Annotated in this window: 57 protein-coding genes and 1 rRNA gene; 27 read left to right on the top strand and 31 right to left on the bottom strand. The window is 72.0% G+C overall.

Annotated features, from left to right (window positions below):
* Positions 1 to 197 (bottom strand): 16S ribosomal RNA (locus ACFV9J_RS09700); the annotation flags it as partial.
* Between the two features lie 543 nt (positions 198 to 740).
* Positions 741 to 1,382 (bottom strand): DNA-3-methyladenine glycosylase, encoded by a 642-nt coding sequence (locus ACFV9J_RS09695; protein ID WP_385352197.1) that lies wholly within the window; start codon positions 1,380 to 1,382, stop codon positions 741 to 743.
* Positions 1,383 to 1,528: 146 nt separating this feature from the next.
* On the opposite strand from ACFV9J_RS09695, the gene ACFV9J_RS09690 reads away from it, so the two are divergent.
* From ACFV9J_RS09690 to ACFV9J_RS09680, 3 genes are all read left to right on the top strand, one after another.
* Positions 1,529 to 2,311 (top strand): sporulation protein, encoded by a 783-nt coding sequence (locus ACFV9J_RS09690; protein WP_385352195.1) that lies wholly within the window; start codon positions 1,529 to 1,531, stop codon positions 2,309 to 2,311.
* A gap of 50 nt (positions 2,312 to 2,361) precedes the next feature.
* Positions 2,362 to 2,901, top strand: coding sequence for a YbhB/YbcL family Raf kinase inhibitor-like protein (locus tag ACFV9J_RS09685; protein WP_385352193.1), 540 nt, complete (start codon positions 2,362 to 2,364; stop codon positions 2,899 to 2,901).
* A gap of 156 nt (positions 2,902 to 3,057) precedes the next feature.
* Positions 3,058 to 3,564, top strand: a complete 507-nt coding sequence (locus tag ACFV9J_RS09680) for an HNH endonuclease (RefSeq protein WP_007388340.1) — start codon at positions 3,058 to 3,060, stop codon at positions 3,562 to 3,564.
* Positions 3,565 to 3,676: 112 nt separating this feature from the next.
* Here the strand turns inward: ACFV9J_RS09680 and ACFV9J_RS09675 are convergent, their stop codons facing one another.
* The 3 genes from ACFV9J_RS09675 to ACFV9J_RS09665 form a co-directional block, all read right to left on the bottom strand.
* A complete protein-coding gene (locus ACFV9J_RS09675) occupies positions 3,677 to 4,636 on the bottom strand; it encodes an SPFH domain-containing protein (RefSeq protein WP_164247628.1) in 960 nt (319 codons plus the stop codon).
* A gap of 177 nt (positions 4,637 to 4,813) precedes the next feature.
* Positions 4,814 to 5,245, bottom strand: coding sequence for an NfeD family protein (locus ACFV9J_RS09670; RefSeq protein ID WP_003977025.1), 432 nt, complete (start codon positions 5,243 to 5,245; stop codon positions 4,814 to 4,816).
* 54 nt (positions 5,246 to 5,299) lie between these two features.
* On the bottom strand, positions 5,300 to 6,097 hold the full coding sequence (locus ACFV9J_RS09665) for an ABC transporter ATP-binding protein (protein ID WP_361007937.1): 798 nt from the start codon (positions 6,095 to 6,097) through the stop codon (positions 5,300 to 5,302).
* A 153-nt stretch (positions 6,098 to 6,250) separates the two neighbouring features.
* Between ACFV9J_RS09665 and ACFV9J_RS09660 the strand changes: the two genes are divergently transcribed.
* Positions 6,251 to 7,036: a hypothetical protein gene (locus ACFV9J_RS09660; RefSeq protein WP_385352189.1), complete on the top strand. Its 786-nt coding sequence runs from the start codon at positions 6,251 to 6,253 to the stop codon at positions 7,034 to 7,036.
* A gap of 150 nt (positions 7,037 to 7,186) precedes the next feature.
* Here ACFV9J_RS09660 and chpE read toward each other — a convergent pair whose 3' ends face one another.
* The 3 genes from chpE to ACFV9J_RS09645 all read right to left on the bottom strand — a co-directional run bounded on the left by chpE (position 7,187) and on the right by ACFV9J_RS09645 (position 9,417).
* Positions 7,187 to 7,435 (bottom strand): chaplin ChpE, encoded by a 249-nt coding sequence (gene chpE / locus ACFV9J_RS09655; RefSeq protein ID WP_003977022.1) that lies wholly within the window; start codon positions 7,433 to 7,435, stop codon positions 7,187 to 7,189.
* 169 nt (positions 7,436 to 7,604) lie between these two features.
* The gene (locus tag ACFV9J_RS09650) at positions 7,605 to 8,246 is read right to left on the bottom strand and encodes a response regulator (RefSeq protein WP_385352187.1); all 642 of its coding nucleotides are present in this window, start codon (positions 8,244 to 8,246) and stop codon (positions 7,605 to 7,607) included.
* Entirely contained in the window at positions 8,239 to 9,417 is a 1,179-nt protein-coding gene (locus tag ACFV9J_RS09645) for a GAF domain-containing sensor histidine kinase (protein ID WP_385352186.1), read from the bottom strand. The genes ACFV9J_RS09650 and ACFV9J_RS09645 overlap by 8 nt, the downstream gene beginning before the upstream one ends.
* Before the next feature lie 218 nt (positions 9,418 to 9,635).
* Between ACFV9J_RS09645 and ACFV9J_RS09640 the strand changes: the two genes are divergently transcribed.
* From ACFV9J_RS09640 to ACFV9J_RS09630, 3 genes are all read left to right on the top strand, one after another.
* Positions 9,636 to 10,331, top strand: coding sequence for an SDR family NAD(P)-dependent oxidoreductase (locus tag ACFV9J_RS09640; RefSeq protein WP_385352184.1), 696 nt, complete (start codon positions 9,636 to 9,638; stop codon positions 10,329 to 10,331).
* On the top strand, positions 10,331 to 11,440 hold the full coding sequence (locus ACFV9J_RS09635) for an S-adenosylmethionine:tRNA ribosyltransferase-isomerase (RefSeq protein WP_385352182.1): 1,110 nt from the start codon (positions 10,331 to 10,333) through the stop codon (positions 11,438 to 11,440). Before ACFV9J_RS09640 ends, ACFV9J_RS09635 begins: the two co-directional genes overlap by 1 nt.
* A 353-nt stretch (positions 11,441 to 11,793) precedes the next feature.
* Positions 11,794 to 12,513, top strand: a complete 720-nt coding sequence (locus ACFV9J_RS09630; protein WP_385352180.1) for a transglycosylase SLT domain-containing protein — start codon at positions 11,794 to 11,796, stop codon at positions 12,511 to 12,513.
* Positions 12,514 to 12,642: 129 nt separating this feature from the next.
* On the opposite strand, the gene ACFV9J_RS09625 is transcribed toward ACFV9J_RS09630, so the two are convergent.
* Positions 12,643 to 15,264, bottom strand: a complete 2,622-nt coding sequence (locus tag ACFV9J_RS09625) for an FHA domain-containing protein (protein ID WP_385352178.1) — start codon at positions 15,262 to 15,264, stop codon at positions 12,643 to 12,645.
* A 240-nt stretch (positions 15,265 to 15,504) separates the two neighbouring features.
* Here ACFV9J_RS09625 and ACFV9J_RS09620 point away from each other — a divergent pair, with 240 nt between their 5' ends.
* A complete protein-coding gene (locus tag ACFV9J_RS09620; RefSeq protein WP_385352176.1) occupies positions 15,505 to 17,727 on the top strand; it encodes a streptophobe family protein in 2,223 nt (740 codons plus the stop codon).
* A 301-nt stretch (positions 17,728 to 18,028) separates the two neighbouring features.
* Positions 18,029 to 19,270: a phosphoserine phosphatase SerB gene (gene serB / locus ACFV9J_RS09615; RefSeq protein ID WP_385352174.1), complete on the top strand. Its 1,242-nt coding sequence runs from the start codon at positions 18,029 to 18,031 to the stop codon at positions 19,268 to 19,270.
* Between the two features lie 72 nt (positions 19,271 to 19,342).
* Here the strand turns inward: serB and ACFV9J_RS09610 are convergent, their stop codons facing one another.
* The 4 genes from ACFV9J_RS09610 to ACFV9J_RS09595 all read right to left on the bottom strand — a co-directional run bounded on the left by ACFV9J_RS09610 (position 19,343) and on the right by ACFV9J_RS09595 (position 21,931).
* The gene (locus tag ACFV9J_RS09610; protein ID WP_385352172.1) at positions 19,343 to 19,861 is read right to left on the bottom strand and encodes a SixA phosphatase family protein; all 519 of its coding nucleotides are present in this window, start codon (positions 19,859 to 19,861) and stop codon (positions 19,343 to 19,345) included.
* A gap of 92 nt (positions 19,862 to 19,953) precedes the next feature.
* Entirely contained in the window at positions 19,954 to 20,160 is a 207-nt protein-coding gene (locus ACFV9J_RS09605) for a hypothetical protein (protein ID WP_385352170.1), read from the bottom strand.
* 183 nt (positions 20,161 to 20,343) lie between these two features.
* Entirely contained in the window at positions 20,344 to 20,460 is a 117-nt protein-coding gene (locus ACFV9J_RS09600) for an SGM_5486 family transporter-associated protein (protein ID WP_352348489.1), read from the bottom strand.
* A gap of 85 nt (positions 20,461 to 20,545) precedes the next feature.
* Positions 20,546 to 21,931: a CynX/NimT family MFS transporter gene (locus ACFV9J_RS09595; RefSeq protein ID WP_385352168.1), complete on the bottom strand. Its 1,386-nt coding sequence runs from the start codon at positions 21,929 to 21,931 to the stop codon at positions 20,546 to 20,548.
* 58 nt (positions 21,932 to 21,989) lie between these two features.
* On the opposite strand from ACFV9J_RS09595, the gene ACFV9J_RS09590 reads away from it, so the two are divergent.
* Positions 21,990 to 22,682: a FadR/GntR family transcriptional regulator gene (locus ACFV9J_RS09590; protein ID WP_385352166.1), complete on the top strand. Its 693-nt coding sequence runs from the start codon at positions 21,990 to 21,992 to the stop codon at positions 22,680 to 22,682.
* A 93-nt stretch (positions 22,683 to 22,775) separates the two neighbouring features.
* Here the strand turns inward: ACFV9J_RS09590 and fabI are convergent, their stop codons facing one another.
* From fabI to ACFV9J_RS09565, 5 genes are all read right to left on the bottom strand, one after another.
* Positions 22,776 to 23,543, bottom strand: a complete 768-nt coding sequence (gene fabI, locus ACFV9J_RS09585) for an enoyl-ACP reductase FabI (RefSeq protein WP_385352164.1) — start codon at positions 23,541 to 23,543, stop codon at positions 22,776 to 22,778.
* 5 nt (positions 23,544 to 23,548) lie between these two features.
* Positions 23,549 to 24,253, bottom strand: coding sequence for a 3-oxoacyl-[acyl-carrier-protein] reductase (gene fabG / locus ACFV9J_RS09580; protein ID WP_385352162.1), 705 nt, complete (start codon positions 24,251 to 24,253; stop codon positions 23,549 to 23,551).
* Positions 24,254 to 24,426: 173 nt separating this feature from the next.
* Positions 24,427 to 24,813, bottom strand: a complete 387-nt coding sequence (locus ACFV9J_RS09575) for a PIN domain-containing protein (RefSeq protein WP_385352160.1) — start codon at positions 24,811 to 24,813, stop codon at positions 24,427 to 24,429.
* A 5-nt stretch (positions 24,814 to 24,818) separates the two neighbouring features.
* Entirely contained in the window at positions 24,819 to 24,950 is a 132-nt protein-coding gene (locus ACFV9J_RS09570; RefSeq protein WP_385352158.1) for a hypothetical protein, read from the bottom strand.
* Between the two features lie 561 nt (positions 24,951 to 25,511).
* Positions 25,512 to 26,204: a TetR/AcrR family transcriptional regulator gene (locus ACFV9J_RS09565; protein WP_385352156.1), complete on the bottom strand. Its 693-nt coding sequence runs from the start codon at positions 26,202 to 26,204 to the stop codon at positions 25,512 to 25,514.
* A gap of 108 nt (positions 26,205 to 26,312) precedes the next feature.
* Here ACFV9J_RS09565 and ACFV9J_RS09560 point away from each other — a divergent pair, with 108 nt between their 5' ends.
* The 5 genes from ACFV9J_RS09560 (at position 26,313) to tyrS (ending at position 32,788) form a co-directional block, all read left to right on the top strand.
* Positions 26,313 to 27,737: an MFS transporter gene (locus ACFV9J_RS09560; protein ID WP_385352154.1), complete on the top strand. Its 1,425-nt coding sequence runs from the start codon at positions 26,313 to 26,315 to the stop codon at positions 27,735 to 27,737.
* A 214-nt stretch (positions 27,738 to 27,951) separates the two neighbouring features.
* Positions 27,952 to 28,299 carry a hypothetical protein gene (locus ACFV9J_RS09555; protein WP_385352152.1) on the top strand — a complete coding sequence of 116 codons (348 nt, stop codon included), beginning with the start codon at positions 27,952 to 27,954 and terminating at the stop codon, positions 28,297 to 28,299.
* A 251-nt stretch (positions 28,300 to 28,550) separates the two neighbouring features.
* A complete protein-coding gene (locus tag ACFV9J_RS09550) occupies positions 28,551 to 30,074 on the top strand; it encodes a TldD/PmbA family protein (RefSeq protein ID WP_385352150.1) in 1,524 nt (507 codons plus the stop codon).
* Positions 30,071 to 31,465 carry a metallopeptidase TldD-related protein gene (locus ACFV9J_RS09545; RefSeq protein ID WP_385352148.1) on the top strand — a complete coding sequence of 465 codons (1,395 nt, stop codon included), beginning with the start codon at positions 30,071 to 30,073 and terminating at the stop codon, positions 31,463 to 31,465. The genes ACFV9J_RS09550 and ACFV9J_RS09545 overlap by 4 nt, the downstream gene beginning before the upstream one ends.
* A 45-nt stretch (positions 31,466 to 31,510) precedes the next feature.
* Positions 31,511 to 32,788: a tyrosine--tRNA ligase gene (gene tyrS, locus ACFV9J_RS09540; RefSeq protein WP_385352146.1), complete on the top strand. Its 1,278-nt coding sequence runs from the start codon at positions 31,511 to 31,513 to the stop codon at positions 32,786 to 32,788.
* 87 nt (positions 32,789 to 32,875) lie between these two features.
* Here the strand turns inward: tyrS and ACFV9J_RS09535 are convergent, their stop codons facing one another.
* Complete coding sequence (locus ACFV9J_RS09535; protein WP_385352144.1) at positions 32,876 to 33,157, bottom strand: GlsB/YeaQ/YmgE family stress response membrane protein; 282 nt, start codon at positions 33,155 to 33,157, stop codon at positions 32,876 to 32,878.
* 262 nt (positions 33,158 to 33,419) lie between these two features.
* Here ACFV9J_RS09535 and ACFV9J_RS09530 point away from each other — a divergent pair, with 262 nt between their 5' ends.
* Positions 33,420 to 33,818 carry a DUF3099 domain-containing protein gene (locus ACFV9J_RS09530; protein WP_385352142.1) on the top strand — a complete coding sequence of 133 codons (399 nt, stop codon included), beginning with the start codon at positions 33,420 to 33,422 and terminating at the stop codon, positions 33,816 to 33,818.
* Between the two features lie 245 nt (positions 33,819 to 34,063).
* The gene (locus tag ACFV9J_RS09525) at positions 34,064 to 34,294 is read left to right on the top strand and encodes a hypothetical protein (RefSeq protein WP_385352140.1); all 231 of its coding nucleotides are present in this window, start codon (positions 34,064 to 34,066) and stop codon (positions 34,292 to 34,294) included.
* An 18-nt stretch (positions 34,295 to 34,312) separates the two neighbouring features.
* On the opposite strand, the gene moaA is transcribed toward ACFV9J_RS09525, so the two are convergent.
* The 3 genes from moaA to ACFV9J_RS09510 all read right to left on the bottom strand — a co-directional run bounded on the left by moaA (position 34,313) and on the right by ACFV9J_RS09510 (position 37,474).
* Positions 34,313 to 35,302: a GTP 3',8-cyclase MoaA gene (gene moaA, locus ACFV9J_RS09520; RefSeq protein ID WP_385352138.1), complete on the bottom strand. Its 990-nt coding sequence runs from the start codon at positions 35,300 to 35,302 to the stop codon at positions 34,313 to 34,315.
* A 166-nt stretch (positions 35,303 to 35,468) separates the two neighbouring features.
* Positions 35,469 to 37,103, bottom strand: a complete 1,635-nt coding sequence (locus ACFV9J_RS09515) for a cation acetate symporter (RefSeq protein WP_385352136.1) — start codon at positions 37,101 to 37,103, stop codon at positions 35,469 to 35,471.
* Positions 37,100 to 37,474, bottom strand: coding sequence for a DUF485 domain-containing protein (locus ACFV9J_RS09510; RefSeq protein WP_003976999.1), 375 nt, complete (start codon positions 37,472 to 37,474; stop codon positions 37,100 to 37,102). The genes ACFV9J_RS09515 and ACFV9J_RS09510 overlap by 4 nt, the downstream gene beginning before the upstream one ends.
* A 349-nt stretch (positions 37,475 to 37,823) precedes the next feature.
* On the opposite strand from ACFV9J_RS09510, the gene ACFV9J_RS09505 reads away from it, so the two are divergent.
* From ACFV9J_RS09505 to ACFV9J_RS09470, 8 genes are all read left to right on the top strand, one after another.
* Positions 37,824 to 39,362: a S8 family serine peptidase gene (locus ACFV9J_RS09505; RefSeq protein WP_385352134.1), complete on the top strand. Its 1,539-nt coding sequence runs from the start codon at positions 37,824 to 37,826 to the stop codon at positions 39,360 to 39,362.
* A 158-nt stretch (positions 39,363 to 39,520) separates the two neighbouring features.
* Positions 39,521 to 39,709, top strand: coding sequence for a hypothetical protein (locus ACFV9J_RS09500; protein WP_385352132.1), 189 nt, complete (start codon positions 39,521 to 39,523; stop codon positions 39,707 to 39,709).
* 50 nt (positions 39,710 to 39,759) lie between these two features.
* On the top strand, positions 39,760 to 40,770 hold the full coding sequence (locus ACFV9J_RS09495; protein ID WP_385352130.1) for a CopD family protein: 1,011 nt from the start codon (positions 39,760 to 39,762) through the stop codon (positions 40,768 to 40,770).
* Positions 40,771 to 40,874: 104 nt separating this feature from the next.
* Positions 40,875 to 41,861, top strand: coding sequence for a DEDDh family exonuclease (locus ACFV9J_RS09490; RefSeq protein ID WP_385352128.1), 987 nt, complete (start codon positions 40,875 to 40,877; stop codon positions 41,859 to 41,861).
* A 63-nt stretch (positions 41,862 to 41,924) separates the two neighbouring features.
* Positions 41,925 to 42,158 carry a hypothetical protein gene (locus ACFV9J_RS09485; RefSeq protein WP_003976994.1) on the top strand — a complete coding sequence of 78 codons (234 nt, stop codon included), beginning with the start codon at positions 41,925 to 41,927 and terminating at the stop codon, positions 42,156 to 42,158.
* A 141-nt stretch (positions 42,159 to 42,299) separates the two neighbouring features.
* Positions 42,300 to 43,091, top strand: a complete 792-nt coding sequence (locus ACFV9J_RS09480; protein WP_385352126.1) for an SURF1 family protein — start codon at positions 42,300 to 42,302, stop codon at positions 43,089 to 43,091.
* A gap of 80 nt (positions 43,092 to 43,171) precedes the next feature.
* Complete coding sequence (locus ACFV9J_RS09475; protein WP_385352124.1) at positions 43,172 to 44,959, top strand: glycoside hydrolase family 15 protein; 1,788 nt, start codon at positions 43,172 to 43,174, stop codon at positions 44,957 to 44,959.
* Positions 44,960 to 44,964: 5 nt separating this feature from the next.
* Positions 44,965 to 45,720 (top strand): SDR family oxidoreductase, encoded by a 756-nt coding sequence (locus ACFV9J_RS09470; protein WP_385352122.1) that lies wholly within the window; start codon positions 44,965 to 44,967, stop codon positions 45,718 to 45,720.
* A 168-nt stretch (positions 45,721 to 45,888) separates the two neighbouring features.
* Here ACFV9J_RS09470 and amaP read toward each other — a convergent pair whose 3' ends face one another.
* The 5 genes from amaP to ACFV9J_RS09445 form a co-directional block, all read right to left on the bottom strand.
* A complete protein-coding gene (gene amaP / locus ACFV9J_RS09465; RefSeq protein WP_385352120.1) occupies positions 45,889 to 46,476 on the bottom strand; it encodes an alkaline shock response membrane anchor protein AmaP in 588 nt (195 codons plus the stop codon).
* Positions 46,473 to 47,153 carry a DUF6286 domain-containing protein gene (locus ACFV9J_RS09460; RefSeq protein WP_385352118.1) on the bottom strand — a complete coding sequence of 227 codons (681 nt, stop codon included), beginning with the start codon at positions 47,151 to 47,153 and terminating at the stop codon, positions 46,473 to 46,475. Before ACFV9J_RS09460 ends, amaP begins: the two co-directional genes overlap by 4 nt.
* Positions 47,150 to 47,533, bottom strand: coding sequence for a hypothetical protein (locus ACFV9J_RS09455; protein WP_385352116.1), 384 nt, complete (start codon positions 47,531 to 47,533; stop codon positions 47,150 to 47,152). The genes ACFV9J_RS09460 and ACFV9J_RS09455 overlap by 4 nt, the downstream gene beginning before the upstream one ends.
* Positions 47,530 to 47,715: a hypothetical protein gene (locus tag ACFV9J_RS09450; RefSeq protein ID WP_361172276.1), complete on the bottom strand. Its 186-nt coding sequence runs from the start codon at positions 47,713 to 47,715 to the stop codon at positions 47,530 to 47,532. Before ACFV9J_RS09450 ends, ACFV9J_RS09455 begins: the two co-directional genes overlap by 4 nt.
* A 73-nt stretch (positions 47,716 to 47,788) precedes the next feature.
* Positions 47,789 to 48,271, bottom strand: a complete 483-nt coding sequence (locus ACFV9J_RS09445) for an Asp23/Gls24 family envelope stress response protein (protein WP_385352114.1) — start codon at positions 48,269 to 48,271, stop codon at positions 47,789 to 47,791.
* A gap of 87 nt (positions 48,272 to 48,358) precedes the next feature.
* On the opposite strand from ACFV9J_RS09445, the gene ACFV9J_RS09440 reads away from it, so the two are divergent.
* Positions 48,359 to 49,159, top strand: a complete 801-nt coding sequence (locus ACFV9J_RS09440) for a nucleopolyhedrovirus P10 family protein (RefSeq protein WP_385352112.1) — start codon at positions 48,359 to 48,361, stop codon at positions 49,157 to 49,159.
* Between the two features lie 20 nt (positions 49,160 to 49,179).
* Here the strand turns inward: ACFV9J_RS09440 and ACFV9J_RS09435 are convergent, their stop codons facing one another.
* The 3 genes from ACFV9J_RS09435 to ACFV9J_RS09425 form a co-directional block, all read right to left on the bottom strand.
* Positions 49,180 to 49,983 carry an enoyl-CoA hydratase/isomerase family protein gene (locus ACFV9J_RS09435; protein WP_385352110.1) on the bottom strand — a complete coding sequence of 268 codons (804 nt, stop codon included), beginning with the start codon at positions 49,981 to 49,983 and terminating at the stop codon, positions 49,180 to 49,182.
* A gap of 157 nt (positions 49,984 to 50,140) precedes the next feature.
* Entirely contained in the window at positions 50,141 to 50,362 is a 222-nt protein-coding gene (locus ACFV9J_RS09430; protein ID WP_003976983.1) for a helix-turn-helix domain-containing protein, read from the bottom strand.
* A gap of 336 nt (positions 50,363 to 50,698) precedes the next feature.
* A complete protein-coding gene (locus ACFV9J_RS09425; protein WP_385352107.1) occupies positions 50,699 to 52,297 on the bottom strand; it encodes an ABC-F family ATP-binding cassette domain-containing protein in 1,599 nt (532 codons plus the stop codon).
* 234 nt (positions 52,298 to 52,531) lie between these two features.
* Between ACFV9J_RS09425 and ACFV9J_RS09420 the strand changes: the two genes are divergently transcribed.
* The gene (locus ACFV9J_RS09420) at positions 52,532 to 52,945 is read left to right on the top strand and encodes a VOC family protein (RefSeq protein ID WP_385352105.1); all 414 of its coding nucleotides are present in this window, start codon (positions 52,532 to 52,534) and stop codon (positions 52,943 to 52,945) included.
* A gap of 60 nt (positions 52,946 to 53,005) precedes the next feature.
* Here the strand turns inward: ACFV9J_RS09420 and ACFV9J_RS09415 are convergent, their stop codons facing one another.
* On the bottom strand, positions 53,006 to 54,424 hold the full coding sequence (locus ACFV9J_RS09415; protein WP_385352103.1) for a hypothetical protein: 1,419 nt from the start codon (positions 54,422 to 54,424) through the stop codon (positions 53,006 to 53,008).
* Between the last annotated feature and the right edge of the window lie 601 nt (positions 54,425 to 55,025).

Here is a 55,025-nt window from a genome sequence, read left to right as displayed (position 1 = left end):
CCTCGCAGATGCCTGCGAGGGTCAGTATCCGGTATTAGACCCCGTTTCCAGGGCTTGTCCCAGAGTGAAGGGCAGATTGCCCACGTGTTACTCACCCGTTCGCCACTAATCCCCACCGAAGTGGTTCATCGTTCGACTTGCATGTGTTAAGCACGCCGCCAGCGTTCGTCCTGAGCCAGGATCAAACTCTCCGTGAATGTTTACCCGACAGTGCTTAATTAAAAGCGCGGGTGACACCACGAGAGCGGAACAGTCGGAGGAATAATCCGACCGTTCACAGCGTCCTCGCTGTTGTGTTACTTCAAAGGAACCTCAACCCGAACGGAGATCCGATCAGGTCGGGGTATCAACATATCTGGCGTTGACTTTTGGCACGCTGTTGAGTTCTCAAGGAACGGACGCTTCCTTTGTACTCACCCTCTCGGGCTTTCCTCCGGGCGCTTCCCTTCGGTCTTGCGTTTCCGACTCTATCAGATCCTTTTCGATCCGATTCCCTGTCGGCGGGATTTGTCGACGCCTTCGCGCTTTCGCTCGTCGGCCTTTCGACATTCACTACGTTAGCCGATTTCTCCGTGGACTCATAATCGAGTCCCGCGAGTTTGAATTCAGGCATGCGGACATGCCGAATTCGCTCCCGCTGAGGGAAGTCGTTGGTAGTGGGTTGGCCGCTTCCGGCTGCAGGCGATTGCCGTACCCGGGTCAAGCGGCTCGGGCTACGTTACGCGTCTCCCAAAGGAGAGTCAACTTCGGCGCTTCCTCGGGACATGGGCCCGATACGGGCGGACCGTCGGGTCGTCGGCGACCCAGTAGCGCCAGGGGTGCACGCCGCCTTCGCCGGCCACGCCGGTACGGGGCCCGTTCCGTACCTGGTCACCGGGTGCGGGGGTACCCGTCAGGATGCGCAGCGGCGTCTCTTGGGGCGTGCACGCGTCCGTGCCGTTCAATGCGCGGTCCACGCCCAGGGCCGTGGCGAGGCGGGCCGGGCCTTTGGCCAGTTCCTTGTCATTGCGGGCGGAGAGCCGACGGGTCCGGGCCAGCTCGGCCCCCTCGATGATCTCGCCGGCCCGGAGCAGTACCGCGCTCGACCTGCCCTCGGGGCCGCACACCAGGTTCATGCAGAACCACATGCCGTAGGTGAAGTAGACGTACACGTGTCCGGGGGGACCGAACATCACCTCGTTGCGAGGGGTGCGACCGCGGTAGGCGTGGGAGCCGGGGTCGTTCTGACCGTCGTAGGCCTCCACCTCCGTCAGGCGGAGGGCGATCGGACCGTCCGGACCGGTGCGCACCAGGATGCGGCCCAGGAGGTCGGGGGCCACCTCGAGGACGGGGCGGTCGAAGAATTCCCTGGGCAGGGGCGTACGGTCGGGGCTCGCGATCATGCCGTCCGAGCGTAACGCAGCCGGGACCGTGCGCGGGGTGGTCGGGGAGCGTCCGCCTTGCCAGGGTGTGGGGTGCGGAACCGGCCACGGTCGGATCGCGTTTGTATGGGTCGAGGATCCACACGTAAGCCTGGAGAGGGAGAGACATGGCGTTCAAGAAGCTGCTCGCGAGTCTGGGGGCCGGCGGGGCTTCGGTCGAGACCGTGCTGAGCGAGGGCAACGTCGTTCCGGGGGGTGTCGTCCAGGGTGAGGTGCGGATCCAGGGCGGGTCCGTCGACCAGGAGATCGAGGGGCTGTCGGTCGGGCTTCAGGCCAAGGTCGAGGTGGAGAGCGGCGACCAGGAGTACAAGCAGGACATCGAGTTCACCAAGGTGCGACTCGGTGGTGCCTTCGAGCTGAAGGCCGGAGTGGTGCACGCGGTGCCCTTCGGGCTGGAGATCCCGTGGGAGACGCCGATCACCATGATCGACGGGCAGGCGCTGCGCGGGATGAACATCGGCGTCACCACGGAGCTGGAGATCGCGCGCGCCGTGGACTCCGGTGACCTGGACGCCATCAACGTGCATCCGCTGCCGGCGCAGAAGGCGATCCTGGACGCGTTCATCGGTCTGGGCTTCCGCTTCAAGAGCGCGGACATGGAGCGGGGCCACATCCGGGGTACGCGGCAGCAGCTGCCCTTCTACCAGGAGATCGAGTTCCTCCCGCCGCAGCAGTACCGCGGGCTGAACCAGGTCGAGCTGAGCTTCGTGGCCGACGCGCAGGCGATGGACGTCGTGCTGGAGATGGACAAGAAGCCCGGACTGTTCAGCGAGGGCAGCGACACGTTCCGTTCCTTCAAGGTCGGGCTCAACGACTACCAGGGCACCGACTGGACGGCGTACCTCAACCAGTGGCTCTCCGAGGTCGGCAGCAAGCGCAACTGGTTCTAGAAGATCTAGGCTCGGTCATCTCTGCACCAGACCATTCAGGAGGTACCGAGGTGACCGAGCTGAAGCGGCGTCCGCTCCCCCATGACTTCCACCCGCCCGTGCCGTCGTTCACCGTCACGAGTGACGACGTCCAGGAGGGCGGGACGCTCAAGGACGCTCAGGTCCACGCGGCCGGGAACACCTCGCCGCAGCTGCGGTGGGAGGGGTTCCCGGCCGAGACCAAGAGCTTCGCCGTGACCTGCTACGACCCGGACGCCCCGACGGGCAGCGGGTTCTGGCACTGGGTGGTGTTCGACATCCCGGCCTCGGTGACCGAGCTGCCGGTGGGGGCGGGCAGCGGCACCTTCGAGGGGCTGCCGCAGGGTGCCGTACAGGCGCGCAACGACTACGGCAGCAAGGACTTCGGCGGGGCCGCGCCGCCGCCCGGGGACGGCCCGCACCGGTATGTGTTCACGGTGTACGCCGTGGACCAGGAGAAGCTCGGTCCGGACGCGGACGGCACCGCCGCCTTCGTCGGCTTCAATCTGCGGTTCCACACGATCGCGCGCGCCCAGCTGGTCGGTGAGTACGAGGTGCCCGCCGACAGCTGACCCAGCTGAGCGTTCATGGAACGTTTGCCCGCCCCTGGTCTTGGAATGGATCAGGGGCGGGCATCTTTATATTGCGTTGTCCATCTCGGCGTGCCCGGCCAGAGTTGATCCCAGCCCGCCAGGGGGTGGGCCGGTGCGCACGGGAGGTGGGCTGGTATGCGGGACACGCTGGTGCTGAACGCGAGCTTCGAGCCGTTGTCGACGGTGACGTTGAACCGAGCCGTCGTTCTGGTGCTCCAGGACAAGGCCGTCGTCGAGCAGGCCCACCCCTCGCTGCGCATGCGCGGAGCCGCGCTCGACATACCCGCGCCGCGGGTGATCAGGCTGTGCCAATACGTACGGGTGCCGTTCCGAAGACGGGCTCCGTGGTCTAGGCGGGGGGTGCTGGTCCGGGACCGGCACCGGTGCGCGTACTGCGGGCGGCGGGCGACGACCGTCGACCACGTGGTGCCGCGGTCGCACGGCGGGCAGGACACCTGGCTGAACACGGTGGCCTCGTGTGCGGAGGACAACCACCGCAAGGCGAACCGGACTCCGGAGCAGGCGGGGATGCCGTTGCTTCGGGAGCCGTTCGAGCCGACTCCCGCGGATGCGATGTTGCTGGCGCTGGCCCGGGACGACTTCGCCGCGCTGCCGGAGTGGTTGGTGTTGGACGCGGCGTGAGTCTGCGACGTGGGGGGTGATGTGCGTCGCCGGCTGCGGGTCCGTTGTGGCTTGTCGCGCAGTTCCCCGCGCCCCTTGGGGCGCAGGGACGGCCCGGCGTCAGAAGGAACCGTCAGTCGATCGACGGCTTCTCTCGGCGTTCCTGGGCCGGGACGCTCGCGCCGCCGTTGCCGCCTCCGGTGCCCGAACCGCCGCCCAGGCCGCCGAGGTTGCCCATGGCGCCGGAGAGGCCCTTGAGGGCGTCGCCGATTTCGCTGGGGACGATCCAGAGCTTGTTGGCGTCGCCCTCGGCGATCTTCGGGAGCATCTGGAGGTACTGGTAGGAGAGCAGCTTCTGGTCCGGGTCGCCGGCGTGGATGGCCTCGAAGACCGTGCGGACGGCCTGGGCCTCGCCCTCGGCGCGCAGGGCGGCGGCCTTGGCCTCACCTTCGGCGCGCAGGATCTGGGACTGCTTCTCGCCCTCGGCGCGCAGGATCTCGGACTGCCGGACACCTTCGGCCTGGAGGATCGCGGCGCGCTTGTCACGGTCGGCGCGCATCTGCTTCTCCATCGAGTCCTGGATGGAGGTGGGCGGTTCGATGGCCTTGAGCTCGACGCGGTTGACGCGGATGCCCCACTTGCCGGTGGCCTCGTCGAGGACGCCGCGCAGGGCCGCGTTGATCTCCTCGCGCGAGGTCAGGGTCCGTTCCAGGTCCATGCCGCCGATGATGTTGCGCAGGGTGGTGACGGTGAGCTGCTCGATCGCCTGGATGTAGCTGGCGACCTCGTAGGTCGCGGCGCGGGCGTCGGTCACCTGGTAGTAGATGACGGTGTCGATGTTGACGACCAGGTTGTCCTGGGTGATGACCGGCTGCGGCGGGAAGGGGACGACCTGTTCGCGCAGGTCGATGCGGTTGCGGATGGTGTCGATGAACGGGACCACGATGTTGAGGCCCGCGTTGAGGGTCCGCGTGTAGCGGCCGAAGCGCTCGACGATGGCGGCGCTGGCCTGCGGGATGACCTGGATGGTTTTGATCAGGGCGATGAAGACCAACACCACCAGGATGATCAGGACGATGATGACCGGTTCCATCGTGGGTGTCCGTCCCCTTCTCCGCCTCGGCGCTCCGGCAGATCCTATTGACCAGATCCGTTGACCTGGCTGACCCTGACTACTGCTGATCTTACGGCTGTTGAGGATCTTGCTGGTCGAGTCTGACAGACCGTCGCGCGGCGCGGAGGCCGTTCGGGCCACTTGTGCCCGTCGGGGTCACATGATGACGGCCGTGGCCCCGTCGATCTCCACGACGTCCACTTCCTCGCCCGGCTCGAAGGCGCGCCCGGTGTCCAGGGCGCGTGCCGACCAGATCTCCCCGGCGAGTTTGATCCGGCCGCCGGCACCGTCGACCCGCTCCAGGACGACGGCCTGTCTGCCCTTCAGGGCGTCCACTCCCGTGGCCAGTTGGGGCTGTTGGGAGCGGTGTCGGGCGGCGATGGGCCGTACGACGGCGATGAGGGCGACCGAGACGATGACGAAGACAAGTACCTGGACGACCAGGTCCGCGCCCAGTCCGGAGGCGACGGCGGCGGCGACCGCGCCGACGGCGAACATCCCGAACTCCGGCATCGCGGTCACGACGAGCGGAATTCCGAGCGCTGCCGCGGCGACGAGCCACCACACCCATGCGTCGATGTCGTTCACGCTGTCATGGTAGGTCCGACGGGGACGCCGAGGACAGGGCGCACTTGGGGCGGGTCAGGACAGCGGGAGCCCCTTGGCGGTCCACCGGTCCCCGGCCTGCTCGACGACGAGCGGGAGTCCGAAGCAGAGGGACAGGTTGCGGGAGGTCAGTTCGAGCTCCAGGGGTCCGGCGGCCAGGACCTTGCCCTGACGGATCATCAGGACGTGGGTGAAGCCCGGGGCGATCTCCTCGACGTGGTGGGTGACCATGATCATGGAGGGTGCGATGGGGTCGCGGGCGAGTCGGCCGAGGCGGCGGACGAGGTCCTCGCGGCCGCCGAGGTCGAGGCCGGCGGCGGGCTCGTCGAGGAGGAGCAGCTCGGGGTCGGTCATCAGGGCGCGGGCGATCAGGGTGCGCTTGCGCTCGCCCTCGGAGAGGGTGCCGAACCTGCGGTCCAGGTACTCGGTCATGCCGAGGCGGTCGAGGAAGGCGCGGGCGCGCTGCTCGTCGATGTCCTCGTACTCCTCCTGCCAGCCGGCGGTCATGCCGTACGCGGCGGTGAGCACGGTCTGCAGGACGGTCTGGCGCTTGGGCAGCTTGTCGGCCATGGCGATGCCGGCGACGCCGATGCGCGGACGCAGTTCGAAGACGTCGGTGCCGGGCTTGCCGAGGGTCTCGCCGAGGATGGTGGCGGTGCCGCTGCTCGGGTAGAGGTAGCTGGACGCGACGTTGAGGAGGGTGGTCTTGCCGGCGCCGTTGGGACCGAGGATGACCCAGCGCTCGCCCTCCTTGACCGACCAGGAGACCTGGTCCACCAGAGCCCGGCCCTCGCGGACCACGGTTACGTCCTGAAGCTCCAGAACATCGCTCATGAGCGCGTTGTCTCCCCTTGCATTGTGGCCGGTCTCGGCTGTCGCGTACACCTGTGGCTCGGGCCGCGGCGCCGGTGGGCGCAGGCCCCTCCAGGAAATCTACGCCACCGGTCGGCGTAACCGTTCCATCGGTCCGGTCCTTAGGGTGGGGGCATGCTCTCGGAACCACGCGCAGGGCGCCTTGCCGCCTGGGGAAATGCCCTTATTGCCCATATGGTCTCGCCGGACGACGCCGCGGTCGCGATCGTGGGCGAGGACGCGGTGCACCGGGTGGAGGGGCTGCCGGGTGAAGCCGCGCCGGTCGGTCTCACGCTGGCGCTGGGGCGGCTGCGGGCGCTCGGCGCGGTCGGGCTGCGGATCGCGCTGCCCGCGCCGGGGCATCCGCTGGGGCTGAGCGGGCCGCCGGAGTTCAACGCGCGGGCGCTGGAGTCCGAGGAGGCGGTGATCTGTGAGGGGGCCGCGCTGGGGCTGGTGCCGGAGGTGTACGAGGCGGGGCCCGAGGGGGACGTGCACGTCGAGGTCGTCTGGCACTGCCTGCCGGTGCGGGAGGCGCCGCCGGCGGACGTGCCCTCGCTCGGGGAGGCGGAGCGGGAGCTGGCGGAGGCGCTGCGGGACGCCACGGAGGTGCTGACGCGGCTGGATGTCGCCGGGTCGGGGCCGGTGGCGGAGGCGGCGGTCGCGGCGTACCGGGCGCGGGCGGAGCGGTCGTCCGGGCGGGAGGTGCTGGCGCCGGGGTATCCGCCGCGGGCGGTGCGGGTGCTGGAGTTGGCGCAGCGGGTGGGGGTGCTGGTGTCGCTGGCGTCGGAGAACGGGCACGGGGGTGCGGTGAGCGCGTCCGAGATGGCCGCGCGGGGGGATGCGCTCAGGCCGGTGGAGCGGGTGGCTCGGCGGGCGCAGGTCGCGGCGTACAACTCCGTTGTGGTGGAGCGGGGGCGGTGACGGTGCCGTGTCTTGGTGGGCGCCCGGGGTGAGTGCGGGCGTGGGCCGGGGTGGCGCTGCTCGGCGCTGACGAGGTGCCGCAGCGCCCACCCGTGCCGCCCCAGCGGCACGATTGCCCGCTGCTGGGACGGCGTGGGGCGGCGGCCTGCGTCAGTGGTTGACGCCCAGGTTGCCGAAGGCCGGGTTCAGGACGCCGATGACGTTGACGCTGTTGCCGACGGCGTTGACCGGGATGTGGATCGGCGCCTGGACCAGGTTGCCCGAGGCGACGCCCGGGGAGCCGACGGCCTTGCCGTGGGCGTGGGCGCCGCCGTCGGTGGCGGAGGCCATGCCCGCGCCGGCGGCGATCAGGCCGCCGGCCACCATCGTCACGGCCGCTGCCTTCTTCAGGTTCTTCACTTACAAGCCCTCCTTGCGATCGCCGCGGCAGTCGCCGCGGCACGCACTGGAGAACGGCCGGACCCCTCGAAGGATGCGCCATATGGGGGACATTCCCACGACGGTATGAATCTCCGACCGGAGGGGAACCCTCCGCCGCCCCGCCGCGTACAGGGGCGGCCGGGCGCGGTCAGCCGGCCACGCCGTGGCGCACGGCCCACAGGGCGGCCTGGGTGCGGTCCGCGAGGTCGAGTTTCATCAGGATGTTCGAGACGTGGGTCTTCACCGTCTTCTCGGAGAGGACCAGCGCACGCGCGATCTCCCGGTTGGAGCGGCCGTCCGCTATCAGGCCCAGCACCTCGCGCTCCCGCTCCGTGAGGGACCCCGCCCTGCCCGGCCCGGAGCTGCTCTCCTCCTGGCTCAGGAGGGCGCCCGCGACCTCGGGCTGGAGCAGGATGTGCCCGGCGTGGACGGAGCGGATGGCGCCGGCCAGCGCGTCGGGGTCGACGTCCTTGTACACGTATCCGGCCGCGCCCGCCCGCAGGGCCGGGACCACGGTGCGCTGCTCGGTGAAGCTGGTGACGACCAGCACGCGCGCGTGGTTGTCCAGTTCGCGGAGTCTGCGCAGCGCGTCGACGCCGTCCATGCCCGGCATCTTGACGTCCATGAGGATCACGTCGGGCTTCAGCTCCTGGGCGCGGTCGACGCCCTCGGCGCCGTCCGCGGCCTCGCCGACCACCTCGATGTCGTCCTGTACCTCCAGGAAGGTGCGCAGTCCCCGGCGCACCACTTGGTGGTCGTCGACGAGCAGCACCTTGATTGCGTCAGCCACCGGGAACCTCCATCTCGATCGTGGTGCCCTCGCCGGGCGCGGACCGCACGGTCAGCCGGCCGCCGGTGCCGTTCGCCCGGTCCCGCATCGAGACCAGGCCCAGGTGGCGTCCGGCGCGGCGCACCGTGCGGGGGTCGAAGCCGCCGCCGTCGTCGGTGACGCGCAGGACGGTTCCGGTGCCCTGCCGGTGCAGGGTCACGTCGACGCGTTCCGCCCCGGAGTGGCGCAGGGCGTTGTGCAGTGCCTCCTGGGCCACGCGCAGCATCGCCTCCTCCTGGGCGGCCGGCAGGGCCTTGACGCCGTGGCCGGTGAAGGTGACGCTGGCGGCGTGGGCCCGGTCGAGGACCTGGATCTGGGTGCGCAGGGTGGCGACCAGGCCGTCCTCCTCCAGGGCGGCGGGGCGCAGCTCGACGACGGCGGCGCGCAGCTCGTCGGCGGCCTCGGCGGCCAGGGTGGCGACCTGGTGCAGCTCGCCCTTGGCGCGCGCGGGGTCGCGGTCGACCAGGGCGGTGGCGGCCTGGGCGGTCAGGCGCAGGGAGAAGAGCTTCTGGCTGACCGCGTCGTGCAGCTCGTGGGCGAGGCGGGAGCGCTCCTCGGCGATGGTGAGTTCGCGGCTGCGCTCGTACAGGCGCGCGTTGGTGAGGGCGATGGCGGCGTGCTGGGCGAGGATGCCGAGCAGTTCCTCGTCGTCCTGGGTGAAGCCGCAGGTGCCTTCCGGCTTCGGACACGGGGGGTGTGGGGGGTCTCCCCCCACAGGGCGCAGCTTGTTGGCCAGGAACAGGGCCCCGAGCACCTCGTCGCCGTCGCGGATCGGCAGGCCCAGGAAGTCGACCAGGTCGGGGTGGGCGGAGGGCCAGCCGCCGAAGCGGGGGTCCTTGCGGACGTCGCCGAGGCGTTCGGGGGTGGCCTCGTGGAGCATCGCGGCGAGGATGCCGTGCTGGCGCGGCAGCGGGCCGATGGCCTTCCACTGCTCGTCGCTCACGCCGTCGACCACGAACTGGGCGAAGCCGCCGTGGTCGTCGGGGACGCCGAGGGCGGCGTACTGGGCGTCGAGCAGCTCGCGGGCCGAGGCGACGATCGTCTTGAGGACGTCGCGCACCTCGAGGTGCCTGCTCATGGCCAGCAGCGCGGAACTCACCGCGGTGAGGCCGGACCGGGGGCCGTGGGTCATGTCCTCACGGTACCCGCGGCGGGTGGGGGCGGGATCGGCCCGGTGACGGGCGTCGCCTAGGGCGGTGGGACTAGGTCCGGGGTCCCGTCCGCCCGGCCTAGGGCGAAGGGCCCTCGGAGGTTGGGGCCGGTGCCCGAGGCGGGCGGCGGCGGCCGGTTCCTACGTTGAGGATCACGCCGGACGGACGGACGGCGGGGACGACGAAGGGGACGTGTGTCATGCCGGTTGCGATCATCACGGGGGCGTCCAAGGGGCTGGGCCGGGCACTCGCCGAGGCCCTGGCGGCACGGGGGTGGGACCTGGTGCTGGACGCGAGGAGTCCCGAGGTCCTCAAGGAGGCGGCGAGGGGGCTGGAGGTGTACGGCACGCGCGTGTCGGCGTTGCCCGGCGACGTCACCGACTCCTGGCACCGGACGGGGCTGGTGGCGCAGGCCCGGCGGCTGGGCGGCGTGGATCTGCTGGTCAGCAACGCCAGCGCGCTGGGCGCCGAGCCGCTGGTGCGGCTGGCGGAGCTGCCCCTGGAGGGTCTGCGGCGGGCTCTGGAGGTGAACGTGGTGGCCGCGCTGGGCCTGGTCCGTGAGGCGCTGCCGCTGCTGCGGGAGGCCCCTGCGGGCGCGGTGATGACGATCAGCTCCGACGCGGCCGCCGAGGCGTACGAGACGTGGGGCGGCTACGGGGCGTCCAAGGCGGCCCTGGACCAGCTGGCGGCGGTGCTGGGGGCCGAGGAGCCGGGCCTGCGGGTCTGGGCGGTCGATCCGGGGGACATGGCCACGGACCTGTACGCGGCGGCCGTGCCGGACGACGAGGATCCGCGGCCGGACCCGGCGAGTGTCGTGCCGGGGCTGCTGCGGCTGCTGGACGGGCGTCCGGCGAGCGGGCGCTACGGGGCTGTGGCGCTGCTGGAGGCACGGTGATGTCGCCACTGGCGGTGCGGGTCCCGGAGGAGCTGTCGGCCCGGGTGCCGGCCGAGCAGCGGGGACCGGGGCTCGACCGGGACGACGTACGGCTGCTGGTGTCGCGGGGCACCGAGGTGTCGCACCACGGGTTCGCCGCGCTGCCGGGGCTGCTGCGGGCCGGTGATCTGCTGGTGGTGAACACCTCGCCCACGCTGGCGGCCGCCGTGGACGGCCGGGTCGGGCACGCGCGCGTGGTGGTGCACTTCTCCACGCGCGGGGACGACGGCCGGTGGGCGGTGGAGCTGCGGGAACCGGACGGGAGGGGCACTACGCGCGCGCGTGCGGAAGCAGCGGACGTGACGGGCCTCCCGCGCGCGCGTGCGGAGAGTGTGGAGGCACGCGGGTGCGGTGGTCCGGCGGGGACGAAGGTGCGGCTGCCCGGTGGGGCCCGGCTGGTGCTGGAGGAGCCGCTGAGTGCGCGCGGGGAGCGGTTGTGGTGGGCGCGGGTGTCGGGGGCGGAGGTGCCCGCGCTGCTGCGGGAGCACGGGCGGCCCATTCGCTACTCCTATACGGAGCGGGACCAGCCGCTGTCCGTCTACCAGACGGTGTTCGCGCTGCCGTACGCGGACGGGGCGGGCAGTGCGGAGATGCCGAGCGCGGGGCGGCCGTTCACGGCGCGGCTGGTGGCGGAGCTGGTGAGCCGCGGGGTGCAGTTCGCGCCGGTGACGCTGCACACGGGGGTGGCCTCGGCGGAGGCGCACGAGCCGCCTTATCCGGAGCGGTTCGCGGTGCCTCAGGCGTCGGCGCGGCTGATCAACGCCGTGCGCGCCGGTGACGGGCGGGTGGTGGCGGTGGGGACGACGGCCGTACGGGCGGTGGAGTCGGCGGCCGGGGCCGACGGGGTCGTGCGGGCGCGGGCCGGGTGGACCGATCTGGTGGTGACGCCGGAGCGCGGGGTGCGGGTGGTGGACGGCCTGCTGACGGGCTTGCACGAGCCCGAGGCCTCGCATCTGCTGATGCTGGCGGCGGTGGCGGGGCGGGCGGCGATCGACCGCGGGTACGAGGCCGCGGTGCGGCGGCGCTACCTGTGGCACGAGTTCGGGGACGTCCATCTCCTCCTGCCGTAGGAGGGCGGCGCACACCCACTCACACATCGCATTGCTTCAGCAACTAGCAGTAAGAAAGGTGGGGGGTCGATGTGAGCCCGCGCATAGGGCGCACGTCACGTACGAAGGGGAGTAGGAGAACGACTCGTCCGTTTTGAGCGGGGCAGATGGTCCAATCTGCCCCGCTTTGCCGTTCCCTGATCCACTACCCGGCTTCGTACGTCACACCTTTGCCTCCGGATTTTGCGGCCGCTAAGAATTGCTCTCGTCGCTCAGCGCCGTGGGTTCTCCCCCGCGGCGTTTGTGCCGGAAGCACCAACTGTCCCCACCGGACGAGAGCGACCTCCGCGCTATTCGAAGAGGTCTATCCCGCCATGCTCAAGAACATCCTTCCCCGTGGTCGCAGTCGTTCCCTGAACCGCACCCAGAAGGCCGCGATCGCCGGTGTCGGCGCGCTCGGCGCCGCCGCCGTCGCCCTCACCGCCGTCCCGGCCAGCGGCCAGACGACGACCACGAGCGAGGCCGCTCCGACGGCCAAGGTGGCGTACAGCACCAAGCAGATCCAGGACGTGCACGCCGGTGTCACCGGCCAGCTCGCCGGCGCGAGCCAGAAGGTCGCCGCCATCGAGGCCAAGAAGGAGGCGGCCGCCAAGAAGGCGACCGCCGAGAAGAAGGCGACCGCCAAGAAGGCCGCCGCCAAGCGTGAGGCCAAGGAGACCACCAGCCGCTCCGCGCAGCGCACCGAGGTCAAGAAGGCCGCGCCGAAGTCCTACCCGAACAACCTCGACGGCTGGATCCGCGAGGCCCGGGCCATCATGAAGAAGCACGGCATCCCCGGAACCTACGAGGGCATCCACCGCAACATCATGCGGGAGTCCTCCGGCAACCCGCGGGCCATCAACGACTGGGACATCAACGCCATCAACGGCATCCCGTCGAAGGGCCTGCTCCAGGTCATCCCGCCGACGTTCGCGGCCTACCACGTCCCCGGCACCTCGAAGAACATCTACGACCCGGTCGCCAACATCGTCGCCGCGTGCAACTACGCCGCGGACAAGTACGGCACCATGGACAACGTCGACAGCGCGTACTGAGGTCGGCGCGGACCTCTTCACGACGTCGCCGACGCCGCACCCACCGTACGCCGAAGGGCGGCACCCTCCTGACGGGGTGCCGCCCTTCGGGGCGTGCGGGCCGGGTCGTGGGGCCCGCCGGATGCCGGCCTACTTGCGCATGACCTCGGGCTCGTGCCGCCGCAGGAAGCGGGCGACGAAGAAGCCGCAGATCACGCCGAGGACGATCAGCGCGACCATGTCCATGCCCCAGGCGCCGACGGTGTGCTCCCACAGCGGGTCGGCCTCGGCGCCCTTCTCGGGCGGACTGATCTTGTTGAAGTCCAGCGTGGCTCCGGCCGCGGCGACCGCCCAGCGCGAGGGCATCAGGTACGAGAACTGGTTGACGCCGACCGCGCCGTTCAGGGCGAAGAGGCAGCCGGTGAAGACGACCTGGATGATCGCGAACATCACCAGCAGCGGCATGGTCTTCTCGGCGGTCTTCACCAGCGAGGAGATCACCAGGCCGAACATCATCGAGGTGAAGCCGAGGGCCATGATCGGCAGGGACAGCTCGACCAGCGTCAGCCCCCCGAGGACCAGCCCCTCCTCCGGGATCTCGCGGCTGGCGAAGCCGATCACGCCGACCAGCAGGCCCTGGAACACCGTGATCAGACCGAGCACGAAGACCTTGGACATCAGGTACGCGGACCGGGACAGGCCGGTCGCGCGTTCCCGCTCGTAGATCACCCGTTCCTTGATCAGCTCTCGGACCGAGTTCGCGGCACCCGCGAAGCAGGCGCCGACCGCGAGGATCAGCAGGACCGTGGTGGCGGTGCCGTTCGGGATGATCCGGCCGGTCTGCGGGTTCGCGGGGTTGGGCAGCAGGCCCTTGTCCGCGTCGATGAGCAGGCTCACCGCGCCCAGCACGGCCGGCAGGATCACCATCAGGGCCAGGAAGCCCTTGTCGGAGGCGATCACCGACGTGTAGCGCCGCACCAGCGTGACGAACTGCGACATCCAGCCCTGCGGCTTCGGCGGCTTCATCGCCTGCATCGACGGCACCTGTACGGACTGCGGCGCGACGGCGTCGAGGTCCGCGGCGTACATCTGGTAGTGCTGCGAGCCCTTCCAGCGGCCCGCCCAGTCGTAGTCGCGGTAGTTCTCGAAGGCGGAGAAGACGTCGGCCCAGGTGTCGTAGCCGAAGAAGTTCAGCGCCTCCTCGGGCGGCCCGAAGTAGGCCACGGAACCACCCGGCGCCATCACGAGCAGCTTGTCGCAGGTCGCCAGCTCGGCCACCGAGTGGGTGACGACGAGGACGGTGCGGCCGTCGTCGGCCAGGCCGCGCAGCAGCTGCATGACGTCGCGGTCCATGCCCGGGTCGAGGCCGGAGGTCGGCTCGTCCAGGAAGATCAGCGACGGCTTGGTCAGCAGCTCCAGGGCGACGGACACGCGCTTGCGCTGACCGCCGGACAGGGACGTGACCTTCTTGTCCTTGTGGATGTCCAGCTTCAGCTCGCGCAGCACCTCGTCTATACGGGCGTCGCGCTCCGCGGCCGTGGTGTCGGCCGGGAAGCGGAGCTTCGCCGCGTACTTGAGCGCCTTCTTGACGGTCAGCTCCTTGTGCAGGATGTCGTCCTGCGGGACCAGACCGATGCGCTGGCGCAGCTCGGCGAACTGCTTGTACAGGTTCCGGTTGTCGTAGAGGACCTCGCCCTGGTCGGCGGGCCGGTAGCCGGTGAGCGCCTTGAGCAGGGTCGACTTGCCGGAACCCGACGGACCGATGACCGCGATCAGCGACTTCTCGGGCACGCCGAAGGAGACGTCCTTGAGGATCTGCTTGCCGCCGTCGACCGTGACGGTCAGGTGCCGGGCGGAGAAGGAGACCTCACCGGTGTCGACGAACTCCTCGAGCCGGTCGCCGACGATCTGGAACGTCGAGTGGCCGACACCGACGATGTCGGTCGGGCCGAGCAGCTGGGAGCCGCCCTTGGCGATCGGCTGGCCGTTGACGTACGTGCCGTTGTGCGAGCCGAGGTCGCGGATCTCCATGCGCCCGTCGGGCGTCGAGTGGAACTCCGCGTGGTTGCGGGAGACCTGGAGGTCGGAGACGACCAGGTCGTTCTCCAGGGCACGGCCGATGCGCATGACGCGGCCGAGCGAGAACTGGTGGAACGTGGTCGGGCTGCGGTCCCCGTGGGCCGGTGGCGCCCCCGCCGCGCCGCCTGGTCCCTGCTGCTGGGGGAAGTGCGGCGCGACCTGCTGCGGCTGCGGCGCGACCTGCTGCGGCGGCTGTTGCTGCTGCCAGCCGGCCTGCTGGGCCTGGTACTGCTGCCTGTGCTGCGGTGCCTGCTGCGGCGGCGCCTGCTGCTTGAACGGCTCCTGCACGGGCGGCGCCTGCTGGGCCCAGCCCGCGTTCGCGCCCTGCGCGGCGTACGGCTGCTGCTGTTGCTGTTGCTGTTGCTGTTGCGGCTGGACCTGCGGCGCGCCGGCCGGGGCCTGGGCGCCGGTCAGGCTCACGCGTGGCCCGTCGGTCGCGTTGCCCAGGTTCAGCACCGCGCCGGCGCCGAGCTCCGTCTGCTGGACCCGCTGCCCGTGCACGAACGTGCCGTTGGTGCTGCCGTGGTCCTCGACCACCCAACTGCGGCCGTTGAAACTGATCGTGGCATGCCGCCAGGAGACCCTGGCGTCGTCGAAAACAAGCTCCCCCTGCGGATCGCGTCCTAGCGCGTATGACCGGGACGGATCGAGCGTCCAGGTCCGTCCATTGGATTCCAGTACGAGTTCCGGCACTCCATGCCCCACTGAGTTGTCCCCCGATGTGCTCCCGTCGCGGGGAGTCTAGGGATGTCGAACATCGGGGGGAACTATTTCAGGCTCGGGGCCCTGACCGAAAGTCGGGCCTTGTGAAAAGTGCGTAGGCACCCTTCGGCCGTTCCCGTTGACGGGGTTGAAACCTGCCCGGAGAGTGGTATTCCACGCGAGGGGGACATGCGCGGCAACTTGACCGCGCAGCGGATCGGGGGGTCTGCCATGAGCGCGTCCACGAGCGTCGGAACCGAGGGCTACGGCACCCGTGTGCCGTGGGGCGACGTACTGCTGTCCGCGATCGCCTCCGTGAGCTGGGCATTGATCGGCATGGCGGGAACGGCGGCGCTCGGCCTGCATCTGCTGGACGCGGACGCGGCGGGCTCGCTCGGGCCGATGACCGCGGCGGTCGTGGCGCTCGGGGCGGGTGGTTCGGTCACACCGGCCGGCGATGTGTCCGCGTTCGGTCTGAAAGGGGCCGAGGCGCACACGGCCATCGAGATCACGCCACTGGGGGTGGGACTGGTCGGTGCGCTGTTCCTGTCGTTCTTCTTCCTGCGGTCCCTGCGCGCGGCCGCAGTTGTCGTCGCCCCCGCCGAACTCCTGGCGCGCGCGGGCGCGGTGGTCGCGCTGTTCGTGGCGATGACGGGCGGACTGGCCTGGGCGGGTCACGACGTCGTCACGATCGACGGCGCCTCGCTCGGGCTCGACGACCTGCCCGGCGGGGGCGGGAGCGGCGGGCTGGAGATTCCGGGGCTCGGTGACGTGGGCGACATCGGCGGGCTGCTGCCCGACCGGGTCGGTGACCTGGTGGACGCCCGGGCCGCCGTCGGGTTCACCGTCGACACCGCGCCCACGTTGCTGGGCGGTCTCCTCTGGTCCGCGGGGGTGCTGCTGATCGCGTTGCTGGCCTCGCGCCGCACTCCGCTGCCGCGCGGGTGCGGGGCCCTGCACCGGGTGGTGCGGCCGGCCGTGTCCGCCCTGGTCACGGTGGCGCTGACGGCGGTGGCGGCCGGTCTCGCGGCGGCGGCGTACGCGGCGATCGGCGACGACCATCCCCGGCGGATCGCGGGGGCCGCGCTGCTGGGCGCGCCGAACGGCGTCTGGCTCGGCGTCCCGCTCGGCCTGTCCGTGCCGTGGGACGGGCGGGCCACCGGTCAGCTGGTCGGGGTGCTCCCCGCTCCCCTCGACGACCTGCTCGGCTCCGGCGCCGAAAGGCCGGTCACGCTCGGGCGGCTGGCGGAGCTGGACGGACGGGTATGGCTGCTGGGGGTGGCCGCGGCGCTGATGATGCTGCTGGCCGGGGTGCTGACGGCGGTGCGGACACCGGTGGCGCCCGGCGGCGCCGCACGTCCCCTCGCCTTCGCCGGGCGCTGTGCGCTGCGGCTGGGCATCGCCACGGCGGTGACGCTGCCGCTGTCGGCACGGCTCACGGAGGTCTCCGTGGACGCCTCCCTGTCGGTGTTCGGCATCGACGCCTTCGGCGCGGGCATCGACCTGCACGGACACCTCGGTGCTGCCCTGCTGCTGGGTGCCGTCTGGGGCGCGGGTGCGGGGGCCGCGGGGGCGCTGCTGGCGCGGGTGAGCGGGGCTGCGGGGGCCCGGGCGACGGGCTTGGCACTCAGTGCCGGGGCGGTGCCGGGGGCGGTGACGGCGGCCGTGACGGGGAGCGCGGTCGCGGGCGGTCCGCCGTATGCGGGCTCGTCCTCCGGGCCGTACCGGCCGAGTACGCCGCACCGGCCGCCCGGTCCGGACACCAACCCCTACCTGCGGTGGCGGGAGGGGCCGTGGTCCGGGGACGCCCCGGCGCCGGGCGCGGGAGAAGCCCTGGGTGAGCCCGAGGACGCCCGTCCGGCGGGAAGGGCTCCGGCGAGGCGCGACGCCGGGCTGCCGCCGGGGCCCGGCCATACGGCGTCGGGGGCACAGCCGCCCGCAGGCCCGGGGCAGGGGCAGGGGCAGGCACAGCGGGGAGGGAGTGGCGCGGGCCATGAGGGCGACGGCCCCGGGTGGTACGGCACCGACGCGGGCCGGGAGGACGACAGCCCCGGACGGTACGGCGCCGACGCGGGCCGGGAGGACGACAGCCCCGGACGGTACGGCACCGACGCAGGCCAGGAGGACGACAGCCCCGGACGGTACGGCACCGACGCAGGCCCGGAGGACGACAGCCCCGGACGGTACGGCACCGACGCAGGCCGGGAGGACGGCGGGGCGGGTCCCTGGTCCGACGAGGTGCGCCCGGAGGACGGCGGGGCGGGTCCCTGGTCCGACGACGACGTGTACGGCGCTCCTACGGTGGCCGGGCCGCTGGAGCCGCGCCCGGGGAAGCCGCCGCGACGCCCGCGGCGGCCGGGAGAACGGCCACCGTCCCGGCCCTGGGGCGAGGGCCCTCCGCCACCTCCGCCCCCACCCCCCGCGCCGCCCCGGCGCCCCCGGGACGGGCAGTGAGCCCCCGTGTTCCGGCGCCGGGCAGGCGCAGGCTTCGCCTCCGCGCCCGGGCAGGCTCCGCAGCGCCACGCGGGCGCGCGGTGGGGCCGTAGGACCGGCTCCGGCGGTGCGGGCCGCCCGGACGGAGGACGACGACCCGGCTCGCTCGGCGGTCTCCGCGCGTCCGAAGCGCCCCGCCACAGCCACCGGGGCGAAGTCCCGGCCCCCGCCGGGCTGCTCACGTCCTTCCCTCCGTGGCTCATGTCCGCCAGTCGGACCTCGGGGGCGGGCGGCACCGGGTGCCGGATACGGTGGGAGCACCATGAGCGCTTCGCAGACCTCTGACGTTCCCACTCTCCTCGTCAAGATCTTCGGCAAGGACCGGCCAGGCATCACGGCCGGCCTGTTCGACACTCTCGCCGCGTACTCGGTCGATGTCGTCGACATCGAGCAAGTCGTCACCCGTGGCCGGATCGTGCTGTGCGCGCTCGTGACCGAGCCGCCCCGTGGTCTGGAGGGCGATCTGCGGGCGACCGTCCACAGTTGGGCGGAGTCGCTGAAGCTGCAGGCGGAGATCATCTCCGGCATCGGCGACAACCGGCCGCGCGGATTCGGCCGCTCGCTGGTCACGGTGCTCGGGCACCCGCTCACCGCGGAGGCCACCGCCGCCATAGCGGCCCGGATCACCGAGTCCGGGAGCAACATCGACCGTATCTTCCGGCTGGCCAAGTACCCGGTGACCGCCGTCGAGTTCGCGGTCTCCGGCGTTGAGACCGAACCGCTGCGCACGGCGCTGGCCACCGAGGCCGCGGCGCTCGGCGTGGACATCGCGGTCGTCGCGGCGGGGCTGCACCGCCGGGCGCAGCGCCTGGTCGTGATGGACGTGGACTCCACGCTGATCCAGGACGAGGTCATCGAGCTGTTCGCCGCGCACGCCGGCTGCGAGGACGAGGTCGCCGAGGTGACGGCGGCCGCGATGCGCGGGGAGCTGGACTTCGAGCAGTCGCTGCACGCCCGCGTCGCCCTGCTGGCGGGGCTGGACGCCTCGGTGGTGGACAAGGTGCGTGCCGAGGTGCGGCTGACGCCGGGTGCCCGCACCCTGATCCGCACGCTGAAACGGCTCGGCTACCAGGTGGGGGTCGTCTCCGGCGGCTTCACCCAGGTCACCGACGCCTTGCAGGAGCAGCTGGGACTGGACTTCGCGCAGGCCAACACGCTGGAGATCGTCGACGGCAGGCTGACCGGGCGGGTCACCGGGGAGATCGTGGACCGGGCGGGCAAGGCGCGGCTGCTGCGCCGGTTCGCCGCCGCGGCGGGCGTACCGCTGTCGCAGACCGTGGCGATCGGTGACGGTGCCAACGACCTGGACATGCTGAACGCGGCCGGGCTCGGGGTCGCCTTCAACGCCAAGCCGGTGGTACGCGAGGCGGCGCACACCGCGGTGAACGTCCCCTTCCTCGACACGGTGCTCTATCTGCTGGGCATCACCCGCGAGGAGGTCGAGGCCGCGGACACGCTGGCCGACGATCTCGGCGACGGCCTCGGTCGGGCCCCGCGGCCCTGACCCCGGGGACGCCCGGCACGCCGAGGGCCCGGACCGCGAGGGTGCCGGGCCCTGTCACGCGGGGGCGGCGGGTCAGTCGGTCGGCGCCCAGTAGTCGACCAGGGCGGCCCGGCCGGGCTCCACGTCCTTCCAGGAGCCCGTGAAGGTGAGGACGGCGAAGGCGGCGGTCGGGAAGCCCCGGCGGTTGATCCGCTCGCGGACCTCGTCCCCGGCCGAGCCGGCCAGGATCTCGGTCAGCGCCTCCATGCCCGGGTTGTGGCCGATCACCAGCACGTTCCGCAGGTCGTCGGGGGTCTCGTTGAGCACGGCGATCAGCTCGCCGGGCGAGGCCTCGTAGATCCGCTCCTCGTAGACGGTCTTCGGCCGGTGCGGGAACTCCTGGACGGCGAGCTTCCAGGTCTCGCGGGTCCGGGCGGAGGTGGAGCACAGGGCCTGGTCGAAGGGCACGCCGGTATCCGCGAGCCGACGCCCGGCCTCCGCGGCGTCCATGCGGCCCCGGTCGGCGAGCGGCCGCTCGTGGTCGGTCACCTGTGGCCAGTCGGCTTTCGCATGCCGGAAGAGAACAATCCTGCGGGGTTCTGCGACGCTCATGTCTTCCAGCTTCGCATGAAACAGGCCATGGGGCTCTGGGAGTTGACAGGCGGGCTCGCCGCGGGACGCGTGCGGGAGCCTGCGGTCGGCGCTCAGCGCGCGGTCAGCTGCTCCAGCCGCTCCAGCAGGTGGGCCGTCGCGGGCTGCTCCGCGGCCGCCTGGGCGTCGGCGGGATTGAGTATCAGCAGGAGCAGCGCGACGAAGGCGAGCACGGGCAGGGCGAGGGCCCACCAGGGCAGCCGGGTGTCCACGCCGCCCCGGGTCGCCTGGGGAGGCCGGGTGTAGGTAGGGGCCGACATGAGTGCCTCCGCTGGTCTTCGGGCGTCCCTGGTCCGTGCTCCGCGGCCCGCCGGTGGCGGGCACATCTCGAAGTTACGGAATCCGCGGGGTCCAACCCATCCGGAGGTCCACCCACTTGACCCTGACCCTCACCCCCTAAGGGATGGGGGGTTAACCCCACCACCCGGTCGCGGGAGGCGGGGTCACGGCGAGGCGATCGTCGCGATGATGCCGATGATCACGAAGATCGCGAGGAAGGAGCCGAAGACGATCAGCATCTTCTTCTGGCCGTTCTGGGGATTCGGATCGAGGACTGGCATGGGGCAAGTCTCGCATCCCCCGCGCGGTCCGCTCCCGGCGGGCCGCCCGCGGGGACCCGCGGGCCTCGCGCGCCGCGCGGCCGGGTCAGCGGCCCGCCTCGTCCTCCACGGTGCGGTCGCGTCCCGCCAGGACGCCCACCACGATCTGCGGCACCATCAGCGCGCTCATCAGCGCGATCGGCAGCCCCCAGCCCCCGCTGTGCTGGTAGAGCACGCCCACCAGGAGCGGACCCGGGATGGAGATCAGGTAGCCGGTGCTCTGCGCGAAGGCGGACAGCTGGGCGACGCCCGCCCCGGTCCTGGCCCGCATCCCGACCATGGTCAGCGCCAGCGGGAAGGCGCAGTTGGAGACGCCGAGCAGCAGGGCCCAGACCCAGGCGCCGCCGACCGGCGCGAGGTACAGACCGGCGTATCCGGCGAGCCCGCACACGCCCAGGACCACCACGATCGGACCCTGGTGGGGCAGGCGGGTCGCCACCCGGGGGATGACGAAGGCGAGCGGCACGCCCATCACCATGATCACGGCGAGCAGCAGCCCGGCGGTGCCGGCCGAGACGCCCGAGTCCCGGAAGATCTGCGCCATCCACCCCATGGTGATGTAGGCGGCCGTGGCCTGGAGGCCGAAGAAGACGGCGAGCGCCCAGGCCGTACGGCTGCGGGTGATCCGCAGCGGGGGCTGTTCCGCGGGCTTCTCGGCGGACGGCTCGCCCTCCGGCCGCGGCGTGGACGGCGCCGTGGTGCCGGGAGCCTTCCGGTTCCGCACGAAGGGGATCCACGGCAGCACGGCCAGCGCGGGCAGCACGGCCCAGACGGCGAGGCCGGGCCGCCAGTGACCGCCCAGCGCGTCGGTCAGGGGCACGGTCGCCGCCGCGGCGACGGAGGTGCCGAAGGCGAGGGCCATCGAGTAGAGGCCGGTCATGGAACCGACGCGGTCGGGGAAGTAGCGCTTGACGATGACCGGCATCAGGACGTTGCTGACGGCGATGCCCATCAGTGCCAGGGCGGTGGCGGCCAGGAAGCCGCCCGTGCCGCCGGCGTACGGGCGGATCAGCAGGCCCGCGGTGATGGCGACCATGCCGGCGCAGACCACCGCGCCGGGTCCGAAGCGGCGGGCCAGCCTGGGGGCGGTGACCCCGAAGACGGCGAAGCAGAGCGGGGGCACGGAGGTGAGCAGTCCGGCGATGCTGCCGCTCATGCCGAGCCCGTCGCGGACCTCCTCCAGGAGGGCGCCCAGGCTCGTGATGGCGGGGCGCAGGTTCACCGCGGCCAGGACGATGCCGAGGATGAGCAGACGGGTCGTCCAGGTCGTCCACGCGTGCGTGGCGGACGCCTCGCCGGGTACCTCGGACACACCGCCGCCCACGGCACGCCCCTGCGTGCGCGTCTCCGTACCCGTGTCCGTGCGCGTCTCCGTACGTGTCTCCGTACGTGTCTCCGTCCGGGTTTCGTCACTAGCCATGAGACCCATCATAGAATCATGGGATGATTGATTGTCCACTCGCTCGTCCCCTCGTGTGCGAAGGTGAGCCATGCCGCTGAGCCATCCCCGTCGTTCGGCACTGTCCGAGCAGGTCATCGCGGCACTGCGGCAGCAGATCGCCTCGGGCGAGTGGCCGGTCGGCTCCCGCATCCCCACCGAACCCGAGCTGGTCGAGCAGCTCGGTGTCGCCCGGAACACGGTCCGTGAGGCGGTCCGCGCGCTGGCCCACAACGGCCTGCTGGACATCCGCCAGGGATCGGGCACGTACGTCGTGGCGACCAGCGAACTGGCCGGCGTGATGCAGCGCCGCTTCGCCGACGCCGACCCCCGGCACATCGCCGAGCTGCGGTCCACGCTGGAGTCCGCCGCCGCGCGACTGGCCGCCGAGCGGCGCACGGAGAAGGACCTCAAGCAGATCGACGGCCTGCTGCTGCGCCGGGAGGAGGCCTGGGAGTCGGGTGACGCGGAGGCGTTCGTGTCGGCGGACGCCACGTTCCACCTGGCGGTCGTGGCGGCCTCGCACAACAACGTGATGACGGCGATGTACGCGGACCTGGGCGAGGTGATGCGGGACTGGCTGCGTGGCGACGTGGGCGAGGGCATGTCCCCGGCCATGCACATGGATCACGCCCGGCTGGTGGACGCGATCCGCGCGGGCGACGCGGCGACGGCGGCCGAGGAGGCTGCGGCCTATCCGTTCGTGTGCCGGCCCGCGCTGTTCACTCCGCCCGCGGACCACTGATCCACGCCGCTCCGGTGGGGTGGGCGCGCCTGCCGTGACTACGCGAGGGCCCGCACCCCGTACGGGATGCGGGCCCTCGGGCGTGGCGTCCGCTCAGGCGCCGATGGCGTGCAGACCGCCGTCGACGTGGATGATCTCGCCCGTGGTCTTCGGGAACCAGTCGCTCAGCAGCGCGACGATGCCGCGGCCGGCCGGCTCCGGGTCCTTCAGGTCCCACTCCAGGGGGGAACGGCTGTCCCACACGGCGGCCAGGTCACTGAAGCCCGGGATGGACTTGGCGGCCATGGAGCCGAGCGGGCCCGCCGAGACCAGGTTGCAGCGGATGTTCTGCTTGCCCAGGTCACGGGCCATGTAGCGGCTGGTTGCCTCCAGCGCGGCCTTGGCCGGGCCCATCCAGTCGTACTGCGGCCAGGCGTACTGCGCGTCGAAGGTGAGGCCGACGACCGAGCCGCCGTTCTGCATCAGCGGCAGGCAGGCCGTGGTCAGCGACTTCAGGGAGAACGCCGAGACGTGCATCGCGGTGGCGACGGACTCGAACGGCGTGTTGAGGAAGTTGCCGCCGAGCGCGTCCTGCGGCGCGAACCCGATGGAGTGCACGACACCGTCGAGGCCGCCCAGTTCCTCGCCCACTACGTCGGCGAGCCGGCCGAGGTGCTCGTCGTTGGTGACGTCCAGCTCGATGACCTTGGTGGGCCTGGGCAGCTTCTTGGCGATGCGCTCGGTCAGGGTGGGCCGCGGGAAAGCGGTGAGGATGACCTCGGCGCCCTGCTCCTGGGCCAGCTTCGCGGCGTGGAAGGCGATGGAGGACTCCGTCAGCACGCCGGTGATCAGGACGCGCTTGCCCTCGAGAATTCCGCTCATGGTGATCAGTGACCCATTCCCAGTCCGCCGTCAACGGGAATGACGGCTCCAGTGATGTACGAGGCGTCGTCCGAGGCGAGGAACCGCACCGTCGCGGCGATCTCCTCGGGCCGCGCGTACCGCCCCAGCGGCACCTGCGACACGATGTTCGCCCGCTGCTCGTCGGTGAGCACCTTGGTCATGTCGGTGTCGACGAAGCCCGGCGCGACGACGTTGAAGGTGATGTTGCGCGATCCCAGCTCACGGGCGAGGGAGCGCGCGAAGCCGACCAGACCGGCCTTGGAGGCGGCGTAGTTCGCCTGCCCCGCGGAGCCGAGGAGCCCGACCACCGACGAGATGAGGACGACGCGGCCCTTCTTGGCGCGCAGCATGGCGCGGTTGGAGCGCTTGACGACGCGGAAGGTGCCGGTGAGGTTGGTCTCGACGACGGAGGTGAAGTCCTCCTCCGACATGCGCATCAGGAGCTGGTCCTTGGTGACGCCGGCGTTGGCGATCAGGACCTCGACGGGACCGTGCGTCTCCTCGATCTCCTTGTAGGCCTGCTCCACCTGCTCGGTGTCGGTGATGTCGCACTTGACGGCCAGGAAGCCCTCCGGCGGCTCACCCGAGCGGTACGTGATCGCGACCTTGTCGCCGGCGTCGGCGAAAGCGCGGGCGATGGCGAGGCCGATGCCCCGGTTTCCTCCGGTGACGAGAACCGAGCGGCTCATCGGATCACCCTTTCGATAGCGGTCTGGCGCACCCGCCCGGTCACCCGTACGGCGGACGGCGACAGCAGGCGGCTTCCTCGAAAATCTATCGGTCCCCCGACTCCGCCAAAGACTCGGGCACCCACAGTGGCTTACGGGGCTGTCTGTCGGGTCCCTACAGAACCGGTGCCGCTTCAGCCTTCCGTGCCGGGCGCGTGTGCGGGCAGGCCCTCCGCGCGGGCGGTCTCCAGCATCCTGCGGTCGTAGGTCACCAGGGCGGTCAGGTCGTCCCGCAGCGAGAGTGCGCTGGCCACATGGATCGCGTCCAGTGTCGGCAGCCGCCCGACGAGCAGCGCCGCGCCGTCGCGCACCTCTCGGGTGAGGAGGATCTCGGTGACCCTGGCATGGAGATCGTCCATGGTCTTGGGAAAGGGCCCGACGAGATCCAGAGTCCGTACGGTCCCGACGAAACCGAGCGTGCTGGTGGCGAGCGCCTCCGTGGCCCGCTGCTGCAAGAAGGCATCCAACGCGGCCCGGTGATTGCGCCGCGTCATCCACGTGACCAGCGCGGACGTGTCCATGCAGATCAACGCTCGTCCTCTTCGCGCTCGGCGAGCAGCAACGCCAGCGGGTCGATGTCCTCCGTGACCTCGTAGTGCGGCATGCCGTGCCGGTCGGCGGCCGTGACCGGCTTCAACTTGATCTTCCCCTGTGCCACCAGGTGTGCGTACCGCTCCATGGGACTGCCGGCCGGAGACAGTATCGCGATCACGTTGCCGTGCCGGGTGACCTCGATGGCCTCGCCCTTCTCATCGCAGAGTACGGGGGCGACGGCCGCGGTCGGACTCGGTCCAGGCCGACCGGGGCGTGCGCCGTGCCGACCGGCTGGAGACGCAGCTCGTCCTCCGCGCCCTGGCAGGCGAGGACCGCCCACACGAGGGTGAGCCGTTGCCGCTCCGTCCTGGCACCGACTCGAGCGGAGCGACCTGCGCCTGGGCACCGCCGAGGCCGAGCAGGTCCTGCGCCGGTCTACCCGGGGAGGGCCGAAGCACCCGACGTACCGGGCGATCGAGGAACTGGGCCGGAACCCGTACGGCCGGTTCGAGCTGGGCATGAACAGCCGTCTCGATCTGGACCTGTCCGTTCGGGCGACGGTGCCCGGCCCGCGTACCCCGGGCGGGGAAGCAGCCGCAGCGCCGACGTGACACCCGCGTTCAGGGCGGCACGCAGGGTGCGGCCGCGCTATGCCCGGGTTCTCCAGCGGGGGGCTGGTGAGCCCTTATGTCGAGGCGTCGAGATGGCTGCGGATCTGTGCGATGACGACGGAGACGAGCTGGTCGAACTGGGTGTCCGCGGTGGGGATGGGGAGCGCGGCGGCTTGGCGCAGGGCAGGGATGTCCAGATCGGTGTGGGCCGCCAGCCATGTGTCGGGGATGAGCGTGCCGCGGTCCGTCGTGGCGTGCGCGGAGGGGCGGTCGACCACGAGCGCGAAAGAGAGCATGAGCAGGGAGAGGTGGCGGTGTACCTCCAGGGCGGCCGGGAGGCCGATGCCGATGCCGTGCAGGAGTTGGAGGAAGCGGTCGAGGTTGAGCAGGCGGTTGGGGTGCACGGAGGTGGGGGGCGCGTCCTCGTCGAGGGAGACCAGCAGGGCGCGCGGCCAGCGCCGGTACAGCTCGCGCATGGACCGCGCGTAACCGGCGACGGATTCCTCCCAGGCGGTGGGGCTCAGGGGAGGGGAGGTCCAGGAGTCGAGCATGAGCCCGAGGGCGAGATCGACGACGTCCTGGCGGTCCTCGACGTAGTTGTACAGAGCCCGCACGGTCACACCGAGTTCAGCGGCCAGGGCGCGCATGGTGACGGAACGGAACCCCCGCGTACCAGCCATCTCCAGTGCCTTGGCGGCGATGGCCTCCCGGGTGAGGACAGGGCGGCCCTTGCGTGTCGTGGGACGGCGGCGGGAGGCGGCAGGCATGGCGCCATCGTACGGCCCTCCGGCTGAACTTCACACATGTTGACTTTTAGCGTCGGGAGCCCGCAGGCTGACGGCACCGCCCGTGCCCGCCTGGAGGTCGTATTCCGCATGGCAGCTCAGAAGTCCCGCCGTTTCCCGCCCGTGAGCGGGGTCCTCGTGCTGGTGATGGCCTCCACGGGGCTGGTCGTCGTCGACCTCACGATCGTGGCCATCGGACTCCCGCTGATCAGCGCCGATGTCGCGGACGGGGATTCAGCGGAGTCGGTAGTGGTGACCTACATGGTCGCGATGGGGGCACTGACCCAGGCGGCCGGAAGCCTTTCGGACCGCTGGGGGCGGCGGTCTCTGTTCCTGGCCGGGATCGCCGTGTTCACTCTGGCCTCACTGGCCGCGACGTTGGCGCAGGACCTGTGGTGGCTGAACGCCGCCCGGGTGGTCCAGGGCTGCGGAGCCGCGGTGATCATGGTGAACGGCATTCCGCTGATCTCGGACCGCTACACCGGCGAGGAGCGCAATCTCGCCATCGGCGCCTGGGGATCGTTCGCGACCGCGGCCGGGCTCCTCGCCCCGACTCTCGGTGGAGTTCTGATCGACGCCTTCGGGTGGCGTGCGGTTTTCGCGATCAACCTCCCGCTCGGCGCAGCGGCCTGGGCGCTGGCCGCCCGCGTGCTGCCGCCCACCTCCCCCGCACCCTCCTCGACCGGGCGGCCGGACTGGCCCGGAAGCCTGCTGCTCATGCTCGGCCTCGGTACGGCGACCCTGCTCATGCTCCGCCCCGGCGACACACCATGGGCAGGCCAGGACACCGCCGCACTGCTCACCGCCTGCCTGGCACTGGCTGCCTTCCTGGTCCTCCAACTCCGCGTACCCATGCCGACACTGGAGCTACGGATGTTCACCCGGCCCGCGTTCTGCGGCGCGATGCTGGCCGTCCTCCTCTCCCGCGTCCTGACCATCGGAGGCTCGGTCTACCTGGTGCTGTACCTGTCGGACGGGCTGGGCCTGAGCCCCACCTCGGCGGGACTGCTGATGACGCCGATATTCCTCGCGCAGATCGCCACCGGCATGGTCGGCTCCAAGCTGCTCAGCCACTGGGCCCCCGGCCTGGTGATCGGCTCCGGCTACTTACTCAAGGGCGTCGGCTTCACGGCCCTGGCACTGCTGATCACACCCAGCACACCGTGGTGGGCGCTGCTCGGGCCGCTGCTGGCCTGGGGCGCCGGCGGCGGAATCGCCGGCGCCCCCGTGATGGCCGTGGCGGTCCGGGTGACCGAACCCGAGCGGGTCGGCATGGTCGCCGGGACCGTCTCCACCCTCGCCTCCCTCGGCGCCGGCGTCGGCACCGCGGCACTCGGCGCGATCTTCACCCTTCACGACGGCACCGGTACAGGCAGTCAGGCAGTCGCAGACGGCACCCGGGCTGTCCTCACGGTCTCCGCCGTACTTGCGTTCATCGCAGTACTCACCACACTCGTCCTCATTCATCCGCACCGCGTCCCTCGCCCCGACCGAAGCCAGGAACCCGCCCGGTGACCATGAATCCCGCCCGCTACCGAGCCCGCTCCGACGCCGGGATCTGACACCTGCAACACGGCACCCGCACCTCGCATGAACGACCCTTTGCGCGAGCAAGATCAAGAACGGGGCGCCGGACCTTGGTGATCGCGGATCGGTTCTCGGAACCCGTTCTCACCCAAGAGTGAGACGGACCCCCTTCTGAGACTTGCATGGTGCAAAATCCGGGGTCATGACGGACCCTCACGACCTCTCCGTGTCCGGCCTGTCGGATGCGGACGACGTCGAACGACGGCCCTGCCCGAAGTGCGACGCACAGCCGGGCTCGCCGTACCGCTCGTGCTCCGGTGCGGTCGCCTCCGCCTACCACACCGGCCGCAAGTACGGCGGCCGGCCGCCGGTCATCACCGACGACATGCTGCACACCGTCCTCCGTCGCAGGGCTCTTGGCGAGTCCGTCGAGCAGATCCAGCCCGATCTGATCATCCCCACGGGCAAGCGCGAGGCGTATCCCGAGGCCGTCGAGGCGGCCCACGCCGACTTCGCCGCCCTTCGACAACGCGACCGCAGCCCCGTGTAGTTACTGAGAGCTGCACGCCACCTGGCCGTAGCTGTACGAGATCAGGGCCGGGTCGGTCGGCCCCCTTGATCACATACGTTCGCTTGGTTGCGTGCCACGTCTGGAGAACAGCCCCCACTGCCCCGCCGCCCCCTTCCACCGGCGGTTGCCCGACCGCAGGCATCACCTTTATCCAGTCAGCCGGAGGAGTGGGACATGGTTCACTGCCTCCAATGGTCACCACAGGCAAGCGCCCGAAGGGATCTCCCCCCGTGCCTCACAGCATCGACCAAGCCTTCACGGCACTCCCCCTACGCGCCCTCGCCGACGCCGCCCTCGCCCGGGCGCGTGCCCTCGGCGCCGAGCACGCCGACTTCCGGCTGGAGCGGGTGCGCAGCGCGTCCTGGCGGCTCAGGGACGCCAGGCCCGCCGGGTCCTCGGACACCACCGACCTCGGGTACGCGGTGCGGGTGGTGCACGGCGGCACGTGGGGTTTCGCGTCCGGCGTGGACCTGACCCTGGACGCGGCCGCCAAGGTCGCCTCGCAGGCGGTGGCGATGGCGAAGCTGTCGGCGCAGGTGATCAGGGCGGCCGGGTCGGACGAGAGGGTCGAACTGGCCGCCGAGCCCGTGCACGCCGACAAGTCCTGGATCTCGGCGTACGAGATCGACCCCTTCTCCGTGCCGGACACTGAGAAGGCCGCCCTGCTGGCCGACTGGAGCGCGCGGCTGCTGGCGGCCGACGGGGTCGACCACGTGGACGCCTCGCTGCTCACCGTGCACGAGAACAAGTTCTACGCCGACACCGCCGGGACCGTGACGACGCAGCAGCGCGTGCGGCTGCACCCGGTGCTCACCGCCGTGTCGGTGGACGACTCCAGCGGCGAGTTCGACTCCATGCGCACGCTGGCGCCGCCGGCCGGGCGCGGCTGGGAGTACCTGACCGGCACCGGCTGGGACTGGGATTCCGAGCTGGCCGAGATCCCGGAGCTGCTCGCCGAGAAGATGCGGGCGCCGAGCGTCGAGGCGGGGCTGTACGACCTGGTCGTCGATCCGTCGAACCTGTGGCTGACCATCCACGAGTCCATCGGGCACGCCACCGAGCTGGACCGCGCCCTCGGCTACGAGGCCGCCTACGCCGGGACCTCCTTCGCCACCTTCGACCAGCTCGGCAAGCTGCGCTACGGCTCGGAGCTGATGAACGTCACCGGCGACCGCACCGCCGAGCACGGCCTGGCGACCGTCGGGTACGACGACGAGGGCGTCGCGGGCCAGTCCTGGGACCTGGTGAAGGACGGCACGCTGGTGGGCTACCAGCTCGACCGGCGCATCGCGCGGCTCACCGGCTTCGAGCGGTCCAACGGGTGCGCCTACGCCGACTCCCCCGCCCACGTGCCGGTGCAGCGGATGGCCAACGTGTCGCTGCTGCCGGATCCGGGCGGGCTGTCGACCGAGGACCTGATCGGGGGCGTCGACCGCGGGATCTATGTCGTCGGGGACCGGTCCTGGAGCATTGACATGCAGCGTTACAACTTCCAGTTCACCGGTCAGCGCTTCTTCCGGATCGAGAACGGGCGGCTCACCGGTCAGCTGCGGGACGTGGCGTACCAGGCGACGACCACCGACTTCTGGGGGTCCATGGCGGCCGTCGGCGGCCCGCAGACGTACGTCCTGGGCGGTGCCTTCAACTGCGGCAAGGCCCAGCCGGGGCAGGTCGCGGCCGTCTCGCACGGCTGCCCGTCCGCCCTCTTCAAGGGAGTCAACATTCTGAACACCACCGAGGAGGCCGGTCGATGAGCGTCCGCAGCAGCAAGCCGCACGAGGTCGTCGAGCGGGCGCTGGAGCTGTCCCGGGCGGACGGGTGCGTCGTCATCGCCGACGAGGAGTCCACCGCCAACCTGCGCTGGGCGGGCAACGCGCTCACCACCAACGGTGTCACGCGCGGGCGCACGCTGACGGTCGTCGCCACCGTGGACGGGCGGGAGGGCACGGCGTCCGGGGTGGTGTCGCGCTCGGCCGTGACCGTGGACGAGCTGGAGCCCCTGGTGCGGGCCGCCGAGGCCGCCGCGCGGGGTGCCGGTCCGGCCGAGGACGCGCAGCCGCTGGTCCCGGGCGGGCCGGGGTCGCCGGACTTCGCCGACGCGCCCTGCGAGACCTCGTCGGCCGTCTTCGCCGACTTCGCGCCGGCGCTCGGGGAGGCGTTCGCCCGCGCGCGGGCGGGCGGCCGGGAGCTGTACGGGTTCGCGAACCACGAGATGACCTCGACCTACGTCGGCACCTCGACGGGGCTCCGGCTGCGGCACGACCAGCCGAACGGAACGCTGGAGCTGAACGCCAAGTCGCCGGACCGTACCCGGTCGGCGTGGGCGGGACGGGCCACGCGGGACTTCAAGGACGTCGATCCGGCGGCCCTCGACGCCGAGCTGGCCGTACGGCTGGGCTGGGCCGAGCGGCGGGTGGAGCTGCCCGCGGGGCGCTACGAGACGCTGCTGCCGCCGACCGCGGTCGCGGATCTGCTGATCTACCAGTACTGGTCGGCGTCCGGCCGGGACGCGGTCGAGGGGCGCACGGTGTTCTCCAAGCCCGGCGGCACCCGGGTCGGCGAGCGGCTGGGCACACTGCCGCTGACGCTGCGCAGTGATCCGCACGAGCCGGGGCTGGAGAGCGCGCCGTTCGTGGTCGCGCACTCCTCGGGGGGCGACCAGTCGGTGTTCGACAACGGGCTGCCGGTGGCGGCGACCGACTGGATCCGGGACGGCGAGCTGCACCGGCTGACGACCACCCGGCACAGCGCCGGGCTGACCGGGCTGCCGGTGGCACCCGCGATCGGCAACCTGATCCTGGACGGCGGCGACCCCGACCGGTCCCTGGACGAGATGGTCGCGGGGACGGAGCGGGGGCTGCTGCTCACCTGCCTCTGGTACATCCGCGAGGTCGACCCGGCGACGCTGCTGCTGACCGGGCTGACCCGGGACGGCGTCTACCTCGTCGAGCACGGCGAGGTCGTCGGCGAGGTGAACAACTTCCGGTTCAACGAGTCGCCCGTGGGCCTGCTGGGGCGGGCGACCGAGGCGGGGCGCACGGAGAAGACGCTGCCCAGGGAGTGGGGCGACTGGTTCACCAGGGCCGCGATGCCCGCGGTGCGGGTCCCCGATTTCAATATGAGCTCTGTCAGCCAGGGCGTATAACCTCGTACCTGATTTCGCGAGACCACTCAAGGAGACACGAGAACCGTGACGGACATCGTCGACGAGCTGAAGTGGCGCGGGCTGTTCGCCCAGTCCACCGACGAGGATGCTTTGCGCAAGGCGCTCGCGGACGGTCCCGTCACGTTCTATTGCGGCTTCGACCCGACCGCGCCGTCCCTGCACGTGGGGCACCTGGTGCAGGTGCTCACCGTGCGCCGGCTCCAGCAGGCCGGGCACCGGCCGCTGGCGCTGGTCGGCGGGGCCACGGGCCAGATCGGCGACCCGCGTCCGACCGCGGAGCGCACGCTGAACTCACCGGAGACCGTCGCGGGCTGGGTCCAGCGGCTGCGCGGCCAGATCGAGCCGTTCCTGTCCTTCGAGGGCGAGAACGCCGCGGTGATGGTGAACAACCTCGACTGGACCGAGGGCCTGTCGGCGATCGAGTTCCTGCGGGACATCGGCAAGCACTTCAGGGTCAACAAGATGCTGACCAAGGACTCCGTCGCCCGGCGCCTGGAGTCCTCCGAGGGGATCAGCTACACGGAGTTCAGCTACCAGCTGCTCCAGGCGATGGACTTCCTCCAGCTCTACCGGAGGTACGGCTGCACGATGCAGCAGGGCGGCAGCGACCAGTGGGGCAACCTCACGGCCGGCCTCGACCTGCTGCACCGCCTGGAGCCGGACGCGTCCGTGCACGCCTACGCGACGCCGCTGATGACCAAGGCGGACGGCACCAAGTTCGGCAAGACCGAGGGCGGCGCCGTCTGGCTCGACCCGGAGATGACGACGCCGTACGCGTTCTACCAGTTCTGGCTGAACGTGGACGACCGGGACATCTCGACGTACATGCGCATCCTGTCCTTCCGCTCCCGCGAGGAGCTGGAGGAGCTGGAGCGGCAGACCGGGGAGCGTCCGCAGGCCCGGGCGGCGCAGCGCGCGCTGGCCGAGGAGCTGACGACGCTGGTGCACGGCGCCGGTCAGACGGCCGCCGTGATCGCCGCGTCCAAGGCCCTCTTCGGCCAGGGCGAGCTGGCGGAGCTGGACGAGCGCACGCTGGCCGCGGCCCTGTCCGAGCTGCCGCACGTCCGGGTCGCCGAGCCGGCCCCGGTGGTCGACCTGTTCGCCGAGGTGGGCCTGGTGGCCAGCAAGTCCGCCGCACGCCGCACGGTGAAGGAGGGCGGCGCCTACGTGAACAACGCCAAGGTCACCGGCGAGGACGCCGTCCCCGCCAAGGAGGACCTGCTGCACGGGCGCTGGCTGGTGCTGCGCCGCGGCAAGAAGAACCTGGCCGCGGTGGAGATCACCGGCAGCACCGGCGCCTGAGCGGGCGCACGCGCGAGGGGCGTGCTCCGGCGCCGCACGGCTGCCGGCGCACGCCCCTTCGCCGTACGGCGTGGGTCCGGAGCGGGGTCAGGCCCGTTCGCGTCGCCTGCTGCCGCGGAACGACGTGTAGGCCGCGTCGCCGAGACCGACCACGATGATCGCCGCCACCAGCTGGAACAGGTGCCGCCACCAGTCGATGCCGGAGGTCGCGTCGACGCCGGCCGCGCGGGCGATCGCGTTGCCGACGATCGCGCCGATCATGCCGCAGATGGTGGTCAGCCACAGCGGCATGTGCTGCTTGCCGGGAATGATCGCCTTGGCGATCAAGCCGAGCACGAATCCCACGATGATCGCCCACAACCAGCCCATGGCTGCCTCCTCGTCCGGCTCTACGCGAGCAATGCCACCAGTGTTCGGGCGTACGGCGTACGGCGCATGCCGCGTACGGCCGAACGGGGGACCGGCGCCCGGCCGTAAGGCGCAGGCGGTACGGCCGGACCGGGGGTGCCCCGGTCTCGTGAGCGGCGCAGGCGCGGCGTAACGTGGTGAGTTGTCCGGGACCGGAGTCCCCGAGCGGCCGCGGACGAGAGCGGGGCGGGGAGAGTCCGATGCGGGCGGATGGTGGAAGCGGATGCGGAAGCAGAGTGCCGGCGGCAGTGCCGAGGTGTTCCGGATCACCGGGGCCCGGACGGGCCTCCAGGAGGACGTGCGCGGGCGGCAGCGGCGGTACATCATCTCGATGTCGGTCCGTACGGTGTCGGTGATCCTCGCGGTCTGCCTGTGGAACGTGGAACGGCACGTCGCGATCGTGGCCCTGGTCCTCGGGGCCGCGCTGCCGTACATCGCGGTCGTGATCGCCAACGCGGGGCGCGAGAACGCGCCATCCCTGCCGTCGACGTTCGTGACGGCGCCGACCCCGCCGATGATCATGCCGCCGCGGGCCGGGAACGGCGGGGCGGAATCCGTCCCGGAGGGCGCGAGCGCTGATCCGGGGCCGGGTGCGGCCGGTGAGCCGCACGGCCGGCCGTGACCGCCACACCCCCTGCGCGGCGGCGTCGATTCCACGCCAGGCCGAAGAACTGCTCAGATGAATCGTGTTGTTCCGGTGCCGGGCGATGGGTGAGCCGTGACATACTTCGTACGCGCTCCGCATCCCCCGTCGGAGCGACGGACCGACGCCGGGCAGCTCCCCCCGTGGCTGCTCGGCGTCGCCTTGTGTGCGGGCCCTGTGCGTGGATCTGTGAGACGAAACCGGTGGATCTGTGAGACGAAACCGTGAGTGACGAAACCACCCCGATCTGCTCCGCCAAGGGCTGCCGCACCCCCGCCGTGTGGGTGCTGGCGTGGAACAACCCGAAGATCCACACTCCGGAGCGCCGCAAGACGTGGATCGCGTGCGACGAGCACCGCGAGCACCTGTCCCAGTTCCTCGGGGTGCGGAACTTCCTCAAGGACGTGGTCCCGCTCGCCGAGTGGGAAGCCCCGGAGGACTCCGGCAGGCCCTGAGGGACCCTGCCTTGGTCCTTAGCCCCCGATCGCGGACATCGGGCGGTCGGGCTGGACGAAGGTCGGGTCGTCGAGGCCCGCGCCCGCCTTCTTGCCCCACATGGCCAGGCGCCAGATGCGGGCGATCTCCTCGTCGGGGGCGTCGGAGCGCAGGGCGGCGCGCAGGTCGGTCTCCTCGGTGGCGAAGAGGCAGGTGCGCACCTGGCCGTCGGCGGTCAGGCGGGTGCGGTCGCAGGCCGAGCAGAACGGGCGGGTGACGGAGGCGATGACGCCGACGCGGTGCGGGCCGCCGTCCACCAGCCAGCGTTCGGCGGGGGCCGAGCCGCGCTCCCCGGAGCCTTCGGCGGTCAGCTCGAAACGGGTCCGCAGGGAGGTCAGGATGTCACCCGCGGTGACCATGCCCTCGCGCTTCCAGCCGTGCTGGGCGTCCAGCGGCATCTGCTCGATGAAGCGCAGTTCGTAGTCGTGCTCGACGGCCCAGGCGAGCAGGTCGGGGGCCTCGTCGGCGTTGAGCCCCGGCATCAGGACGCTGTTGACCTTGACCGGGGTGAGTCCGGCCTCGCGGGCGGCCGCCAGGCCCTCCAGGACGTCCTTGTGGCGGTCCCGGCGGGTGAGGGTCTTGAAGACGTCCGGGCGCAGGGTGTCCAGCGAGACGTTGACCCGGTCCAGGCCCGCCGCCTTCAGGGCCGTGGCCGTGCGCCTGAGGCCGATGCCGTTGGTCGTGAGCGACATCTGGGGGCGGGGCTCCAGGGCCGCCACGCGCTCGACGATGCCGACCAGGCCGGGGCGCAGCAGCGGCTCGCCGCCGGTGAAGCGGACCTCCTCGATGCCGAGGGAGGTGACCGCGATGTCGATGAGGCGGACGATCTCGTCGTCCGTGAGCAGGTCGGGCTTGGCCAGCCACTGCAGGCCCTCTTCGGGCATGCAGTAGGTGCAGCGCAGGTTGCAACGGTCGGTGAGCGAGACCCTCAGGTCGGTGGCCACTCGGCCGTAGGTGTCGATGAGCACGTGGGCCCCCTCCCTCGACGCGGATCGGCGGAGCACTTCTCTCCTCCGACACCGTCGAGCCTACGTGACCGCTCGGACATCGACATCGGCCCGAACCCACGACGCGCGACGCGGCCGCGTCGTAGGGATCTACGAGCGGCCGCGCCGGTGCCGGTCGGGCGGGGCGTCAGTGCGCTCCGGTGCCGGTCAGGGACCGGACCTCCAATTCCGCGTACTTCGCCTCGTCGGGCTCCTCCTTCGACAGGACCGTGCCGAGCCAGCCCATCAGGAAGCCGAACGGGATGGAGATGAGACCCGGGTTCTGCAGCGGGAACCAGGCGAAGTCGACGTCCGGGAACATCGCCTTAGGGTCGCCGGAGACGACCGGCGAGAACAGCACCAGGCCGACGGCGACGATCAGGCCGCCGTAGATCGACCACAGGGCGCCCTGGGTGGTGAACCGCTTCCAGAAGAGGCTGTAGAGGATGGTCGGCAGGTTGGCCGACGCGGCGACCGCGAAGGCCAGGGCGACCAGGCCGGCCACGTTGAGGTCGCGGGCGAGGGCGCCGAGCCCGATGGAGACGATGCCGATGAAGACGGTCGCCCAGCGGGCCGCCTTCATCTCCTCCTTCTCGGTGGCCTTGCCCTTGCGGATCACGTTGGCGTAGATGTCGTGCGCGAAGGACGAGGACGAGGCCAGGGTGAGGCCCGCGACCACGGCGAGGATGGTCGCGAAGGCCACCGCCGAGATGGTGGCGAGCAGGATCGCGCCCCAGGCCGAGTCGACGCCGCCGACGTGCAGCGCGAGCAGGGGTGCCGCCGTGTTGCCGGACGGGTTGGACGCGATGATCTCGTCCTTGCCGACGAGCGCCGCCGCGCCGAAGCCGAGGGCGATGGTCATCAGGTAGAAGGCACCGATGATGCCGATCGCCCAGTTCACGGACTTACGGGCGGCCTTGGCGTTGGGCACCGTGTAGAAGCGGATCAGGATGTGCGGCAGGCCGGCGGTGCCGAGCACGAGGGCGATGCCCAGGGAGATGAAGTCCAGCTTGGACGTCCCGGTCACGCCGTACTTGAGACCGGGCTCCAGGAACGCGGAGCCCGCGCCGCTGTTCTCCGCGGCCTTGCCGAGCAGGTCGGAGATGTTGAAGTCGAACTTCAGCAGCACCAGGAAGGTGATCAGGATGGTGCCGCCGATCAGCAGCACGGCCTTGACCATCTGGACCCAGGTGGTGCCCTTCATGCCGCCGATGGTGACGTACACGATCATCAGGACGCCGACGAGGGCGACGATGAGGATCTTGCCGGCGTCGGAGGTGATGCCGAGCAGCAGCGAGACCAGGATGCCCGCGCCCGCCATCTGGGCCAGCAGGTAGAAGATCGAGACGACGATCGTGGAGGTGCCGGCGGCGGTGCGCACCGGGCGCTGGCGCATGCGGTAGGCGAGGACGTCGCCCATCGTGTAGCGGCCGGAGTTCCTGAGCGGCTCGGCGACCAGGAGCAGGGCGACCAGCCAGGCGACCAGGAAGCCGATGGAGTAGAGGAAGCCGTCGTAGCCGAAGAGGGCGATGGCGCCGGCGATGCCGAGGAAGGACGCGGCCGACATGTAGTCGCCGGAGACGGCGAGGCCGTTCTGGAAGGCACTGAAGGACCGGCCGCCCGCGTAGAAGTCGGCGGCGTCCTTGGTCTGGCGGCCCGCCCAGACGGTGATGCCGAGCGTCGCGAGGACGAAGAGCGAGAAGAGCGTGATGATGAGCGGCCGGTGCTCGCTGGCCTCGTTGGCGGCCAGCTCGGCGGCGAAGACGGTCTGTGCGGGGCTCATGCGCCGCCCTCCATCCGGGTCTTGATGGCCTCGGCCTTGGGGTCGAGCTTCGCGGCGGCGTGCCGCGAGTACCACCAGGCGATGAGGAACGTGGTGACGAACTGGGCGATGCCGAAGACGAACGCGACGTTGATGTTGCCGAACAGCTTGGTGCCCATGAAGCCGCCGGCGTAGTTCGACAGCAGCACGTAGAGCAGGTACCAGGCGACGAAGGCGACGGTCAGCGGGAACGCGAAGGAGCGGAAGGAGCGGCGCAGTTCGGCGAACTCGGCGCTCTGCTGCACTTCGGAGAACTCCTCGGCGGAGGGGAGTCGGTGTTCCTCTTGCGAGGGGGGCTCCTCTTTCGAGGGGGGCGGTGCGTCGGTGGCCACGGAGTCTCCTCGTACGACGGACATGACGGCTTGGACCTCGGTGTTCTCGCAGGGGGCTGATCGTGCTCGGGCTCCCTGTCCAACGACACGGCGCCCCGCGGGGACCGGTTCAACACCCGTGGCACTTTCCGAAGTCACCCTCGGCGGGTCATTGCTGGCCAGGGACTTCGGGGGATAGCTTCACCCTGCACCACTACGTCATGTACCTGCCCGATTACCCGTGTGCGGGCGGGTGCCGTTCTGCCGGATGATGTGGAGAACCCATGGATCATCTGCGATCCGCGCGCGATCCGCGCTCCAGACGCCGGCTCGTTTCCCGAGTTTTCCCGACGGACTGGAGACACCACGCATGACCGCTCCCCTCTCGCGTCACCGCCGTGCCCTCGCGATCCCGGCGGGCCTCGCCGTGGCCGCGTCGCTCGCGTTCCTGCCGGGCACCCCGGCCGCCGCGACCCCCGCGGCCGAGGCCGCCCCCTCGACGGCGGCGGACGCGACCTCGCTCAGCTACGTCGTCAACGTCGCCTCCGGGCACCGTCCTTCGGCCTCCGTGCGGCGGGCGATAGCCAAGGCGGGCGGCACGATCGTCACGTCGTACGACCGGATCGGCGTGATCGTCGTCCACTCCGCCAACCCCGACTTCGCCAAGACCGTCCGCAAGGTGCGCGGCGTGCAGTCGGCCGGTGCCACCCGCACCGCGCCGCTGCCCTCGGCCGCCACCACCGACACGGGCGCGCCGCAGGTGCTGGGCGGCGAGGAACTGGCCGCCGCCAAGGCCTCCTCCGGGAAGGCCGAGGGCCAGGACCCGCTGGAGTCGCTCCAGTGGGACCTGCCCGCCATCAAGGCGGACAAGGCGCACGAGAAGTCGCTGGGCAGCAAGAAGGTGACCGTCGCCGTCATCGACACCGGCGTCGACGACACCCACCCGGACATCGCCCCGAACTTCGACCGGCAGGCGTCCGTCAACTGCGTGGCGGGCAAGCCGGACACCACCGACGGGGCCTGGCGGCCGAGCGCGGCGGAGAGCCCGCACGGCACCCACGTGGCCGGGGAGATAGCCGCCGCCAAGAACGGCATCGGCATGACCGGCGTGGCGCCCGGGGTGAAGGTGGCCGGCATCAAGGTCTCCAACCCGGACGGCTTCTTCTACACAGAGGCAGTGGTCTGCGGCTTCATGTGGGCGGCCGAGCACGGCGTCGACGTGACCAACAACAGCTATTACACCGACCCGTGGTACTTCAACTGCAAGGACGACCCGGACCAGAAGGCGCTCGTAGAGGCCGTCTCGCGGGCCTCCCGGTACGCGGAGAGGAAGGGCGCGGTCAACGTCGCCGCGGCCGGCAACGAGAACTACGACCTCACCTCCGACGAGATCACCGACCCGTCCTCGCCCAACGACACCACGCCCGGCGACCGGACCGTCGACCCGTCGAAGTGCCTGGACATCCCGACCCAGCTGCCGGGCGTCGTGACGGTCGCGGCGACCGGTGCGAAGGGCCTCAAGTCGTCCTTCTCCAACCACGGTCGGGGCGTCATCGACATCGCCGCGCCCGGCGGCGACTCGACGGCCTACCAGACCCCGGAGCCGCCCGCCACGAGCGGCCTGATCCTGGGCACGCTGCCCGGCGGCAAGTGGGGCTACATGGCCGGTACGTCGATGGCGTCCCCGCACGTCGCGGGCGTCGCCGCCCTCATCAAGTCGACGCACCCGTACGCGTCCCCCGCCATGGTGAAGGCCCTGCTGTACGCCGAGGCCGACGCCACGGCGTGCACCAATCCGTACGACATCGACGGCGACGGCAAGGTCGACGCGGTGTGCGAGGGCCCGAAGAACCGCAACGGCTTCTACGGCTGGGGCATGGCCGACGCGCTGGACGCGGTGACCTGGTAGCCGGTACGCGTACCTGTGCGTGATGCGGGGGCGGTGGTCCGGTTCCGATCGGGTCCGCCGCCCCCGTCGTCGTGCGGTGGGTCTGTTCGCCGACGGGATCGCGGCGGTCAGTGAGAGCTTCGGGCAGGGCTGCATGAGGTTCATGGACGACGTCCTCGGTGAACCGGTCGCGGGTCGAGGAGGCAGTGGGCAACTGGACCGAGCAGGCCTCCGCCCCGCGCGAGCCGAAGAAGGCGCGGCGGTGGGAGCTGCGGCCCACGGACGTGCGCAAGGAGGTGCGGCTGTGGTGGTCGGCCGCTTCCCATCCGCGGGACGCGTCCGTGACCGGCACGGCACGGGACTCGTGAGGGCGACGACGGAACTTGCCCGGATCTGGTGACTTGGTGAAGATCCTGGGGTGACCTCGATACGACCCCCGTCCCGGACCACCGACACCGGACGCCACTCGCGGCCCTCCGGCACCGGCCGGACGGTCGCCGTACTCGTGCTGGTGGCCCTGGGCGCGCTGATACCCGTGCTCGGCCCCTCCCCCGCGCTGCACGGCACCGGGGAGGCCGAGGCTCCCGGCACCGGCGGCATCGGCCTGCTGCGCACGGTGCTCTTCGCCGCGCTGAGCGTTCCGCTCGGCGAACTCTTCGCGAACCGGCTGGCCCGGTCGCTGCCCGGCGCTCCCCCCGACCGGCCCCGCAGCTGGTCGCCGTACGCGGCCGCCGTCGGTCTCGCGGCCGCGCTGGGGCTGGCCTCGGTGGTGGCCACGGGCAACCTGGTGCCGGACTCCGTCGCCGACATCGACGTCGGCGGTCTCTACGAGTCCCGTGACGGCAAGCTCGCCCTGCTGGAGGTCAACGGATTCCTCGCGGCCTGGCTGTGCGCGACCTCGCGGCGGCCCGGACTCCAGGTGTGGCCGCTGGCCGCGGTGATCGTCGCGGACGCGCTCCGCGCGCACCCCACGACCGAGTACAGCCCGCTGCTCGGCTCCGGACTGACCCTCGTCCATCTGACGTGTGCCTCTCTGTGGGTGGGCGGTCTGCTGTACGTGCTGCGGACCCTGCGGCGCTGGGGGGCGGCGGAGGCGGCGGGGCCCGCCCTGCTGGGGCTCTACGCGCGCGTGGCGGCCGTTCTGCTGGGGGCCCTGACGGCCACCGGGGTGGGCAGTTCGCTGCGCCGGATGCCGGCGGGCACGATCCTGGACCAGCTGACGGACACCGCCTACGGGCGGGTCCTGCTGGCCAAGGTGCTCCTCGTGGCCGCCGTCGCCGCCCTCGCGCTGTGGGCCAGGATCCGGCTGAGCCGCGCGGCCGACCCGCTGACCGCCTGCTCCCCCGCGCGCGCGGAGGTCGTCGCCCTGGGCGTGGTGGTGGCGGTGTCGGGGCTTCTGACGGCCCTTCCGGTGCCGATCCGGTGGTGAGCGCGCACACGGGGTGCCCCAACGCTCCTGCGGTGCCCGGAACTTGACGGCACGGGCCCCCTGCGGGACCGGAGTGTCGGTCCGGGCCCGTATCCTCATTGACCATGCTCGAAGACCGCACGACCGCAGCGCCGTCCGCCACGGCGTGGCCGACCGCGTATCCCCAGGGGTACGCGGTCGTCGACGTGGAGACCACCGGCCTGGCCCGCGACGACCGCATCATCTCGGCGGCCGTCTACCGGCTGGACGCCCGCGGCGAGGTCGAGGACCACTGGTACACCCTGGTCAATCCGCAGCGCGATCCGGGCCCGGTGTGGATACACGGTCTGACCAGCGCCGTGCTCCGGGACGCGCCGCTCTTCCCGGACGTCGCCGAGGAGTTCGCGGCCCGGCTCGACGGGCGGGTCCTCGTCGCGCACAACGCGGTCTTCGACTGGCAGATGATCGCCCGCGAGTACGCGCGCGCGGAGCGCGAGGCACCGGTGCGTCAACGCCTGTGCACCATCGCGCTGTCCAAGGCACTGGACCTGCCGCTGCCCAACCACAAGCTGGAGTCGCTGGCCGCGCACTTCGGCGTCGTGCAGCAGCGGGCGCACCACGCGCTGGACGACGCCCGGGTGCTGGCGGAGGCGTTCCGGCCGAGCCTGCTCGCCGCGGCGGCCGGGGACGTGCGGCTGCCGCTGCACGAGTGCCGACCGCTGACCGAGTGGTCGGACCGGCCGACGCCCCGGATCGGGCAGCAGGCGGGCTACGCGAGCTACCGGCCGACCAGTTGGCGCCCCTCCCGCAAAAGGCCCGCATGCCCCCACCCCAACCCGGGCCGGTACGAAGCGGGCAAACGGCTCAAGCAGGGCATGCGGGTCGCCTTCTCGGGTGACACCTCCGTCGAGCGCGACCTGCTGGAGGACCGCGCCGTCGAGGCGGGCCTGCACGTCGCGACCAGCCTGTCCCGGCTGACCAGCCTGCTGGTCACCAACGATCCGGACTCGGGCACCTCCAAGGTGGTCAAGGCCCGCCAGTTCGGGACTCCGGTGGTGGACGAGGCGGCCTTCGGGCAACTGCTCGCGGACGTCGAGCCTGCGGACGGGTGATTCCGGGCGACTCGCCCGGCGCCCGTCGGCCCGCGTTCGCGGCGACGGCCCACCCTGTGGCGCATGGCGACATGTGAAGTCTGCGGCAACAACTACGGAATGACCTTCGAGGTCCACGCCCAGGGAGCGGTGCACGTCTTCGACTGCTTCTCCTGCGCGATCCACCGGATGGCCCCGATCTGCGAGCACTGCCGGGTGCAGATCATCGGCCAGGGCGTCGAGGTCGACGGCCACTGGTTCTGCGGGGCCCACTGCGCCCGCGCGGAGGGGAGGGCGGGGATCGTCGACAAGGTCTGAGCGCTTCGCGTGACCGTCGGGCGACGCGGTCGTTGAACCCGCGCCGCGGTGTTATCGGACGTGTTCCCCGCCGACGCGGGGCTGTGGCCCTCGCGGGGACCTCCTCGCGAGGGCGGATCCCGGCCAAGGTACCGTCAATGCGTGTACCGCTTCCTGTTGTCCCGCCAGTGGGTGATCCTCACGCTGGTCGCCGTGCTGCTCATCCCCACGATGATCAAGCTGGGCTTCTGGCAGATGCACCGCTACGAGGAGCGCACCGCTCGGAACGACCTGGTCGCGCGCGCGCTCGAGGCGTCACCGGCACCCGTTGAGTCGCTGACCGCACCCGGCAAGAAGATCACCACGCGTGAGCGGTACCGCACCGTCACCGCCAAGGGCCGCTTCGACACCGACCGCGAGGTCGTGGTCCGCCGCCGCACCGACTCCGACGACAACATCGGCTACCACGTGCTGACCCCGTTCGTGCTGAACGACGGCAAGGTCCTGCTGGTCAACCGGGGCTGGATCCCCGCGGACGGCCCGAGCCAGACCGCGTTCCCCAAGGTCCCCGAGCCGCCCCGGGGCGAGCTGACCCTCACCGGCCGGCTGATGCCCGACGAGACGACCGAGGCGAGCGGCATCAAGGATCTCGAAGGCCTCCCGGACCGGCAGATCATGCTCATCAACAGCGAGCAGCAGGCCGAGCGCCTGGACGCCCGGGTGCTCGGCGGATACGTCGTCCTGAAGACTCCCGAGCCGAAGAACGACACCCCGGAGCCGATCGGCAAGCCCGGCAACGAGAACGCCGCGCTGAACTTCGCCTACGCCATCCAGTGGTGGCTGTTCGCGGCGGCCGTACCGGTCGGCTGGTGGTTCCTGGTCCGCCGGGAGAAGCGCGACCGGGAGGCCGCCGAGGATGTGGAGCCCACGCAGCCGGAACCCGTGACGGTGTAGTCCCGCGGCGGTGTAGTCCCGCGGCGGGAGCGCGCGGGCGGATCCGATTGCTCCGGCCGAGGCCGGGAAGAGGTCAACCCGTGCACCCCCACATCGAGGACTACGCGCTCATCGGCGACCAGCAGACCGCGGCCCTGGTCTCCACGGACGGCTCCGTGGACTGGCTCTGCCTGCCCCGCTTCGACTCGGCCGCCTGCTTCGCCAAGCTGCTCGGCGACGAGGACAACGGCCACTGGCGCATCGCGCCCAAGGGCGCGGAGCGCTGCACCCGGCGCGCCTACCGGCCGGACACCCTCGTCCTGGACACCGAGTGGGAGACCGAGGACGGTGCGGTCCGCGTCACCGACCTGATGCCCCAGCGCGACCGGGCCCCCGACCTCGTCCGCATCGTGGAGGGCCTGCGCGGTGAGGTCACCGTGCACAGCGTGCTCCGGCTGCGCTTCGACCACGGCTCGATCGTCCCGTGGGTGCGCAGGGCCGACGGGCACCGGGTGGCCGTCGCCGGGCCCGACTCGGCGTGGCTGCGCAGCGAGCCCGAGGTGCGCAGCTGGGGCCAGGACTTCGGGACGCACGCGGAGTTCACCGTCGCCGCGGGCGAGAGGGTCGCGTTCGTGCTGACCTGGCACCCCTCGCACGAGCCCCGGCCGCCGCTGATCGACCCGTACATGTCGCTGGAGCACAGCGTCGAGGACTGGCGCGAGTGGGCGGCACGCTGCCGCTACGACGGCCCGCACCGGGACGCCGTGGTCCGCTCCCTGATCACGCTGAAGGCACTCACGTACAAGCCCACCGGCGGCATCGTGGCGGCCCCCACCACGTCACTGCCCGAGGAGCCGGGGGGCGTGCGCAACTGGGACTACCGCTTCTGCTGGCTGCGCGACTCCACGCTCACCCTGGGCGCCCTGCTATCGGCCGGGTACCTGGAGGAGGCCGAGGCCTGGCGCGACTGGCTGCTGCGCGCGGTCGCGGGCAACCCGGCGGACCTGCAGATCATGTACGGCGTCGCGGGCGAGCGGCGGCTGCCCGAGTCCGAGTTGCCGTGGCTGTCCGGCTTCGCCGGGTCCGCACCCGTGCGCATCGGCAACGACGCGGTGAACCAGCTCCAGCTGGACGTGTACGGCGAGGTCATGGACTCCCTGTCGCTGGCCCGGCGGGCGGGGATGCGCCCCCGGCCGCAGATGTGGGAGTTGCAGTGCGCCCTGATGGAGTTCCTGGCCACGGCGTGGCGGGAGCCGGACGAGGGGCTGTGGGAGGTGCGGGGCGGGCGCCGGCAGTTCGTGCACTCGAAGGTGATGACGTGGGTGGCCCTGGACCGGGCGGTGCGCACGCTGGAGCACCATCCGGAGCTGGGCGGCGGTGACCTCGACGGCTGGCGGGCGCTGCGCGACGAGGTGCACCGCGAGGTGTGCGAGAAGGGCTACGACCCGGTGCGCAACACCTTCACCCAGTACTACGGCTCGCGTGAGCTGGACGCCTCCCTGCTGCTGATCCCGCGCGTGGGCTTCCTGCCGCCGGACGACCCGCGGGTGGTCGGCACGGTCGACGCGATCGGCGCGGAGCTGACCCGGGACGGCCTGGTCCGCCGCTACAGCACCGAGGGCCGCCGGGTCGACGGCCTGCCGGGCGGCGAGGGGACGTTCCTGGTGTGCTCGTTCTGGTACGCGGACGCGCTGCACGCGACCGGCCGGACGAAGGAGGCCCGGGAGCTGTTCGAGCGGCTGGTGGGGCTCGCCAACGACGTGGGGCTGCTGGCCGAGGAGTACGACCCGGTCTCCGGACACCAGCTCGGCAACTTCCCGCAGGCCTTCAGCCACGTCGGCCTGGTGAACACGGCCCTCGCCCTGTTCGGGGGCGAGGGGGCAGGATAGGGGTCATGGATCTTGGACTGAAGGACCGGGTGTACGTCGTCACGGGTGCCACCCGGGGCCTGGGCAACGCCGCCGCGCGCGAGCTGCTCGCCGGCGGGGCGAAGGTGGTCGTCACGGGCCGGGACGAGAAGAGCGTCGCTCAGGCGGCCTCGGCGCTGGGCCCGGAGGTGGTCGGGGTGGCCGCGGACAACGCCGACCCGGAGGCCGCGGGGCGGCTGATCGCGACCGCCCGTGAGCGCTTCGGCCGTTTCGACGGCGTGCTGATCAGCGTGGGCGGGCCGCCGCCCGGGTTCGTCGCCGACACCACGGACGAGCAGTGGCAGTCGGCGTTCGAGTCGGTGTTCCTCGGCGCGGTGCGCCTGGCCCGGGCGGCGGCGGCCGAGCTGGCGGACGGCGGGGTGATCGGGTTCGTGCTGTCGGGCTCGGTGCACGAGCCGATTCCGGGCCTGACCATCTCCAACGGTCTGCGCCCCGGCCTCGCGGGCTTCGCCAAGTCGCTCGCCGACGAGCTGGGCCCGCGGGGCATCCGCGTCGTCGGCCTGCTGCCGGGGCGCGTCGACACCGACCGGGTGCGCGAGCTGGACGGGCTGTCCGCCGACCCGGAGGCGACCAGGGCGGCCGCCGAGTCCCGCATCCCGCTGCGCCGCTACGGCGCCCCGGAGGAGTTCGGCCGCGCGTCGGCGTTCCTGCTCTCCCCCGCGGCGTCGTACATCACGGGCGTGATGCTGCCGGTGGACGGCGGCGTGCGGCACGGGTTCTGAGGAACCGGCCGGGCAGGGCCCTGGTGTGGACACCGGGCCCGAAGCCGCTGCCGCGTCCGGGAGTCACGCGTCCCGCACGCCGGGCCGCGATCCCGCGCGCGATCGCCCGGACGGGCCCCGGGCGCCGGTCGTGGTGCGCTCAGCCGGACGTCCGCGCCGGCCGTCCCCTCAGTTGACCCGCTCGGCCCCGTGCTTGACGCCGCGGAGCTGGACCTCCGCCGGGAGGGCGGTGAGGTTCGCCGAGTCGCGGGCGTGGGTCAGGGCCCGGGTGGTGAGGTCGTGCAGGGCCGTGCCGGGGTCCACGTGGGGGGCCAGGAGCAGCCGGACGCGGGTCGCCGGGGCGTCGCGGCGGCCGGTGAGCCGGACGCCTGCCCGTTCGACCCCGTCCACGCGGTCCGCCTCACCGGCGATGACGTCCTCCAGCGCCCTGCCGCGCAGCGTGGCGCCCTCACCGTCCCCGGTGTCGACGAGGACCTCGGTCAGCCTGCGGCGGCGTACCACCGCGACCAGCCACCACAGGGCGAGCAGCAGCAGGACGGCGAGCGCGGCGATGACGACCGGCCACCACCAGCCGGCCTCCCGCCACCGGGTCCGTTCGGCGTTGCTCAGCAGCACGTCGTGCGGCCCCTGGTGGACCCACCAGGAGGGTGCCGGGGCGTCGAAGCCCACGGCCAGCACCGCGCCGCCGAGGGCCAGCAGGACCAGGCCCGCCAGCGCCGTCAGTACCCGGTTCACCGTCCTGAGCACCGCGCTCACCCCTTCCGTCCGGGGCGCGCCACCCGCAGCGACACGGCGGGCCGCCGGGCCAGTCCGAGGCCGCGCACCGCGTCGTCGAGCACACCGTCCAGGTCGGCCCGTACGTCGTCCAGTTCCCGGAAGTGCGACAGCGCCCGTACCCGGGCCCGGCGGCGGCGCATCCGCACCCGCGCCGACTGCACCCCGGAAACCTCCATGGCCCGGTCGCGCAGCACCGTGGCGGCGGCGTCCCGGTGCAGCCCGGCGTGTACGTCCGGGTGCGTGCGCCGCATCGGCAGCACCCGGCGCAGTCCGGGGGTGAGGGCCAGCACGAGCAGCCAGAGCCCGAGGGCCGCGGCGACGCCCGCGCCGACCAGCACCCAGGTGTCGTCGACGGGCCGTTCGGCGAGCTGCCGGGTCAGGTCGCGGCGCCAGCCGAGCGCGGTCCGGCCTGCGCGCACGGCGGCGACGTCGTAGAGGAAGGCCCCGGCGAGGAGCAGGAGCAGCAGCGCGACGAGGCCGGCGGGGACGCGGCGCACGGACCAGAAGCGGCCCGCCCGTCCGCTCCCGGACGCGTCCGGGGGGCCGGGCTCGTGCCGGTCCGGCGACGGTGCCGCACCCGGGTGGGTGTCGCGTTCCACGACGGGCAGGCGCTGGGTGCTGCCCTCTCCCGTCCCGGAGCCCCGCGGCTCGCTCATCGCGTCCTCCCGTGCCTCGCGCCGTACTGCGCCGCCAGGTGCAGCCGCTCCACCTGGACGGCGACCTCCGGCACCGCCATGCCCACCAACGCACGTACCCGCTGGACGACTTGGTGACGCACCCGGCCGCAGCGGGCGCCGATGTCGCAGGGGTAGTCGAGTTCGAGGTGGACCCGGACGTGTGCGGTGTCGTGGTGGACGTCGACGGTCGCGTACGGCCGTGCGGCGTCCGGGTGGAGCGGGCCGAGCGCCTCGCGCGCCGCCCGGGCGGCGACCTTGGCGACGACCCGGTCGGCGATCCGCGTGGCGCCGCGCTCGCCCGGTGCCACGCGGGCCAGGGGTTCGAGGAGCTCACCGGCTCCATCGCTCACGCCGGTCACCGCCGCCGGTCGTCGCGGGAGCGGAAGAAGTCACCGAGTTCCATGTCCCCCTCCAGCAAGCGGCCGACGACGAACCCGACGGCCCCGAGGGCCGCCACCAGCAGGAAGGCACCGAACCCGCCGAAGTATCCGGCGAAGCCCAGTGCCATGCCGGCGATCATGCCGACCACGGCCATGTTCATGGTGCGCTCCCCTCATTCACCGATTCACTCACCGTTCAGTCAGCGTTCCGTCGGCGTTCCGTCAGCTTCAGTGTCACCTGATCCGGGGCTCCGGTTCCTCGTCCTCCTCGTCGGGCAGCTTCACGTCGCTCACCGCGATGTTGACCTCGACGACCTCCAGACCGGTCATCCGCTCCACCGCCGCCACCACGTTCTCCCGCACGTCCCGGGCCACGTCCGCGATCGACACGCCGTACTCGACGACGATCTCCAGATCGAGGGCGGTCTGCTTCTCGCCGACCTCGGCCTTGACCCCGCGTGTCACCCCGGACTTGGTCCCGCCGGGCACCCGGTCGCGCACGGCGCCGAAGGTGCGCGACATTCCGCTGCCCATCGCGTGCACACCGGAGACGTCGCGTGCCGCCATTCCGGTGATCTTCTCGACGACGCCGTCGGCGATGGTGGTGCGTCCCCTGGTGCCGGGGTCTCCGCCGCCGCGCCGCATCGTCTGGCCCTTGGCCGTACCGGGGGTCTCGATCGTGTCCTGCCCGCTCCGGTGGCTCTCCATGTCGCTCATCGCCGTACGTCCCTTTCGGTCGTAGTCCTGTGTCCACGTTAGGCGGGGTTGCGGTGACTCGCGCCACGGATGCGGCAGGCTGGGGCAATGACGACGGCGGACGGGTGGACGCGGGCGGTGCGGGAGCGGTTGGGTCTCAGCAGGCTGCTGCCGCTGGGCGGCCCGGGGGACGGCGCGTGGATCGCCGAGCGGGCGGCCCGGGAGGTGCTGCTGGCGGCGGCCCGGGGGGTGCCGGGGGTGCGTCCGGGTGACCTGCGGGTCGGGCTCGCGGACCCGGACGACGTGCGCGAGCCCGCCGTACCGCTTCCGCCGGGTGCGCTGCCGCCCGGTCCGCTGCGGGTGACGGCCGACTTCGCGGTGGTCGTGGGGCCGACGGCGGCGGTCGCGGAGCCCCTGCCGGCGACGGCCGTGCGCCTGCGGGCCGCGCTGACAAAGGCGGCGGCCGCGCGGCTCGGCCTCGCGGCGGCGGACGTGGACCTGCGGGTGACCGGCCTGCTCGACGAAACGCCGGAGGCGGGTCCGGAGGCCGGGCCCGAGCCGGGGCCCGTCGACGCGGCCGACGTGACCGACGTGCCCGACACCGAAACCGACGGCGACGGCGACGGCGACGGAAGGGAAGCGAGCGGGGACGAGGGGCGCGTCGCCCGGGCCGCGCTGGCGGTGCCGGGCGTGGTGCGGCTGACGGGCGTACTGGGCCGTCCGGTGCACCTGACCGAGCCGCCACCGCGGGAGGGCGCCCTGCCGCGCCGCCATGTCCGGGTGGAGCTGGCGGTGCGGGCGGACCACCGGGTCGTCGAGGTGGCCCGGCGGGTCCGCGCGGCGGTGTCCGAGGCCGTGGCGGACCGTCCGTCGGTGGCGGTGGTGGTGACCCGGACGGACGCCGGCTGAGAAGCCGCGCCTCGGCGCCCCTACTCCCCGAGCCCCGCCAGGTCGCGCAGCCGGCGCCCCTGCGCGGCCCGTTCGGCGGTGCGCTGGGCCTCGTAGTCCCGCGTCGGGGCGCCCTGGAGCAGCGCCTTGGTCTCGACGACCGCGTCGCGCGGTGCGGCCAGGATCGCGGACACCAGGTCGTGCACGGTGGGGTCGAGCTGGTCCGCGGGCACGGCGAGGTTGGCCAGGCCGGTGCTCACGGCCTCCTCGGCCGCGACGAAGCGCCCGGTGGCGCAGATCTCCAGCGCACGGGCGTACCCGACCAGGGACACCAGGGGATGCGTACCCGTCAGGTCCGGCACCAGGCCCAGGCTGGTCTCGCGCATGGCGAACTGCACGTCGTCCGCGACGACCCGCAGGTCGCAGGCGAGGGCCAGCTGGAAGCCCGCCCCGATGGCGTGCCCCTGCACGGCGGCGACCGACACGAGGTCGCTGCGCCGCCACCAGGTGAACGCCTCCTGGTACTCGGCGATGGTCGCGTCCAGCTCGGCGTCGCCGCCCCGCGCGAGGTCGATGAACGACGGTTCGCCGTCGAAGCCCTCGGGCGTGAACGCCTGCCGGTCGAGTCCGGCCGAGAAGGACTTGCCCTCGGCCCGCAGCACCACCGCGCGGACGGAGCCCGGCAGCAGCCGGCCGGCCTCGGCGAGCGCCCGCCACAGAGCGGGGCTCTGCGCGTTGCGCTTGGCCGGGTTGGTCAGCGTCACCGTGGCGATCGCGTCGTCGACGGTGAGCCGCACGCCGTCCTGGTCGAGTGCGGGACCGGGGTCGTGGGCGGGCGAAGCCATGGGGCGCCTCCGAAAGGTGCGGTCGTCGTCCCCGCCGCGCGCCGGACGGTGCGCCGTGCGACGGCAGGGCTAAGTGACTGCACAGTAACCACCCGGACGGTCGGACGACCGACCGGGTGGCCACCGTCACTTTCGGAGTCGGGGGCCGCCCGGGACGTCAGGCCGAAGTGGCCTTCTTGCCCCGGGTAGCCCCGCCACGCCCTCGGAGCGTGACGCCCGACTCGCTCAGCATGCGGTGCACAAAGCCATACGAGCGGCCGGTTTCCTCGGCCAACGCCCGGATGCTCGCACCGGCGTCGTACTTCTTCTTCAGGTCTGCCGCGAGCTTGTCGCGCGCGGCGCCGGTAACCCGGCTGCCCTTCTTCAGAGTCTCGGCCACCCGTGCCTCCTCAAGGGAAGTGCGCTCTGGTTCTCCTCATGATCACCCCTCCAGGCGCTCATGGCCACCCATTCGGCAAGGCTGATGAGACAAGGTTGTGACGACAGGAGCGTGTCCCCACATACGGAATCCCTGATTCCAGAGAAACGGGCCCGTTCCGCCGAACGAGTTTCTCCGCGAAATTCCAGGTCAGAAAGGCGTCGCGGCCGGACCCCCGGTGGATGGGGGTCCGGCCGCGAATTCGATGTAGGACACACCTCTTGATGAGGAGATCTCACACAGATGGCGGATCACGGATCGGCCGAATGATCCATAACCAGTGGATCATCCATTCGATCAAGCGAGGGCGACGAGGTCCGCGTAGTCGGCGCCCCACAGGTCCTCGACACCGTCCGGAAGCAGAATAATCCGTTCCGGCTGGAGCGCCTCGACGGCGCCCTCGTCGTGGGTGACGAGGACGACGGCGCCCTTGTAGGTGCGCAGCGCGCCGAGGATCTCCTCGCGGCTGGCCGGGTCGAGGTTGTTGGTGGGCTCGTCGAGGAGCAGCACGTTCGCCGAGGACACCACGAGGGTGGCCAGGGCGAGGCGGGTCTTCTCGCCGCCGGAGAGGACACCGGCGGGCTTGTCGACGTCGTCGCCGGAGAACAGGAACGAACCCAGCGTCTTGCGGACGTCGACGAGGTCGAGGTCGGGGTTGGCCGAGCGCATGTTCTCCAGGACGGTGCGCTCGGGGTCGAGGGTCTCGTGCTCCTGGGCGTAGTAGCCGAGCTTGAGCCCGTGGCCCTCGACCACCTCGCCGGTGTCGGGCTTCTCCACGCCGCCGAGCAGGCGCAGCAGCGTGGTCTTGCCGGCGCCGTTGAGGCCGAGGATGACGACCCGGGAGCCCTTGTCGATGGCCAGGTCGACGTCGGTGAAGATCTCCAGGGAGCCGTACGACTTGGACAGGCCCTCGGCGGTCAGCGGGGTCTTGCCGCAGGGCGCGGGCTCGGGGAAGCGGAGCTTGGCGACCTTGTCGGACTTGCGCTCGGCCTCCAGGCCGGCCAGCAGCTTGTCGGCCCGGCGGGCCATGTTCTGCGCGGCGACGGTCTTGGTGGCCTTGGCGCGCATCTTGTCGGCCTGCGAGTGCAGGGCGGACGCCTTCTTCTCGGCGTTCTGGCGCTCGCGCTTGCGGCGCTTCTCGTCGGCCTCGCGCTGCTGCTGGTAGAGCCGCCAGCCCATGTTGTAGACGTCGATCTGGGAGCGGTTGGCGTCCAGGTAGAACACCTTGTTGACGACCGTCTCGACCAGGTCGACGTCGTGGGAGATCACGATGAAGCCGCCGCGGTAGGTCTTCAGGTAGTCGCGCAGCCAGATGATCGAGTCGGCGTCGAGGTGGTTGGTCGGCTCGTCGAGCAGCAGCGTGTCGGCGTCCGAGAACAGGATCCTGGCCAGCTCGATACGGCGGCGCTGACCGCCGGAGAGCGTGTGCAGGGGCTGGCCGAGCACCCGGTCGGGCAGGTTGAGCGCGGCGGCGATGGTGGCGGCCTCGGCCTCGGCGGCGTATCCGCCCTTGGTGAGGAACTCGGTCTCCTGGCGCTCGTACTGCTTGAGCGCCTTGTCACGGGTGGCGCCCTGGCCGCCCGCGATGCGCTGCTCGTTGTCGCGCATCTTGCGGATCAGGGTGTCCAGGCCGCGGGCGGACAGGATGCGGTCGCGGGCGAGCACGTCGAGGTCGCCGGTGCGCGGGTCCTGCGGGAGGTAGCCGACCTCGCCGGAGCGGGTGACGGCACCGGCGGCGGGCTGGCCCTCGCCGGCCAGGACCTTGGTGAGGGTGGTCTTGCCGGCGCCGTTGCGGCCGACCAGGCCGATGCGGTCGCCCTTGGCGACGCGGAAGGTGGCGCTCTCGATGAGGACACGGGCACCGGCGCGCAGCTCGATGCCGGAGGCGGAGATCACGGTCAGACTCCTGGGCGGGTGGTTGGCGGGAGTGGGCGGCTGTGGAGGTTCCCGCCGCTCTAATGCACGAGGAGAATGGCCATGAGGGCCAGTCTAACGGGGCGGTGCAACCGCTTTTCCCCGCGAGCGTTGTCGGTGGCCGGTGCAAGACTGGGCGAACGAGTCCAAAGCGGCCTTCGGGCCATGGACCCGGCCAGTCAGGACGGACCACCGGCTCACAAGGAAGTGATCGGCATGACAGGCAACGCGGGCGGCGGCCCGAGCATCTGCCCGACGCTCCGGTACGCGGACGCCAAGGCCGCGATCCGGCAGCTCACCGAGGCCTTCGGCTTCACCGAACTCGCGGTGTACGAGGGCGAGGACGGCTCGGTGGCCCACGCCGAGCTGGCCCAGGGCAACGGCGCGGTCATGCTCGGCTCGAAGGGCAGCGGCAGCCGCTTCGACGAGGCGATGAAGGGCGGCGGCCCCACGGGGGTGTACGTCGTGGTGGCGGACGTCGACGCCCATCACCGGCGGGCGGTGGAGCACGGCGCGGAGATCCTGATGCCCCCGACCGACCAGGACTACGGCTCGCGGGACTACATGGCCCGCGACCTGGAGGGCAACGTCTGGAGCTTCGGGACGTACGCGCCGGAGGTAGGCGGGTAGCCTCCGGCGGTCCGTCGTCCCGGCCCTGCCCGACGAGGTCCGCCCGTCGGGGTCGGCCGGTCAGCTGCCCCCGGTGTGGACCTGGAAGGCCGCCCGGCGTACGGCCTTGGCCAGGGCGGGGTCCGGGTGCGCGGCGGCCAGCGCCACCAGGACCTGCACGGTGCGGGGGTGGCCGACCGCGCGGACCTCGTCGAGCAGGGCCGGGACGGTGGCCTGCACGGCCGACTCCAGGTGCCGCACCAGCAGCGGGGCCTCCCCGTGGTCGGCGACGGCGGCCGCGGTGTCGACCCACAGCCAGGTGGCCTCCGGGCGGGTGAGGACCTCGTGGGCGTCCTCGGGGTCGGCGCCGTCGTGCTCGGCCAGCCACAGCAGGGCGTACGGCCTGAGCGTCGGCTCGTCGAGGACGCCGCGGACGTCGGGCTCGGCGGGGGCGCCGACGACGCGCAGCGCCTCGAAGGCGAGGCCGCGCAGCAGGGCGTCCTCGCCGCGGGCGGCACCGAGCAGTTCGGCGACGGCGCTGCCGACGGGGCGGGCGGCGAGCCAGGCCCGGTACTCGGCGCGGGCGGCGTTGGGGCGGAGCCGGCCGCAGCCGCGGAGCATGCCCTCGGCCGACTGCTCGATGTTGCCGGCGGGGCTCTGCGCGGCGACGCAGATCTGCTCCAGCTTGACCCAGACCGCCCAGCTGCCGAGCGGGGTGAGCGTGGCCTGTCCGTCGCCGCAGGTGAGGGCGCCGACGGCGGCGAGGGCGTGCAGGGCCCACTCGAGGAGGGGGGCGAGCGCGGTGTCGTTGGCCGGGGCCGGGTCCGGCTCGGCGCCCGGGGTGCCGGGTTCGAGCCGGGGGCCGTAGGGCACCTCGCAGCGTTCGGTGCGCAGTTCGGTGACGCGCTGCTCCAGCAGGTCCAGGAGCTGCGCCACGGGGACGGGTCCGGCGGACAGCTGGAGGAAGGAGAGCACCTGGGGCATCGCGGAGACGACCTCGGCCACCGCGCCGGGCTCCTGTCCGGCGGGCTCGGGGTGGGCGAGCGACCAGGCGTCGAAGAGGGCGACCCAGCCGCGCAGCACGGCGCTGTCGTCGCGGTTCCAGGCGCGCAGCCGCCAGCCGGGGCGGGCGGTGTCGCCGTGCACCTCGACCAGGCCGGCGAGGCGGGCGGTGTCCCAGTCGGCGCGGACCTTGGCCACGGGCAGGCCCAGCTCGCGGGCCGCGTGGTCGGCGGTGGCGTCGGACAGGGTGGCCTTGCCGTCGGCGGTCGCGCTGCCGCGGCCGGGGCCGAGTGCGGAGTCGGCCCAGCGGGCGACGCGGGCCGCGCCGGCAAGACCGGAGCGCGCCATTCCGGCCAGCTCCGAGCGGGCCGGTGTGCCTTCCGGGGGGCGCGGCGCGGGGCGGCGCGGACGCCGCTGATTCATCGCTTGGGGGGCGGCGGCCAGGGGTCGCGGGCGGACGAGTCGAAGCCTGGAGTCGCGCGGGATACGGGACGTCACGGGTGCAGTCTTCCGGTTGACGGTCCGAAAACCCAAACGGAATGCCCCGGCGGCCTCCCGGGACGGCGGACGCGGGGGCCCGGCACAGCGTCCGAGCATCGGATCAGGCCAGTGGTACGGCGCTGAACGGAACCGGAGCGACGCGCCCGGGAACGGCGGGAACGGTGGGTGGGGGGTGGATCCTGCGCGGGGCCGGCGGGGCCGGCGGGGGCGCACGGAGGGGCGTGACGGGGGGTGTGGCGGGGGGCGTGACGAGGGACGTGGCGGAAGGCGTGGCGGGGGACGTGACGGGGACGTGACGAGGAACGTGACGGAAGGCGTGACGAGGGACGTGACGGAAGGCGTGACGGGGACGTGACGAGGAACGTGACGGAAGGCGTGACGAGGGACGTGACGGAAGGCGTGACGGGGGCGTGACCGGGGGTGTGGCGGGGGGCGTCGCGGGGGGGGGCGTCGCGGGGGGCGCGACGGGGGGTGTGGCGGAGGACATGACGGGGGGCGCGACGGGGGGTGTCGCGGGGGGCGCGACGGGGGGTGTCGCGGGGGGCGCGACGGGGGGTGTCGCGGGGGGCGCGACGGGGGTGTCGCGGGGGGCGCGACG

The sequence above is a fragment of the Streptomyces sp. NPDC059906 genome (assembly GCF_042730645.1).
GTDB classification, from domain to species: domain Bacteria; phylum Actinomycetota; class Actinomycetes; order Streptomycetales; family Streptomycetaceae; genus Streptomyces; species Streptomyces rubrogriseus.
The sequence above is the reverse complement of the archived record's forward strand: the minus strand, read 5'-3'. Positions and strand labels throughout refer to the sequence as shown.

Coding starts and splice junctions, on each gene's coding strand:
- ACFV9J_RS09690 (WP_385352195.1), top strand. CDS start 1,529: ATGGCGTTCAAGAAGCTGCTCGCGAGTCTGGGGGCCGGCGGGGCTTCG.
- ACFV9J_RS09470 (WP_385352122.1), top strand. CDS start 44,965: ATGGATCTTGGACTGAAGGACCGGGTGTACGTCGTCACGGGTGCCACC.
- ACFV9J_RS09645 (WP_385352186.1), bottom strand. CDS start 9,417: ATGACCCACGGCCCCCGGTCCGGCCTCACCGCGGTGAGTTCCGCGCTG.
- ACFV9J_RS09420 (WP_385352105.1), top strand. CDS start 52,532: ATGACAGGCAACGCGGGCGGCGGCCCGAGCATCTGCCCGACGCTCCGG.
- ACFV9J_RS09605 (WP_385352170.1), bottom strand. CDS start 20,160: ATGTCGGCCCCTACCTACACCCGGCCTCCCCAGGCGACCCGGGGCGGC.
- ACFV9J_RS09630 (WP_385352180.1), top strand. CDS start 11,794: ATGCTCAAGAACATCCTTCCCCGTGGTCGCAGTCGTTCCCTGAACCGC.
- ACFV9J_RS09505 (WP_385352134.1), top strand. CDS start 37,824: ATGACCGCTCCCCTCTCGCGTCACCGCCGTGCCCTCGCGATCCCGGCG.
- ACFV9J_RS09665 (WP_361007937.1), bottom strand. CDS start 6,097: ATGAGCGATGTTCTGGAGCTTCAGGACGTAACCGTGGTCCGCGAGGGC.
- ACFV9J_RS09435 (WP_385352110.1), bottom strand. CDS start 49,983: ATGGCTTCGCCCGCCCACGACCCCGGTCCCGCACTCGACCAGGACGGC.
- ACFV9J_RS09440 (WP_385352112.1), top strand. CDS start 48,359: ATGACGACGGCGGACGGGTGGACGCGGGCGGTGCGGGAGCGGTTGGGT.
- ACFV9J_RS09515 (WP_385352136.1), bottom strand. CDS start 37,103: ATGAGCCCCGCACAGACCGTCTTCGCCGCCGAGCTGGCCGCCAACGAG.
- ACFV9J_RS09460 (WP_385352118.1), bottom strand. CDS start 47,153: ATGAGCGAGCCGCGGGGCTCCGGGACGGGAGAGGGCAGCACCCAGCGC.
- ACFV9J_RS09555 (WP_385352152.1), top strand. CDS start 27,952: ATGACGGACCCTCACGACCTCTCCGTGTCCGGCCTGTCGGATGCGGAC.
- ACFV9J_RS09660 (WP_385352189.1), top strand. CDS start 6,251: ATGCTCTCGGAACCACGCGCAGGGCGCCTTGCCGCCTGGGGAAATGCC.
- ACFV9J_RS09450 (WP_361172276.1), bottom strand. CDS start 47,715: ATGAACATGGCCGTGGTCGGCATGATCGCCGGCATGGCACTGGGCTTC.
- ACFV9J_RS09595 (WP_385352168.1), bottom strand. CDS start 21,931: ATGATGGGTCTCATGGCTAGTGACGAAACCCGGACGGAGACACGTACG.
- ACFV9J_RS09445 (WP_385352114.1), bottom strand. CDS start 48,271: ATGAGCGACATGGAGAGCCACCGGAGCGGGCAGGACACGATCGAGACC.
- ACFV9J_RS09485 (WP_003976994.1), top strand. CDS start 41,925: ATGGCGACATGTGAAGTCTGCGGCAACAACTACGGAATGACCTTCGAG.
- ACFV9J_RS09620 (WP_385352176.1), top strand. CDS start 15,505: ATGAGCGCGTCCACGAGCGTCGGAACCGAGGGCTACGGCACCCGTGTG.
- fabG (WP_385352162.1), bottom strand. CDS start 24,253: ATGAGCCGCTCGGTTCTCGTCACCGGAGGAAACCGGGGCATCGGCCTC.
- ACFV9J_RS09560 (WP_385352154.1), top strand. CDS start 26,313: ATGGCAGCTCAGAAGTCCCGCCGTTTCCCGCCCGTGAGCGGGGTCCTC.
- ACFV9J_RS09590 (WP_385352166.1), top strand. CDS start 21,990: ATGCCGCTGAGCCATCCCCGTCGTTCGGCACTGTCCGAGCAGGTCATC.
- fabI (WP_385352164.1), bottom strand. CDS start 23,543: ATGAGCGGAATTCTCGAGGGCAAGCGCGTCCTGATCACCGGCGTGCTG.
- ACFV9J_RS09600 (WP_352348489.1), bottom strand. CDS start 20,460: ATGCCAGTCCTCGATCCGAATCCCCAGAACGGCCAGAAGAAGATGCTG.
- ACFV9J_RS09565 (WP_385352156.1), bottom strand. CDS start 26,204: ATGCCTGCCGCCTCCCGCCGCCGTCCCACGACACGCAAGGGCCGCCCT.
- ACFV9J_RS09530 (WP_385352142.1), top strand. CDS start 33,420: ATGCGGAAGCAGAGTGCCGGCGGCAGTGCCGAGGTGTTCCGGATCACC.
- ACFV9J_RS09680 (WP_007388340.1), top strand. CDS start 3,058: ATGCGGGACACGCTGGTGCTGAACGCGAGCTTCGAGCCGTTGTCGACG.
- ACFV9J_RS09545 (WP_385352148.1), top strand. CDS start 30,071: ATGAGCGTCCGCAGCAGCAAGCCGCACGAGGTCGTCGAGCGGGCGCTG.
- ACFV9J_RS09640 (WP_385352184.1), top strand. CDS start 9,636: ATGCCGGTTGCGATCATCACGGGGGCGTCCAAGGGGCTGGGCCGGGCA.
- ACFV9J_RS09535 (WP_385352144.1), bottom strand. CDS start 33,157: ATGGGCTGGTTGTGGGCGATCATCGTGGGATTCGTGCTCGGCTTGATC.
- ACFV9J_RS09490 (WP_385352128.1), top strand. CDS start 40,875: ATGCTCGAAGACCGCACGACCGCAGCGCCGTCCGCCACGGCGTGGCCG.
- ACFV9J_RS09610 (WP_385352172.1), bottom strand. CDS start 19,861: ATGAGCGTCGCAGAACCCCGCAGGATTGTTCTCTTCCGGCATGCGAAA.
- serB (WP_385352174.1), top strand. CDS start 18,029: ATGAGCGCTTCGCAGACCTCTGACGTTCCCACTCTCCTCGTCAAGATC.
- ACFV9J_RS09575 (WP_385352160.1), bottom strand. CDS start 24,813: ATGGACACGTCCGCGCTGGTCACGTGGATGACGCGGCGCAATCACCGG.
- ACFV9J_RS09675 (WP_164247628.1), bottom strand. CDS start 4,636: ATGGAACCGGTCATCATCGTCCTGATCATCCTGGTGGTGTTGGTCTTC.
- ACFV9J_RS09635 (WP_385352182.1), top strand. CDS start 10,331: ATGTCGCCACTGGCGGTGCGGGTCCCGGAGGAGCTGTCGGCCCGGGTG.
- ACFV9J_RS09695 (WP_385352197.1), bottom strand. CDS start 1,382: ATGATCGCGAGCCCCGACCGTACGCCCCTGCCCAGGGAATTCTTCGAC.